Origin of the sequence: Sphaerisporangium perillae (genome assembly GCF_023276435.1) — a bacterium.
Classification (GTDB): domain Bacteria; phylum Actinomycetota; class Actinomycetes; order Streptosporangiales; family Streptosporangiaceae; genus Sphaerisporangium; species Sphaerisporangium perillae.
The window spans coordinates 115,343-173,013 of the sequence record NZ_JALLPO010000003.1 but is presented as its reverse complement, the minus strand read 5'-3'; the positions used below and the strand labels follow the sequence as shown (position 1 = coordinate 173,013).

Below are 57,671 nucleotides of genomic sequence, written 5' to 3'. Positions count from 1 at the left end.
CCGTACTTCCGGCGCTCCGAGCGGCGGGTCGGCTCCAACCGGGGCGAGGTCTACGGGACCGACGGGCCGATCTACATCTCCGAGCTGCGCGACCCGAACGTGACGACCGGGGCGTTCCTGCGCGCCTGCGAGGAGATGGGGCTGACCAGGTTGGAGGAGCTCAACGGCGCCTCCAACGAGGGCTTCTCGCAGACGCCGGTCACCCAGGAACGGGGACGCCGGTGGAGCGCCGCCGACGCCTACCTGCGCCCCGCGATGCGGCGCCCGAACCTCACCGTGCTCACCGCGGCACAGGCGCGCAAGATCCTGTTCGACGAGGACGGCAGGGCCACCGGCGTCGAGTACGGCGAGGGACGGCGCGTGACGGCGACCAGGGAGGTGATCGTCTCGGCGGGGGCGATCGGCTCTCCGCACCTGCTCATGCTCTCCGGCGTCGGCGACCCGGACGCGCTGCGGGCCGCGGGGGTCGAGCCGCGGCACGAGCTGCCGGGCGTCGGCCGCAACCTCATGGACCACCTGGCCTCGGCGATCGTGCTGGAGTGCCCGGAGCGGGTCACCCTGGCCGGCGCGGAGTCGGTCGGCAACTACGCCCGCTACCTGCTGGGCCGCCGCGGCATGCTCACCTCCAACGTGGGGGAGGCGGTGGCCTTCATCAGGACGACCCCGCAGGAGCCCGCGCCCGACATCGAGCTGCTGTTCGCTCCGGCGCCGTTCGTCGACCACGGAATGACCCCGCCGCCCGGGCACGGCCTCACCATCGGCGTGATCCTGCTCCAGCCGGAGAGCCGGGGACGCATCACGCTGAACGGCGCCGACGCGGTGATCGACCCCTGCTATCTGAGTGCCGAGGCCGACGTCCGGCGGATGGTGGCCGGGCTGAAGAAGGCGAGGGAGGCGTTCGCCACCACGGCGCTCAAGCCGTACGCGGGCGGGCCGATGGAGCCCTACGACGGCGCTGCGACCGACGAGGAGCTCGCCCGGTACGTGCGCGAGCGCAGCGAGACGCTCTACCACCCGGCGGGCACCTGCAAGATGGGCACCGACGACGACGCGGTCGTCGACCCTTCGCTGCGCGTCATCGGGGTGCCGGGGCTCCGCGTGGTCGACGCCTCGGTCATGCCGACGCTCAACCGCGGTCACACCCACGCCCCGACCATCATGATCGCCGAAAAGGCGGCCGATCTCGTCCGGGCCTCTTGACGTAAGTGGTCACTTTCTCAAACGATCGGGGCCGGAGGTGCGTCCGGGATGACGGCAGGCGTGAGTGACATCGATCTCTCCGAGATCCCCTTCTGGGGGCTGCCGCCACGGCAGCGCGAGGAGGCCTTCCGGCGGCTCCGGGCGCTCGACCGGCCGGTGTTCACCAAGGAGAACCAGATCCCGTTCATCGGCCACGGCCCCGGGTACTACGCGCTGGTGCGGCACGCGGACGTGACCGAGGCCGGCCGCAACGCGGGCGTCTTCAGCAGCGAGCCGACCGCGAACAGCATCCCGGACATGCCGAGGTGGATGGCCGTCTACTTCGGTTCGATGATCAACATGGACGACCCGCGGCACGCGCGGCTGCGAAGGATCGTCTCGCGTGCCTTCACCCCGAAGATCCTCGCGAAGATGGAGGAGGACCTCGCCAGGGCGGCGCGCGAGATCGTCGACCGGGCGATCGCCGAGGGGCCCGTCGACTTCGTCCCGCAGATCGCCGCGCGCCTCCCTGTCCAGGTGATCTGCGACATGATGGGCATTCCGCCCAAATATCACGACATGGTGTTCCGGAGTACGAACATCATCCTCGGCAACGCCGACTCCGAGTACAGCGGCATCCGGCCCGACATCACCCGGTGGAACGTCGCCAAGGGCCTCGCCAGGCTGCTCGGCGCCGGCCACCGGCTCAGCGCGCTGGCCCGCCGGCTCGGCCGGGAGCGGCGAGGCGCGCCCGTCGAAGACCTCACCGGAATGCTGGTCAACGGCGAGGAGCACCTGACCGCCCAGGAGCTCGGCTCGTTCTTCATCCTGCTGGTCGTCGCGGGCAGCGAGACCACGCGCAACGCCATCTCCCACGGCCTGAAGCTGTTCACCGACAACCCCGGACAGCGCGAGCTGCTGCTGAGCGACTTCGAGGCCCGCATCCCCGGCGCGGTCGAAGAGATCATCAGGTACGCCACGCCGGTGATCCAGTTCCGCCGCACCCTCACCCGCGATCACGAGATGAACGGCCGGCAGTACCGGAAGGGCGACAAGGTCCTGCTGTTCTACAACTCGGCCAACCGCGACGAGGCGGTGTTCGCCGACCCCGACGTCTTCGACATCACCCGTAGCCCGAACCCGCACGTCGGCTTCGGCGGCCCCGGCCCGCACTACTGCCTGGGCGCCCATCTGGCGAGACGGGAGATCACGGTGATGTTCCGCGAGCTGTTCACCCGCCTGCCCGCCATCCGCTCGGTCGGCGAGCCCGACTACCTGCTGTCGAACTTCATCAACGGCATCAAGCACATGAACTACCGAACCGGCTAGCCGCACGCGGCGGGCGGCATCGTGCCGCGGCGATCGCCCGCCCGCGGCCCAAGGCGATGCGGGAACGGGGCAGGGCGATGCCGGCGCCACCGTACGGCGGGTGCCCGGTGACCGTTCCCATGCCGTCCCGTTTGACGTAAGTGACCACTTCTCTCAATCATGGAAGCATGACCGTGGACACGCCCCCCGACCGCAAGCCCATCACCTCCTACGACCAGATCGACCTGTCAGAGTGGGACTTCTGGGCACGGCCCATGGCCGAGCGTGAGCACGCCTTCGAGCTGCTGCGGGAGCGGGACACGCCGGTGTTCTTCGCCGAGCCGGAGTTGTCGTTCGCGCCGAAGGGCGACGGTTACCACGCCATCGTCCGGCACGCCGACATCATCGAGATCAGCCGCAACCCCGACGTCTTCTGCTCCGGGGACGGCGGCGCCACCAACATCGCCGACATGCCGGCCGAGTTCGCCGAGTACTTCGGTTCGATGATCAACATGGACGACCCCCGGCACGCGCGGCTCCGCAGGATCGTGTCGCGGGCCTTCACTCCCAGGATGATCCAGAAGTTCGAGGACGACGTGCAGGACGCCGCCGTGCGCATCGTCGGCGAGCTCCTGGAGAAGGGGCCCGGCTGCGACTTCGTCACCGAGGTGGCCGCCCGCCTGCCCTTGAAGATCATCTGCGACATGATGGGCATCCCGGAGAAGGACTACCTCTTCGTCTTCGACCGCTCGAACATCATCCTCGGCGCCTCCGACCCCGAGTACGTGCCCGGGGGAGACACCGACAGCATCGTGACGGCCCTGCTCAACGCCGGTATGGAGCTCCAGCAGCTCGTCCAGGACCTCGCCGCGTTCCGCGCGGAGAACCCCACGGGCGATCTGACCTCGTCCCTGGTCAACGCCAACGTCGACGGCGAACGGCTCACCCTGCAGGAGCTCGGCTCGTTCTTCATCCTGCTCGTCGTGGCCGGCAACGAGACCACCCGCAACGCCATCTCCCAGGGCCTGCTGATGCTCACCCGCAACCCCGGCGAGAAGGCCCGGTGGCTCACCGACATCGAGGGCCACGCGCCCAAGGCGGTCGAGGAGATCGTGCGGCTCGCCTCGCCGGTCAACTACATGCGGCGCAAGGTCACCAGGGACTTCGAGCTGAACGGCACCCTGTACAAGAAGGGGGAGAAGGCCGTCCTGTACTACTGGTCGGGCAACCGCGACGCCGCCGTCTTCACCGACCCCTACCGCTTCGACATCACCCGCGACCCCAACCCGCACGTCGGCTTCGGCGGCCCCGGCCCGCACTTCTGCCTGGGCGCCCACCTCGCCCGGCGCGAGATCACGGTGATGTTCCGCGAACTCCTCCAGCGCGTCCCCCAAATCGAAGCGGGCCACCCCCAGCGACTCTTCTCCAGCTTCATCAACGGCATAAAACACCTGCCCTGCGACTTCTAACCCCATCCCCCAGCCGACGCGCCACCTATGATCGTCCCCTGCCCGCTCCGCGACTGCCCTTGCGCTTGCGGTTGGCGATCTGGTCCCGTTCCGGGAGAACCGCCTGGATGCCGCCTCGTCGCAGGTGCGCGCGGATCTCATGGGTGGACGACCGGCTCAAACTCTCTTTACTGGTTCAAGCGGGCGACGCTGGGGACGTCGATGGACCAGTGTCACGGGACGTTCGTGGACCGTCGTCGTGGGTTGGCCGTGGGGTGGTCAGGAGGCGGGGGTTGCGGGTCTGATTGAGGAGAAGACGGTGTTGACGTCGGGGAGGAGTTCCTTCTTGCTGTCCGGTACCGACATGTACACGATGACCGGCAGGTCGGCGCCGGTGCTCACCGCGGCGACCACCAGGGTGGTCTTGGTGCCTCCGGCCATGATCTGGTAGGCGACCAGGCGTGCGGGGTGGCCGCCGGCGGCGACGCGCTGCTCGGCGGTCTTCACGACCTTGTTGCCCGTAGGGAAGAACTTGTTGCGCGCCGCGAAGGCCACGGCACTGATCACCGGCGCGAGATTGTCGGGCTTGGACGCGGAGTACTTGGAGGCGAGGCTCGTGGCCAGCGGGCCGGTCATCACCTGGGCGAACTGCGGAGTGCCCGAGGTGTCGACGCCCGCGGCGACGTACTGGCGCGTCGCGAAGCCGTAGGTCGACTGGATGTGCTGCGACCGCAGGTCGAGCCGCCACGGCCCGCCCAGGCGTACCACGCTGATGGCGGAGGCCTTGTCGGTGAGGATGCCGGCGCGCGGCGAGGAGTCGCCGGAGTACTTCGGCAGCTTGCCGATGGATTGCGGCTTCGCGGTGCTCGTGCCCGCCTTGCCGGAGGATGACGCCTTGGGGGTGCTCTTCGCGGAGCTCTTTTCCGGGGTGGCCGTCGTGTCGTCGGCGGAGGAGGAGCGCAGCGGGCCCGCGAGGAACGCCCAGAGCAGGGCTGCGACCAGGGCGACCACGACGGAGGCGGTGAGGGCGAGCAGCCACACGCGCCTGCCGCCGCCGGTGTCCTCAGAGTCCTCGCCCATCGCCTCGTAGTTCTCCCCGAAGACGGTGTTCCAGAGCTCCTGCTGGCGCTCGGGCGGCGGGGTCTTGGGGCCGCTGATCTGACCGGCGGTGACGAAGGGCTTGTAGTCGGGGTTCTGGGGGTCGCTCGGCGGCGCCGCGCGCCGCCGCCCCGGCTGTGCGGGGGCCGCGGGCCCGGGCACGCGGATCGTGGTCTCGGTGCCCGCCGGGATGTACGCCGAGGCGGCCGGGGGGTCGTCAGGGAGCCGGAAGGGCTGCCCGGGCGCCTCGGGGGCCTGGGTCTGCCGCGTGGCGCCGTACGCGCCGGTCGCCGTCGGCGCGGACGCCTGCTGGGAGAACGGCTGCTGCTGCGGTCCGTTCCCCGCCGGACCGTACTGCTGCGACCCGGTCTCCGCAGGGCCATACTGCTGCGACGCGCCCGGCGGCTGCCCGGTCCCTGCGGGCGTGTACTGCTGGGATCCGCCCGGCTGGGAGCCGGTTCCCGCCGGCGTGTACTGGTGGGATCCGCCCGGCTGCGGGCCGGTCGCCGAAGGAGCGTACTGCTGGGATCCCGCGTGCTGTGCCCCGCCCGGCTGCGGGCCGGTCGCCGGAGAAGCGTATTGCCGGGGTCCGGTCGAAGGGCCGGTGGGGGAGGGCGTGTGATGCTGAGGCCCGGTCGAGGGGCCGGACGCCGGGGGAGCGTAGTGCTGAGGTCCTGTCGAGGGGCCGGTCGGCGAGGGAGCGTACTGCGGCCCGCTGTGCTGGGGGGCGTACTGCGGTCCGGTCGGCGACGGCGTGTACTGCTGCGGCCCGGTGGGCTGCGGGGGGAACGAGGCGTCGTGAAGCGGTGGCGGCGGGGGGAAGGCGGTCTGCCCGGTCGGCTCGCGCGAGCCGTACTGCGAGGCTTCCCAGGATGACTGAGGTTCTGCGGAGTCACGGCCGCCGAACGGCAGCGGGTCGAACACGGAGGCGGGGGGCGGTGGGGGAGGTGGGGGCATCTCCGGCCATGCCGGGGGTCGCGTGGGCCGGCTGGTGGACTCAGGGGCCATCGCTGGCGAACCTCCCGACATCATGCCCGGATTGGGGGTGCTCGGCATGATCTCACGCGAAGCGGGGGTCTCCGCAGGAGAATCCGAGAAAGCCCCCCGGAACTGCAGCCCGGTCGGGTCGGTCGGGGGATCCTGCATCGGCAGGCCCTCTTCCCCGGTATTCGGGCCGCGCGCCGGTTCATAGGAGTTCGCCACGCGAAAAGGGTAAACTAAAGGGACATATGAGGTCACAATGGATCTATCATCATAGGGTCGCGGTGCACACGTTTTCCCATGGTTATCGGGGGTGCCACCCCAAGGCTATGAAGCCGCATTGGCCGCTGCGCTACCCTTGAGCTATGCGTGGCAGGACCCTGCTTCTTAGCGGGCCGCGCCGACCGAGCTGAGACAGCGGTCGACGCGGCTGCCCCTCGTGGTCACGGGGGGTTTCTTTATTGGTCAAGCCATCCGCGATGAGTCGACCCGAGGGACATGGCCGTGAGTGACGAGCAGTACGAACCGCAGGCGCTGCAGGCGAAGTGGCAGGCCCGGTGGGAGGAGCTGGACCCCTTCCGCGCGAGCGAGGACGCCGATGACGAGCGTCCCCGCAAGTACCTGCTGGACATGTTCGCCTACCCCTCGGGTGACCTGCACATGGGGCACGGCGAGGTGTTCGCGCTCGCCGACGTCGTGGCCCGCTACTGGTTCCAGCGCGGCTACAACGTGCTGCACCCCGTCGGGTGGGACTCCTTCGGGCTGCCGGCGGAGAACGCCGCGATCAAGCACAACGCGCACCCCGCCGAGTGGACCTACTCCAACATCGAGACCCAGGCCGCCTCGTTCAAGAGGTACGCCATCTCCTTCGACTGGTCGCGGCGGCTGCACACCAGCGACCCGGAGTACTACCGCTGGAACCAGTGGCTGTTCAACCGCTTCTTCGAGCGCGGCCTGGCCTACCGCAAGGGCGGCCTGGTCAACTGGTGCCCCAAGGACCAGACCGTGCTGGCCAACGAGCAGGTCGTCGCCGGGCGCTGCGAGCGCTGCGGGTCCGAGGTCGTCCGGCGCGAGCTGACCCAGTGGTACTTCAAGATCACCGACTACGCCGACCGGCTGCTGGACGACATGGCCCAGCTGGAGGGCGGCTGGCCCGACCGCGTCCTGGCCATGCAGCGCAACTGGATCGGCCGGTCCGAGGGCGCCGACGTGCGGTTCGAGATCGAGGGCCGCGACGAGCCGGTCACGGTCTACACGACCCGCCCGGACACCCTGTACGGCGCGACGTTCTTCGTGGTCGCCGCCGACGCGCCGCTGGCCGAGGAGATCTGCGCGCCCGACCGGCTGGAGGCGCTGGAGGCCTACCGCGCCGAGGTCGCCAAGCTGAGCGACATCGAGCGGCTGTCCACCGACAAGGAGAAGACCGGCGTCTTCCTGGGCCGCCACGCCGTCAACCCGGTCAACGGCGAGCGCATCCCGGTGTGGGCGGCCGACTACGTGCTGTCCGACTACGGCCACGGCGCGATCATGGCGGTGCCCGCGCACGACCAGCGTGACCTGGACTTCGCGATGAAGTTCGGCCTGCCCGTGCAGGTGGTCGTGCACACCGGCCTGGCGGACCCGGGCGAGACCGGCGTCGCCACTTCCGGCGAGGGCAAGCTGGTCAACTCCGGCCCGCTGGACGGCCTGTCGAAGACCGAGGCCATCTCCCGGATCATCGAGGTGCTGGAGGAGCGCGGCACCGGCGCGGCGGCCGTCAACTACCGGCTGCGCGACTGGCTGCTGTCCCGCCAGCGCTTCTGGGGCACCCCGATCCCGATCACCCACTGCCCCGACTGCGGCGAGGTCCCCGTCCCGGACGACCAGCTGCCGGTCACGCTGCCCGACATGCGCGGCGAGGCACTGGCCCCCAAGGGCGTCTCGCCCCTGGCGAGCGCCACCGACTGGGTCAACGTCGACTGTCCCAAGTGCGGGGGCCGCGCGCTGCGCGACACCGACACGATGGACACCTTCGTCGACTCCTCCTGGTACTACCTGCGCTACTGCTCGCCGGGCCTGGAGGACGGCCCGTTCGACGTCGAGCAGGTGCGGCGCTGGGGCCCGATCGACCAGTACGTCGGCGGGGTGGAGCACGCCGTGCTGCACCTGCTGTACTCCCGGTTCTTCACCAAGGTCCTGCACGACATGGGCATGGTCGACTTCACCGAGCCGTTCGTGCGCCTGCTGAACCAGGGCCAGGTCATCAACCAGGGCAAGGCCATGTCCAAGTCGCTGGGCAACGGGGTCGACCTTGGCGATCAGATCGAGAAGTTCGGCGTGGACGCCGTCCGCCTGACCATGGTGTTCGCGGGTCCGCCCGAGGACGACATCGACTGGGCCAACGTCTCGCCGGCCGCCTCGCAGAAGTTCCTGGCCCGGGCGTTCCGCGTCATGGTGGAGGCCGGCGCGGCCTCTGCCCCGGGCACGGACGCCGCCGCCGGGGACCTGGAGCTGCGCAAGGTCACCCACCGCACCATCGACGAGGTCACCCGGCTGGTCGAGTCCCACCATTTCAACGTGGCGATCGCCCGCATGATGGAGCTGACCTCGGCCGCGCGCAGGGCCATCGACTCCGGCCCCGGAGCCGCAGACCCGGCCGTGCGGGAGGCCGCCGAGGCGCTGGCCGTCATGCTGTCGCTGGTCGCGCCGTACGTGGCCGAGGAGGGCTGGGAGCGGCTGGGGCATGGTCCGACCATCGCCCGCGCCGGCTGGCCGGTCGCCGAGCCGGCTCTGCTGGTGCAGGAGTCGGTCACCTGCGTCGTGCAGGTCGCGGGCAAGGTCAGGGACCGCCTGGAGGTCGCTCCGACGATCTCCGGCACCGAGCTGGAGGGGCTGGCGCTGGCCTCCGAGAAGGTGCGGGCCTACCTGGACGGCGCCCCGCGCAAGGTCATTGTTCGGGCGCCCAAGCTCGTCAACATCGTCCCCTGAGCCGCCTCGGCACGGGACCGCACGGCCGCGCCTGGGCGCCGGTCGCCAGGCGGGCGCGAGCGGGGGCGGGGTCGGACGCGTGAAACGCGAAACGCCTGAGCGCGCACCGTAGAGGTGGGCGCTCAGGCGAAGGGCGGGGTCGGCGCGGCCGGCCGGCACCGCGCGCCGGCCGGGCATCGCGGGCGGGTCAGAGCTTGCGGAGGACCGCCACGACCTTGCCGAGGACGGTCGCCTCGTCACCGGGGATCGGGTCGTAATTGGTGTTGTGCGGCACCAGCCAGACGTGGCCGTCCTTGCGCTTGAAGGTCTTCACCGTGGCCTCACCGTCGATCATGGCCGCGACGATGTCGCCGTTGTCGGCCACCGGCTGCTGGCGCACGACGACCCAGTCGCCGTCGGCGATCGCCACGTCGATCATCGAGTCACCGGCGACCTGGAGCAGGAACAGAGTGCCCTCGCCCACGAGCTGCTTGGGCAGGGCGAAGACGTCCTCCACCCGCTCTTCGGCCAGGATGGGACCACCGGCGGCGATGCGCCCCACCAGGGGGACGAACGCGGCCGTCGGGCGGCTCACCAGCGGCTCCTCCTCGCCCGGGCCGACGGGGTCCACCCACAGCGCCGGCTCGCCGGGCAGGCGGACCTCCAGCGCCCGTGGCCGGTGTGGGTCACGGCGGAGGTAGCCCTTACGCTGCAGAGCGGTCAACTGGTGGGACACACTGGAGGTGCTGGTCAGCTGGACCGCCTCGCCGATCTCGCGCATGGAGGGGGGATAGCCCCGCTGCTGCACGGAATCGCGGATCACCTCGAGGATCTTGCGTTGCCGCGGGGTGAGACCAAGGGAGTCACGCCTGCGCACCGCCAGATCGCTGACCACCGTGCCGACCTCTTGCTGCTCGCTCACAATCTCCTCCTCGCCGGGCGCCTGTGGGACGCCCTCTGACGCCAAGCCCGCCCGGCCGGCTCCCCGTCCGTATTGCCGATGTCGCACACAGCGACAATAACTCCGTTCAAGATCGTCATCAAACAGATGTTCGAGAGTCTCTGAATCGGCAGGCCGTCCGGTGTACGACATCGTACGGGAGTTCGATCGATATCGTGTTCGACTTTACGATCTTATGCCTGATGGCCGCCGAAGTCGATCACGCGAGCGATGGTGCCGCTGCGGCCGGCGTTGAGTCCGTGACGGCCGCCCGGAGGGGCTGGTGTGACGGGTGGGGCGCGACACGCCGAGCCGCGCCCGTTCGCCCTGATGGAGGGCCGGTTTCCTGCGGGAGGCCGCGCCGACTTGCGTTCATGGTGCGGCACTCCTACGGTTAGACCACAACATCTAGTAGTTACACCGATGTGGTTCACCATAAGTTGTGTTTCCGCCAGCGCACTGAGGACAGCCGCAGTGCGTGCGTGAGCCTATTCCCGTTCACGCGGGATGGGCCCTCAAGCATCTCGTGAATGCGGAAACATGGGGCGGCTTTTTCCCGAGGTTGGCGCCTCGGGTCCTCGCGAATCGAGGAGTAGTGCCGGCGTAACTCGTGGGGGCCGCGAGAAAAAGGAGGCGACACATGCACTGTCCATTCTGTCGTCATCCGGACACGAGGGTCATCGACAGCCGTTCCACCGAGGACGGCGCGGCGATCCGCCGACGGCGCACCTGCCCTGAGTGCGGGCGCCGGTTCACCACCCAGGAGACCGTGCTGCTGATGGTGAGCAAGCGCAGCGGCGTGACCGAGGCGTTCTCGCGAGACAAGGTGATCGCCGGAGTGCGCCGCGCCTGCCAGGGACGGCCCGTCAGCGAGGACTCGCTGGCGCAGCTCGGCCAGCGTGTCGAGGAGAGCATCCGGGCCACGGGATCCGCCGAGATCCCGGCCCACCAGGTGGGGCTGGCGATCCTCGGGCCGCTCCGCGAGTTGGACGAGGTGGCCTACCTGCGGTTCGCCTCCGTCTACCGGAGTTTCGAGACACTTGCCGACTTCGAAGAGGAGATCGAGCAGTTGCGTGCGGCGCGAGCCGCCAGAGAAGGCTGAGCGCCGCGCGCGGCCGGCCACCGAGCCGGCCCGGAACGCGGCGACGACGGCCCGGCAGGGCCCGCACGGCCCACAGGGCGAGACAGAACAGGTTGGACCCCGGCGCCGGGGGATGCGAGCGGCGTGACGATGTGTTTCCGACACGAGGGCTTCTTGGGGCCCTGGAAGGGGGAGATCATGACGGAGACGGTGAGCGGCTCAGTGGGACGCGGGGGCAAGCGGCCCGGTAAGGGCCTGAAGATCAAGCGTGTCTACACCACGCCCGGAGTGCACCCGTACGACCAGGTGCGCTGGGAGCGCCGCGACGTCGTCATGACGAACTGGCGGGACGGCTCGATCAACTTCGAGCAGCGAGGCGTCGAGTTCCCCGACTTCTGGTCGGTCAACGCCGCCAACATCGTCACCACGAAGTACTTCCGCGGCGCCGTCGGCACCCCGCAGCGCGAGTCGAGCCTGAAGCAGCTGGTCGACCGCGTCGTCGGTGTCTACACCCGCACGGGCCGCGAGAACGGCTACTTCGCCTCCGAAGAGGACGCCGAGATCTTCGACCACGAGCTGAAGCACGCTCTGATCCACCAGGTCTTCAGCTTCAACTCGCCCGTCTGGTTCAACGTCGGCACCGCCTCGCCTCAGCAGGTGTCGGCGTGCTTCATCCTCGCGGTCGACGACCAGATGGAGTCCATCCTCGAGTGGTACAAGGAAGAGGGTGTGATCTTCAAGGGCGGCTCGGGCTCCGGGGTCAACCTCTCCCGCATCCGCTCCAGCAAGGAGCTGCTGTCCAGCGGCGGCACGGCCAGCGGCCCGGTGTCGTTCATGCGCGGCGCCGACGCCTCCGCGGGCACGATCAAGTCGGGGGGCGCGACCCGCCGGGCGGCCAAGATGGTCGTCCTCGACGTGGACCACCCCGACATCGAGGAGTTCATCGAGACCAAGGCGCGCGAGGAGGACAAGATCCGCGCGCTGCGCGACGCCGGCTTCGACATGGACCTCGGCGGCAAGGACATCGTCTCCGTCCAGTACCAGAACGCCAACAACTCCGTCCGGGTCTCCGACGAGTTCATGCGCTCCGTCGAGGCGGGCGGCCGGTTCGGGCTGCGGGCCCGGCTGAGCGGCGAGGTCATCGAGGAGGTCGACGCCAAGGCGCTGTTCCGCAAGATGGCGAAGGCCGCCTGGGAGTGCGCCGACCCCGGGGTCCAGTACGACGACACGATCAACGACTGGCACACCTGCCCCGAGACGGGCCGCATCACCGCCTCCAACCCCTGTAGCGAGTACGTCCACCTGGACAACTCGTCCTGCAACCTCGCCAGCATCAACCTGCTGAAGTTCCTGCGCGAGGACGACACCTTCGACGTCGACCGCTTCGTCAAGCTGACCGAGCTGATCATCACGGCGATGGACATCTCGATCACCTTCGCCGACTTCCCGACCGAGAAGATCGCCGAGACGACGCGCGCGTACCGTCAGCTCGGCATCGGCTACGCCAACCTCGGCGCGCTGCTGATGGCGACCGGGCACGCCTACGACTCCGACGGCGGCCGGTCGATCGCCGCGGCCATCACCAGCCTGATGACCGGCGCGTCCTACCGCCGCAGCGCCGAACTGGCCGCGATCGTCGGCCCCTACGACGGGTACAAGCGCAACGCCGAGCCGCACAAGCGGGTGATGCGCAAGCACGCCGCCGCCAACGACGACCTGCGCGCCGGCGGCGCTCTCGACCGGCCGATCCTCAACGAGGCGACCAAGCAGTGGCAGGAGTGCCTGCGCCTCGGCGAGAAGAACGGCTACCGCAACGCCCAGGCCTCGCTGCTCGCCCCCACCGGCACCATCGGCCTGATGATGGACTGCGACACCACCGGCATCGAGCCCGACCTGGCGCTGGTGAAGTTCAAGAAGCTCGTCGGCGGCGGGTCGATGCAGATCGTCAACCAGACCATCCCGCGCGCGCTCAAGCAGCTCGGCTACCAGCCCGAGCAGGTCGAGGCCATCGTCGAGTACATCGCCGAGCAGGGCCACGTCATGGACGCTCCCGGGCTCAAGCCCGAGCACTACGAGGTGTTCGACTGCGCCATGGGCCAGCGGGCCATCGCGCCGATGGGGCACGTCCGCATGATGGCGGCCACCCAGCCGTTCCTGTCGGGCGCCATCTCCAAGACCGTCAACCTGCCCGAGTCGGCCACCATCGAGGACATCGAGCAGGTGTACCTGGAGGGCTGGAAGCTCGGGCTGAAGGCCCTGGCCGTCTACCGGGACAACTGCAAGGTCGGCCAGCCGCTCTCGATCGCCAAGAAGACCGAGGAGAAGGCGGCCGAGCCGGTCGTGCAGGTCATCGAGGTGCCGAGGCCCAAGCGCCGCCGCCTGCCGAACCAGCGGCCGAGCACGACGACCCGGTTCACGGTCGGGGGCGCCAAGGGTTACATGACGGCCTCCTCCTACCCCGACGACGGCCTCGGCGAGGTCTTCCTGAAGATGTCCAAGCAGGGCTCCACCCTGGCCGGTGTCATGGACGCCTTCTCGGTGGCGATCTCCGTCGGCCTGCAGCACGGCGTGCCGCTGGACACCTTCGTCAGCAAGTTCATCAACATGCGGTTCGAGCCGGCGGGCATGACCGACGACCCGGACGTGCGGATGGCGGCCTCGGTCGTGGACTACATCTTCCGCCGGCTGGCGCTGGACCACCTGCCGTACGAGGAGCGGGCGGCCCTCGGGGTGTTCTCGGCGGCCGAGCGGGCGGCGCAGCAGCGGGGTGAGGACCCCGGCGCGGCCCAGGACGTCATCATCGACACCGCGGCGCTCGCCCAGTCGGCGCCCATCGAGGAGAAGCCTGAGGAGAAGCCCGCCGGGGACAGGCCGGCCGCCGGGGTCACGGCCGCGCCGGCCGCGTCCCCCTCCAGGGCGAACGGCTCGGCCGCCGCGCTCGAGAGCCACCAGGGCCGTACGGCCGACGCGCCGCTCTGCCTGACCTGCGGCACGAAGATGCGCCCGGCCGGCAGCTGCTACGTCTGCGAGGGCTGCGGCAGCACCAGCGGCTGCAGCTGAAAGTGAGCATGGTCGCCTCCGCCGCGATGTCCGGCGTGATCGGATGCGACTGAGGTAGCGGGCCAGAAGGGGGAGCCTGGTCCTGGACCGGTTCCCCCTTCCCCCTTCCGCGTGCCCGGCGCGAAGCCGCGTGCAACGTGGAGGCGAGCCGGGGCCCCCGGAGGAGACATGCCAGTCGCGGTTCTCTCCGCGACCCGCGTCCCCCGGATGGGGGAGCCGGTTCACCCCACGGTGGGATGCAGGGCATGGGCGCCGGCGAGAGTCTCACCTCATGAGCACCTTCGACACCGTGCCGGAGCTGAGGGCCCTACTCTCCGGCGCCGATCACGTCGACGTGAAGACGGCCGAGTCCACGGCGAGCTTGCGCCAGTTCGTCGCACGGGCCATGGGCCGGTCGCCGGCCTGGATGAAGGCGCTGTTCCTCGCCAGAATGGTCCTCGCCCGGATGCTGCGGCTGCGCGATCCGAGCATCCCGGCCGGCGCGCCGCTACGCGCGGAGGAGATCTCGTTCACTCCCGGCGGCAAGGTCGCCTTCTTCACCGTCACCGCCGCCGCGGAGGATCGGTTCATCGTGCTGGAGGCCGCCGACACCCATCTGGCCGGGTATCTCGCGGTCGTCGCCGGGCCCTCGGTGGGTGCTCGCACCACGTTCGAGGTGGTCACCGTGGTGAAGTACCGCCGCTGGACCGGCCCGGTCTACTTCAACGTCATCCGGCCCTTCCACCATCTGGTGGTCCGGCACATGGCCAACGCGGGCGCACGTCCATGATTCCGTTGAACGCCGTTTCCGTGGGTAGTCGGGGGACATGTCGCTCACTGTCGCGGTCATCGCTCACAAGAAGAAGACGCTCGGGGCGGGGCTCGACCGGCTCCGCGTGCTCATCACCGAGCAGGATGCCGGCAAGCTGCTCTGGTACGAGGTGCCCAAGAGCAAGAAGGCGCCCAAGCGGGCGCGCACGGCATTGAAGGAAGGCGCCGACCTGGTGTTCGTCTGGGGCGGCGACGGCATGGTGCAGCGCTGCGCCGACGTGCTGGCGGGGTCGGGGGTGCCGATGGCGATCCTCCCGGCGGGGACGGCCAACCTGTTCGCCGGCGAGATGGGCATCCCGGCCGACCTGGAGGAGGCCGTGCGGATCGGCTTCCACGGCGAGCGCAGGAAGCTGGACCTGGGCGTGCTCAACGGGGAGCACTTCGCCGTCATGGCCGGGGCCGGGTTCGAGGCCCAGATGATCGCCGACGCCGACCGGGAGACCAAGGGCCGGCTCGGCCGCCTGGCCTACATCGGCGCGGCCGTGCGGCACGTCGGCGGCCCCCTCGTGCCGATGAAGATCAAGATCGACGGCGTGACGTGGTTCGAGGGCGACGCGAGCTGCCTGCTGCTCGGCAACATCGGCACGATCAGCGGCGGCATCGAGGCCTTCGACGGCGCCCGTCCCGACGACGGCTGGCTGGAGGTCGGCGTCTCCACGGCCAAGGGGCCGATCCAGTGGGCGCGGGTGCTCGGCAGGATGACCGCCGGCCGTTCGGAGGATTCCCCGTTCGTCCGCATCACCCGGGCCAGGAAGATCTCCGCCCGGTTCGGCTCTCCGTTGATGTACGAGCTCGACGGCGGCGACCGCGAGGAGACCACCAAGATCAAGGCCGGCGTCGCCCCGGGCGCCCTGACCGTCTGCGTCCCCGCCCTCGCCACCGCCCATGAATCCACCGCCCCATAAACGCGGTTCGAGCGGGTCGCCCGCCGTCGACGACGCCGATCGGCTCCGTACCGCACCCCGCCGTACCGGCGCCTCAGCGGAGGCGACCGGAGCGGAGTGTGGCCGGAGCCGGTGAGATCGGGCCGCGTGGCGCGGGGGTCAGGTGGTGGGGAGGTCGCGGCGGCGGAGGGTGGTCAGGCCGGCGGCGGTCACCCCGGCGGCGATGGCGACCAGCCACACCAGCGGCGCCACGCCGAACTCGCCTCCGGGCAGCCGGGGGAGGTGGGTGAACGGCGAGATGTCCAGGACCCGCTGGTCGAGCCCCATGGCGGTGCCGACCAGCCCGAACAGCAGGCAGATGACCAGCGGACCCCAGCCGATGGCGGCGAGCCGGGGAAGCGCGCCGAACAGCAGGACCGTGATGGCGGCCAGGACCCACACCGCGGGGAGTTGCACCATCGCGCCGGCCAGCACCCGGGGCACCTCCCGGCCGACGTCGCCGGTGTTCAGCCCGTGCGTCAGCCCCATGGCGAGCCCGGCGGCGGCGAGGACGACGGCCGGGCCGAGCAGCGAGAACGCCAGATGGCTGCCCGCCCAGCGGATCCGGCCGATCGCGGTGCCGAGCACCGGCTCGGCGCGTCCGCTGGTCTCCTCCTCGCGCAGCCTGAGGGTGGCCTGGATGGCGTACGCGGACGCGACCAGCCCGAACAGGCCGAGGGTGCCGGCGAGGTAGTTGTCGATGAGCCCTTCCACGCCGCCGAGGCGGGCGAAGATGTCCATCATCTCCTTGTTGTCGCGCACCAGGTCGCCGATGCCGGCGGCGAGGTAGCCCATCACGACGGCGAGTGCGACGAACCCCGCGGTCCAGCCGGCCAGCAGGCCGCGGTGCAGGCGCCAGGCGAGCGCCAGCGGTGAGCGCAGGCCGGGTGCCGCCGTGGCGGGGCCGAGCCGGGGCGGCAGGAGGCCCGCGCCGATGTCACGCCGCGCGGACAGCGCGACGGCCGCCGTGGTGAGCACCACGATGACGCCCACGGCGAGCGCGAGCGGCCACCATTCGTCCTGCCCGTAGGGGTACATGCGGTGCGCCCAGCCGATCGGCGACAGCCAGGACAGCCAGGACAGCGTGCCGGAGGCCGACAGGTCGCTGATGTCGCCGGCGACCCGCAGCGCGTAGGCCGTGCCGAGGATGGTGATCGCGATGCCGCGCGCGCTTCCCGCACCGCTGGTGAGCTGTGCGGCCACGGCCGCGGTCGCGGCGAACACCCAGCCGGTGGAGGCGAACCCGGCGCCGAGGGCCCATGATCCGGCGGTGGGCAGACCCTGGCCGATCATGCCGGCGGCGAGGATCGCGCCGAGGACCGCGTTGGCGGCGAGGGTCGTGATCAGCGCGGCGGCCAGGCCGGCGTGCCTGCCGGTCACGGTCGCGCCCAGCAGCTCGCGCCGGCCGGCCTCCTCCTCGGTCCGGGTGTGCCGGATGACGGTGAGGATGCTGAACAGGCCGATCATCACGGGCAGGAAACCCGCTCGCCAGGCGACCAGCTCGCCGAGGCTCGAACCGGACAGGGGGCCGTAGAGCGCGACGAAGCCGGCGTTGTGCGCGCTGGCGCCGGCGTACTCCTGCCGTCCCGCGGCCGTCGGGAAGAGCTCGTTGATGGTGGCCACGTAGGAGATCGGGACCAGGCCGAGGAACAGGACCCACAGCGGCATCAGCCACCGGTCGCGGCGCAGGATGAGACGGATGAGCTTGCCGGTGCCCGTCAGCTCCTTCATCGCGACACCTCCGGTTCCTTCTCGCCCGCCGCGCCGGTGCGGTCGTAGTGGCGCAGGAACAGCTCCTCCAGCGTGGGCGGCCGGCTGACGAGGCTCCGCACGCCGGCCGCGGCGAGCTCGCGCAGCACCGGGTCCAGGGCCGCGGTCTCGACGTCGAACCGCACGGTGCCGTTCTCGGCCAGCAGGTCGTGCACGCCGGGCAGGGCGGCCAGCCCGTTCGCCGGGGCGGCGAGCTCGGCCTGGATGGAGGTGCGGGTCAGGTGGCGCAGGTCGGCGAGGGTGCCGGTCTCGACGGCCCGGCCGTCACGGATGATGGTGAGCCGGTCGCACAGCGCCTCGACCTCGGAGAGGATGTGGCTGGACAGCAGCACGGTGCGGTCGCCGCGGCGCCGTTCCTCCCGGATGCATTCGCGGAACGCCTCCTCCATCAGCGGGTCCAGGCCGGAGGTCGGCTCGTCGAGCAGCAGCAGCTCCACGTCGGAGGCCAGCGCGGCGACCAGGGCGACCTTCTGCCGGTTGCCCTTGGAGTAGGCGCGGCCCTTCTTGCGCGGGTCCAGGTCGAACCGCTCCAGCAGGTCGGCGCGGCGCCGCTTGTCCAGCCCGCCGCGCATCCGGCCGAGCAGGTCGATCACCTCCCCTCCGGAGAGGTTGGGCCACAGCGTGACGTCCCCGGGCACGTACGCCAGCCGCCGGTGCAGTGCGGTGGCGTCGGCCCACGGGTCGCCGCCGAGCAGACGCGCGGTGCCCGCGTCCACGCGCATCATGCCCAGCAGGACGCGGATCGTGGTGCTTTTCCCCGCACCGTTCGGTCCGAGGAAGCCGTGCACCTCACCGGTCTGGACGGCTAGGTCAAGGCCGTCCAGGGCCCTTGTGGGGCCGAACGTCTTGACGAGTCCGGCCGCCGAGATGGCGTCAGTCATCGTGGTGCTCCTCAGGTCGGCCGGGCGTGGCTTCGCGCTCGGCTGGGGTTGCCCGATCAGGGGCCTTGTCGAGGGCGTCGATCAACATGGCGGCCTCCTCCGGGCTGATCAGGGGGTGTGAATAGATGTCGAGCATGGCCCGGGAGAGCAGCCGGTCTCCTTCGGGGCTGAAGATGTCCACGCCCATCCCCCTGGACACGTGCTGGTACAGAAGGGGGACGCCCAGCGCCATCGCGGTGCCGAGCGTGGCTCGGACCTTGCGGCTGACGAAGGGGGGCTCGGAGCGCTTCGCGTCGATGTCGGTGAGCCATTCCTCGGACATCTTCACCATCTCGTCGAACAGGGACGCGGCGGCCCCCTCGACCAGGGCCCGGGCCAGGTAGCGCTGATAGGGCTTCAACGCGGCACGGGAGGCGGCCACGTAGGTCAGGTCGCTGTACTGGGTGTCGGTGCGGACCTGGTCGTTGAACCGGCGGACCATCTTGACCAGGTAGTCGTCGCACGCCTCGCGCAGCCCCTGTTTGGAGCCGAAGTGGTGGCGCACCAGCCCCGGGGACACACCGGCGGTGTCGGCGATGCCCCGGATGGTGGCCCGCTCGAACCCGTGCTCTCCGAAGTGCTGCAACGCCGCGTCCCTGATGCGGGCGCGAGCGGTGAGGTCCTCGGGGTCGGGCTGGGTCGCCACCAATGTCGATCATTCCTATCCACGCGTACAGCGGGCTACTCAGACGAGTATGAAACTATACGCGCGTATAGTCAATTGCACGTGAAGATAGCACTGGAGGAGTACACAGGAGCCCTCTACGGCCCGGGAGGCGCCCGGGTCACCGGTGGCGCGGCCGGACGAGCAGTACGGCGGCCGCGGCGAGCAGGGACAGGGCGGAGCAGGCGATGAGCGCGATGTCGATGCCCTCGGCGGGCCCGTAGGCGCCGACGATCGACGCCATCGCCGCGACGCCAAGCGACGACCCGACGTACCGGGCGGTGTTGTTGGCCCCCGACCCCATGCTGACGCGGTGGTGCGGCACGCTCTCGATCGCCAGGTGTGTGAGGGAGGCGTTGATGAGGCCGCTCCCGACACCCGACACGGCCAGGCCGAGCAGGATCTTCCACCAGGACCATCCGCCGACCAGCCCGAGCATCGCCGGCATGCCGGCTCCCGACAGGGCGAGGCCCAGCGAGAGCCTGGCCCTGGCGTGCGGCAGCATCCGGCGGGCCAGGAGCGCGGTCACGAACGAGAGCCCCGACCAGAGGCTGAAGAGCGCGGCGCTGCCGAGAGGGGTAAGGCCCCGGCTGAGCTGGAGCACCGTGGGCAGGTAGCTCATCAGCCCGATCACCGCCATGCCGGTGATCAGCGCGCCCCCGGTGGCCACGAGGAACAGCGGCCGGCCGAACAGGTGCATATCGAGCAGCGGCTCCCCGCGGCGGTTCTCGAGGTCGACGGCGCCGGCACCATCGTCCACTGCGCCAGCGACCCCCTCCACGCGAAAGCCGACCTGACGCAGTGATCACCCTGACGTTCGTGGTCGTCCTCCCCGTCTACCTGCTCGTTAAGATGGGCCGGTCGTCGAGGGCGGAGGTGGCCGGTGGGCCGGTGGATCGAGGTCGGTGACCGGATCTGGGCGCGGCGCCACACCGAGCTGGACCTGACCCTCGGCCTGGTGGCCGGCGAGCGCGCCTGCCTGGTGATCGACACCGGCTGCGACGAGGAACAGGGCGCCGGGTTCGCGGCGGCCGTACGGGAACTCACCGGCCTGCCGTGGTCGGTGGTGCTCACCCACGCCCACTTCGACCACGGCTTCGGCACGGCGGCGTTCGTGGAAAAGCGCAGTGGGGAGGTCGAGCCCGCGTGGCGCCGCGACCGGGGCGGCGAGCCGGTGCCGGACGCGGCCCGTTGCCACGTCTGGGCACATCCCGGTTGTGCTGCCGACCTGGCCGAGAACGGCGAGGCACAGCGGGCCGTCTGGGTGGAGCACTACCGCGAGGAGGGCAAGGCGAATGCGGCGGAGCGCATCGCGGCCGCGCGCATCGTCCTGCCCGACCGGCTGGTCGAGACCACCGCCGAGCTCGACCTCGGCGGCCGTCTCGTCCGGCTCATCCATCCCGGCCCGGGGCACACCGGCCACGACCTGATGGTCCACGTGCCCGACAGCGATCTCGTCTTCGCGGGCGACCTGGTGGAGCAAGGTGCGCCACCGTCGTTCGGCGACGCGTTCCCCCTGGCCTGGCCCTCGGCGCTCGATCGGCTGCTGGAGCTCGGGCCTCGCACGATCGTCCCCGGGCACGGCGAGCCGGTGGACGCGGCCTTCGTGGCCGCGCAGCGCGCCGAGTTGGCCCAGGTAGCGCGGCTCTGCCAGGCGGTCGCCGCGGGCGGCCTCTCACCCGCCGAAGCCCTGGCCCGATCCCCCTACCCGGAGCACTTCACCTCCGAAGCCCTCACCCGCGCCGCCGATCCCGACTGAGCCCGCGTCGCCCGCCGCACGCCGGCGCCGGTACCCGCCGTCCCCATCGGGTGACTTCGCCGGGGGACGGTTGGGCGCGGGCGTCAGGTGCTCAGGGCGTATAGGACGGGGCGCAGGTGTTCTTCGCGGCCGGATTGCCAGACCACACGCGGGGCGAGCGTGGGTGCCGCGAAGTCCCGCCTGACCAGCGTGCCGGCGGCCAGATCGTCCGCCACCGCGAAGTCGGGCAGCAGCGCCATTCCGAAGCGCGTACCCCCCGAGGGATGCGCGGCCGGCAGGCGGGATGTGACGTGCGGCTTCGTCAGGCTGCCGGGGTGGTGCCGCCTGTGCGGGGGAACCGGATCACGTTGCGCCCGGTGTACGCCTGGAGGTGCACCACCTTGCTCTCCTGCGAGGGCTTCTGGCGGTGTGCCGATCGGATATCACGCACCTTGTGCCGTGGAACGTACGCGGGCACAGCCGCAAGCCTTCTCATCGAGCCCCCCGGCGTGATGATCTCGTTACCTAAGATGTCTACAGAGGTCGGCGTAAGACTATTGTAAAAGATCTCTAGTAGGGGAGGGGGCGCCCGGAAGGTGAACGCAGATCCAGGGGGGTCATCGTCTCGTTGCGGCGGCGGGTGCGGGGCCTGGCGATCCTGACGCGTCTCATCGAATCTCCTTGAGCGTGGGAATCCGGGGAATCAGCCCTGGGGAGGAAACGCGGTCCGGTGCCGCACGGGTTGGTGTAGCTTCGGGGTTGCCCGGCGGCGAGAACCAAGCCGCTGGGTCTACCGCCGGGCCGGCGGGATGTGAAGCCTGTGGAGGCTGCGTAAGACCCTGGCTTGGGTTCGTCCCGGGGGCTGTCGCCGGTGAAGCAGGAAGGTCCGGCCTGCGAAGGTTGGAGTCCCCCGGCTTCAGCCGTTGGGAGGAGGTCAACACGTTCTCCCTCCGGTCATGGACCGAGTGCCTGAGCAGACTATTGCTCCGGGTGCTTGCGGTCCTGTTGCCAAGCGGTTGCACGCGCCATGCGACCCCGCCCCGCCGTCCTCTGGAGAAATGACAATCCGCGCGATTGCTGCTTGAGTACGGAGATCGCAAAGGGGGTCGGCCACTGCCGCGACGTGTCGGTGGTCAATGTCGTGGCCTGTAGTCGATGGGGGTGCGCGGTGACGTCATCTCATGTCCGGCAGTCCGGGGACCAGGAGCACATCGGCCCCTACCGGATACTCCGCAGGCTCGGCGCGGGCGGCCAGGGGGTCGTCTACCTCGGACAGGACGGTGACGGGCAGCCTGTGGCGGTCAAGGTCCTGCGCCGGGACGTCGCCGCCGACGAGGACACCCGCAACCGCTTCGCCCGGGAGGTCGCGATCGCCCAGCGGGTGGCCTCGTTCTGCACCGCCCAGTTCCTCGCCGCCGACCTGTGGTCGGATCCGCCGTACATCGTCACCGAGTTCGTGGACGGCCTCTCCCTCCAGGAGGAGGTGACCAGGAACGGGCCCAAGAGCGGCCCGGGCCTGCACCGGCTCGCCGTCGGCACCGCCACCGCCCTCACCGCGATCCACGAGGCCGGCCTCGTCCACCGCGACTTCAAGCCCGGCAACGTGCTGCTCGGCCAGGACGGCCCGCGCGTGATCGACTTCGGCATCGCCCGGGCGCTGGACAGCACCGCGACCATCAGCAGCCACGTGATCGGCACCCCTGCGTACATGGCGCCCGAGCAGGTGTCCGGCGTCCCGATCGGCCCGCAGGCCGACGTCTTCGCCTGGGGTGCGGTCGTGGCCTTCGCCGCGACGGGGCGCTCGCCGTTCGCGGCCGACTCGGCGACGGCCGTGCTGTACCGGGTGGTCGAGGGGACGCCGGACATCGGCGGCGTGCCCGAGCCGCTGCGATCCCTGGTGGCACGGTGCCTGTCCAAGGATCCCGCTGAGCGTCCCGCCATGCAGGACGTGCTGCTGGAGCTCCTTGGTTCCCGCGACGGTCCCCGCGCGGAGCATCGGACCGCCTCACCCACCGAGCGACGCCCGGGCCGACGAAGAACCAAGCAAAGCGGCTCCGGCCAGAACCGCTCCGGCGGGGGCGGCTCCGATCGGGGCCGGCGGGGCCGGTCCCGGCGCGCGGTGGGAAGGTGGGGCGCCGCCGCAGCCGTGGTGGCGGTGGCCGCCGTGGCAGGCCTTCTGTGGCTGCAGAGGGACCCCGCCGGAGTGACCGCCGGCGGCCCGGCGGGCGTGCGGACGCCCGTGACGAACAAGCCATCACCCACCGCGCTGCCGGCGCGGTTCCCCGGCACGCTGCGAGGCGTCTGGCGGGGCGCGCTGACCCAGAGCGACGGCAGCAACCACCCCATGGTCGTGACCATTCCCGGGGCCGTCCGGAGCGCCTCGGTTCGCTACCCGAGCCTCGGATGCTCAGGACTGCTCACGATCACCTCTCACGATCCCGGCCGCTACCTGCTCCGCGAGACGATCCGCAAGGGCGACCGCTGCAGCAGGCAGGGCCTCTTCACCATGCAGGCCCGTGGCAAGACGCTCGTGCTGACCTACATTCCGTCCTCCGACACCCCGGGCGACAACTACAGCGCCACCGTCACCCTCTTCCGCCCAGCCACCTGACGCCAAGGACCGCCCTTACACTCCGCCACTTGAGGTCGAGTATCCTCGCGCTCCGCCACTCGGCGTCGCGGAATTCTCTGTCCCGCCGGCTGGGGTCGCGGATTCTTCCGGCCTGGTCACCTGATGTGGGGTGGTCTGCTCCTTCCGGCTGGTGGTGGTGTGTTGGGCGCCGGGTCGGCGGGGAGGTGTGCGGCGAGGCCGGCGCCGCCGTACGGGGGAGGAACCCGGTGGGCGTTCGTGGGCCCGCTGTGTGATCTTTTGGGACGCGGTCGAGATCACGGGGTGTCGTGCGGCATGCGGATGACGGCGAACCCGCCGGGTGCGAGGCGCAGGATGCCGTCGATCGGGGACCCGGTGAGCAGGTCGGTCCCGCTCGCCTTGACCTCCTGGCGCTCGGAGGTGTGGTTGAGGGCGAACAGCCAGCTCGCGCCCTCGCCGCCGCGCCGGACCAGCTCCACGCCGGCAGGAGCGGGCGAGGCCGGCAGGCCCGCCGCGGCCAGGATGCCGGCGTAGGCGTCGTCGTCGAGGCGGGTGGACAGGTAGATGGCCTGGCCCGCGCCGTGGGAGTGCCGGGTGATGGCAGGCAGGCCGTCGAGCGGGCCGCCCTCGTAGCGGGCCAAAACCGCCGCTCCCCGCGATTCGATCCGCTCGCTCCAGATCGTCCCGGCGATGCCGGGCCCCGTGTCGTCCGGGACGTCTTCCCCTGCGTTGCCTGGGACGTCCTGTGCTGTGTCGCCCGTGATGTTTTCCCGCATGTTGCGCGGAACGTCGTTGCTCGTGTCGCTGGGCTGGTGCGTGCCGGGCAGGCGGAGGCGTACCGGCTCTTCTAGGGGGAGGAATTCCTCGACTCGGATGCCGAGCAGGTCGCGGAGGGCTCCGGGGTAGCCGCCGAGGCGGACCCTCGCGTGCTCGTCGGCGATGCCGCTGAAGAACGAGACGACCAGCGTGCCGCCCTGCTCGACGTAGGAGGCGAGGTTGCGGGCGGTGGCGCCGGAGGCCAGGTAGAGGGCGGGCACGAGGACCATTTGGTAGGCGGACAGGTCGCCCGGCGGGCGGGCGAAGTCGGCGGTGACGCCGCTCCGCCACAGCACCCGGTGGGCCTGCTGGACGGCGTCCAGGTAGCGCACCTCGGAGGAGGGGAAGGCGGGCGATTCCAGCGCCCACCACGACTCCGGGTCCCACAGGATCGCCACATCCGCCTGGACGGCTCCGCCTTCCCCGTACTCGGCGAGCCGGGGCAGCAGCCGGCCGAGGTCGCGGATCTCGCGGTGGACGCGGCTGTCGGGGCCCGCGTGCGGCACCATCCCGCCGTGCCACATCTCGGCCCCGCCACGCGAGGCCCGCCACTGGAAGAACATGGCGCCTCGTGAGCCCCGGGCGATGTGCTGGAGGCTGTGCAGGGCGATCTCGCCGGGCGGCTTGGCGCGCATGCGCGGGCCCGTGTAGACGATCCCGGCGGCCTGCTCCATGAGCAGCCACGGCCGCCCGCCGGCCCACCCTCGGGCGAGGTCGGCGGCGAAGGCCGTCTGCCCGGCCGCCTGCGCGGGGTCGTCCGGGTAGTGGTCGACGGCGACCAGGTCCACCTCGCCGGCCCATTCCCATGGGTTGACCGGCACCCAGCCGCCGAACGCGAAGTTCGTCGTCACCGGCACGTCCGGGGTCAGCTCGCGCAGCACCGCCTTCTGGGCGCGGTAGTGGCCGAGCATCGCGTCGGACAGGAAGCGGCGGAAGTCGAGCACCTGGGAGGGGTTCGGGAGGTACCGCGTCGCGCGCGGCGGTGCGATCTCTTCCCAGCGCGCGTAGCGCTGGCTCCAGAACGCGGTCGTCCACGCGTCGTTGAGGGCGTCGAGCGAGCCGTGCCGTGCCCGGAGCCAGTCGCGGAACGCCGCCGCGGCGTGGTCGCAGTGGCACCAGGTGCCGTACTCGTTGTGGACGTGCCACATCGCGAGCGCGGGGTGGTCGCGGTAGCGCTCGGCGAGGGCGCGGGCGACGCGTACCGACGCCTCCTGGTACGGCGGGGCGCACACGCAGTAGGTGTCGCGGCTGCCGTGGGTGAGCCGGGTGCCGTCGGCGGACACGGGGAGCGCGTCGGGGTGGGCCAGGCCGAACCAGGGTGGGGGAGAGGCCGTGGGGGTGGCCAGGCACACCCCGACGCCGCCGGTGTGCAGGAGGTCCAGCACGCGGTCGAGCCATCCGAAGTCGTAGCGGCCCGGTTCGGGCTCCAGCCTGGACCAGGCGAACACCCCGACGGTGACCAGGTTGACCCCGGCCTCGCGCATGAGGGCGACGTCCTCGCGCCAGACCTCCTCGGGCCACTGCTCGGGGTTGTAGTCGCCTCCGTAGCAGAGCCCGCCGATGCCCCTGGGCCGGTCGATGGTGTCTCGCCTCCTGATTCGTATGGAGGTCAAACTAATTACCGCCGCGCCACCGTGTCAACGGGAGCGGGTGGCCGGAGTCGTCGCGCTGTGCCCTGTGGTGCCGTGTCGTCCGCGCACCCGGGTCGAGGAGGGCTCGTGGCGTTGACGTTTGTTCGTATAGTCGGCAAACTAATTCGCGTCGTCCTTTAGCCGGATCGCCCAGGAGTGCAGCAATGCCGTACCGTCCCCCATTGATCGCGCACGAGTACTTCAGCGCGGATCCGCCGGAGCTGCCGGTGCGCGCGCGGGGTGAGCAGGGCCTTTCCGCGCTGACCCGGGCCGAGGTGATGGCGGCCGATGGGCAGGGCGTGACCTTCAAGGTCTCGACCTCGGCGGAGGAGATCCTGGTCGCCCAGGTGACCGTCGCCGGCGAGGGGGTGATCCGCGTGCGGCTGAGCGAGGACGTGGCGGCGCGCACCCGTTCCGCGCGGGTGATCGAGATGGTCCATCCCGGCCAGTTCGCGGGCGCCCGGGTGGAGACCGGCGAGGGCCGCGTCGTCGTGGACGCGGGGGCGGTGCGCGCCGAGATCACCCTGGACCCCTGGCACCTGCGGTTCACCGGTGCCGACGGGCGGCTGCTGACCGAGCAGGACCCGGGCCACGTGGACATCAGCGGCCGGCTGCGCACGCTGCCGTTCGGGCGGTCCCTTGTCGACGGCGTGACGGTGGCCTACCAGGAGAGCCTGGTCGCCCAGCCCGACGAGCATTTCGGCGGGTTCGGGGAGAAGTTCACCCCGCTCGACAAGCGCGGCCAGCGCCCGCTGATGTGGAACTTTGACGCCTTTGGCGCCGAGTCCGACCGTTCGTATAAAAACGTTCCTTTCTATGTGTCCAGCCGGGGGTACGGTCTGCTGGTGGACAGCGGTATGCCGGTGGAGTTCGACCTGTGCCGCTCGACGCACAGCTGTGTCGAGATCGTCGTGCCGGACGACCTGATCGACTACTACGTGATCGCCGGGCCGGGCATCCCCGCGATCCTGGCGCGGTACGACCGGCTCACCTGCGTCCCGGCGCTGCCGCCCAAGTGGGCGTTCGGGAGCTGGATCTCATCCGGCTTCTACAAGGACAGCCAGGACCGGGTGCTGGAGCGGGCCAGGAAGATCCGCGAGCGCGGCATCCCCTGCGACGTCCTGCACCTGGACTGCTACTGGCAGGTCAAGGGACACTGGTCCGACCTCAGGTGGGACGCGGAGAGCTTCCCCGACCCGGCCGCGATGCTGGCCACGCTGAAGGAGCAGGGCTTCGAGACCTGCCTGTGGATGAACCCGTACATCTCCCACCTCAGCCCGGCCTTCACCGAGGCGGCAGCCGAGGGGTACTTCCTGAAAAATCAGGATGGTGAGGTGTATGTCGCGGACTCCTGGCACGGCTCGTACCCGTCCTGCGGCATCGTCGACCTCACCAACCCCGCTGCCGTGGAGTGGTTCAAGAGCCTGCTCCGCACGCTGCTCCAGCAGGGCGTGGCGCTGTTCAAGACCGACTTCGCCGAGGGCGTCCCGAGCGACGCGGCGGCCTTCAACGGCATGACCGGCACCGAGCTGCACAACGTCTACGCGCTGCTGTTCAACGACGTCGTCGCGAACGTCACCCAGGAGGTGAACGGGCACAGCATGGTCTGGGCGCGCTCGTCCTTCCTCGGCGGCCAGCGGCACGCGGCGCAGTGGGGCGGCGACACCTACACCTCCTATCCCGCCATGGGCAGCACGATCCGAGGCGGCCTGTCCCACGGCCTGTCCGGCATCCCGTACTGGAGCCACGACGCGGGCGGCTTCACCGGCACCCCGACCGACGACCTGTACGTCCGGTGGGCGCAGTTCGGCGCCCTGTCGCCGCTGGTCCGCTTCCACGGCACCACCAGCCGCGAGCCGTGGGAGTTCCCGGCGGTGGAGCACCTGGTCGTCGAGGCGATCAGGATGCGCTACCGGCTCATGCCCTACATCTACTCGGCGGCGGTCGAGGCGGCGCGTACCGGCGCCCCGATGATGCGCGCCCTATGCGTCGACCACCCCGGCGACCCGGTGGCCTGGCAGGCGGATCTGGAGTACCTCCTCGGTCCCGACCTGCTCGTCGCCCCGATGACCTCGCCCGAGGGAACCCGGCAGGTGTACCTGCCCGCCGGGGAGTGGGTGGACTACTGGACTCACGAGGTTCACACCGGCGGCCGCTACATCGGCGTCACCAAGCCCCTCGAGCAGATCCCTTTGTTCGTCCGGCGCGGAGCGCTGATCCCGGTGACCGAGCCCGGCGAGACCGTCGGCCACGGGCCGTTCACCGGCGTGACCGTCGTCGCCTACGGCGGCGGTGACGGCCGCGCCACCATCAGGGACGTCGACGGTGACACGACGGTCACCGCCACGCGGGACGGCGACGTGCTGCACGTCCACGTCTCGGGTCCCCTCCCGATCACGAACGTCGAAATCGCTCCCGTCGCCGGCGCCCCTGCCACGGTCGTCGTCGACTAGCAACCCCCTGGAGAAACACCATGTCCAAGATAGGGATCGTCGCCGCGCTCGCCGCGGCGGCGCTGACACTCGCCGCTTGCGGCTCCTCCGATTCCACGGACACGAGCGGCGGGGGCGGCTCGAACGAGGCCAAGACGCTGACGCTCTGGCACTACGAGGGGGCCTCGAGCGCCATGGGCGTCGCGTGGGCGGACGCCATCAAGCAGTTCGAGGCGAGCCACCCGAACGTGAAGGTGAAGTTCGAGGAGAAGAGCTTCGAGCAGATCCAGAAGACCGCCAGCATGGTCCTCGGGTCCGACCAGGCGCCCGACATCATGGAGTACAACAAGGGCAACGCCACCGCCGGCCTGCTGTCCAAGCAGGGGCTGCTCACCGACCTGAGCGAGCCGGCGACCAAGCGGGGCTGGGACAAGCTGCTCAGCCCGAGCCTGCAGACCACGGCCCGCTACGACGACCGGGGCATCATGGGGTCGGGCAAGTGGTTCGGCATCCCGAACTACGCCGAGTACGTCATGGTCTACTACAACAAGGACGCCTTCGAGAAGCAGGGCATCGCGGTCCCCACGACGTTCGACGAGTTCACCGCGGCCCTGGACAAGTTCGCGAAGGCGGGCATCACCCCGATCTCCGTCGGCGGGGCCGAGTACCCCGCCCAGCAGATCATGTACCAGCTGGCGCTGAGCAAGGCGCGGCGTCCCTGGGTGGACGCCTTGCAGCTGTACAAGGGCAAGGTCGACTTCCACGGCCCCGAGCTGACCTATGGCGCCACCACCTTCGCCGACTGGGTGAAGAAGGGGTATATCGGCAAGGACTCGGCGGGGATCAAGGCCGAGGACATGGGCACCGCCTTCATGTCGGGCAAGTACCCGATCATGATCTCCGGTAGCTGGTGGTACGGCCGGGTGAGCACCGAGGTGAAGAAGTTCAAGTGGGGCACGTTCCTGTGGCCCGGCAACCAGATGAGCGCCGGCTCCAGCGGCAACCTCTGGGTCGTGCCGGAGAAGTCCAAGAACAAGGACCTCGCCTATGACTTCATCGACATCACCATGAAGAAGGACATCCAGAACAAGCTCGGCAACGCGGGCGGCGTCCCGGTGGCGGCCGACCCCACGGCGATCACCGACGAGAAGAACAAGGAACTGATCGAGAACTTCAACAAGCTCTCCGCGCAGGACGGGCTCGCGTTCTACCCCGACTGGCCGGCCCCCGGCTACTACGACGTCGTGGTCTCCGGCGTCCAGGAGCTCATCAACGGCAGCAAGGCCCCGGACAAGGTCCTGGACGAGCTGGCGCAGCCGTACAACGACAACCTGGCCGATATCGGCGGCTGACCGTCCGAGCCGCGGCACCGTATGGACAGAACGCCGGTAAGTCCGCGAACGTCCAAGGACGTCCGAGAACGTTCGTGAACGTCGAACATCGTGCGCGTAGAGGAGGGACGGCGGGCCCCGCCACCGGGAGGCGGCGGGGCCGTGCCGGACTATTGATGGCAGTACAAGCTCCGGCGACGAGGCCGGCGACGGCCGGGACGCCCGAGCCGGTTCAGCGGTTCCGGATGGGCGCGGGCTACTGGGTCTACCTGATCCCCAGCGCGGTGCTCTTCCTCGCGGTCGTCATCGTGCCGTTCCTGATGAACATCGGGATCAGCTTCACCAGGTGGAGCGGCGTCGGCACGCCCAAGTGGACCGGGCTCGACAACTACAAGCGGCTGCTGGGAGACCAGACCTTCTGGGCCTCGTTCCAGCACAACGTCGCACTGATCGTCGCGATGGCGATCCTGCCCACCATGCTGGGGCTGGTCCTGGCCGCGGCGCTGTTCGACTACATCGGCAAGAAGTTCGGCGCCCGCACGGCGAGCGCGCTGCGGGCGGCGTACTACCTGCCGCAGGTGCTGCCCGTGGCGGTCGCCGGCGTCGTGTGGGGCTGGATGCTTCACCCGTCGTACGGCGCGCTCAATGAGGTGCTGAAGGCGGTCGGCCTCGGCTCGCTCGCGCAGAACTGGCTGGGCGATCCGGACATCGCCCTGGCCTCCGTCATGGGCATCATGGTCTGGTTCCAGCTCGGCTACCCGGTCGTGATCTTCATGGCGGGCCTGCAGCGGGTCGACCCGGCCCTGTACGAGGCCGCGGAGCTCGACGGGGCGTCCTGGTGGCAGCGGTTCTGGCACGTCACCGTCCCGCAGATCAGGCCCGAGATTTTCGTGGTCCTGCTGACCTGCACCATCGCCGCGCTCAAGGTCTTCGGCCCGATCTTCGTGCTCACCCGGGGCGGCCCCGGCAAGGCGACGATCGTACCGTCCTACTTCAGCTACCAGAACTTCTTCGAGAAGTCGAACGTCGGCTACGGCTCCGCCATCGCCACCGTACTCGCGATCATCATCGTGATCGTGACCTTCCTCTTCCTGCGGGTCCAGGAGCGCAAGTCATGACCTCCCTCTCGGTACGGCAGGCGGGATCGGCGCGGCAGGCCGCGCATGCGGGCGGCCGGATCCCCGGCGCGGGCCCGGGCCGGTGGGCCGTGCTCGCCGCGCTCGTCGTGCTGGCCGTGGTGATGCTGTTCCCGTTCGTCATCGTCACCCTCAACGCCGTCAAGACGCCGGCGGAGTACTCCTCCAACGGGCCGCTGAGCCTGCCGCACGGCATCTATCTCGACGGCATCATCGAGTTCTGGAACCGCGTCGACTTCGGTCGCAAGCTGCTCAACAGCCTCCTGATCAGCGGGGCCGTCGCCGTGCTGGCCGTTGCGCTGTCGGTGCTCAACGCCTACGCCATCGGCATCGGCCGGGTGCGCGGCAGGCTGTGGATCCTCGTGCTCTTCCTCGTCGCCAACACGCTCCCGCAGGAGGCCCTGGCCTACCCGCTCTACTACCTGTCCAAGGAGGTCGGCCTGTACGACAGCCGGCTCGCGGTGATCCTCATCTTCACCGTCGTCCAGGGCGCCTTCGGGACGTACCTGCTGTCGGCCGTCCTCGGCGACTTCCCCAAGGAGATCATCGAGGCGGCGGCCATGGACGGCGCGAGCCGGTGGCGGGTGCTGTGGCGCATCGTCGTGCCGATCAGCAGCCCCACGCTGAGCGTGCTGATGATCTTCTTCTTCATCTGGACCTGGAACGAGTTCTTCCTACCGCTGATCTTCCTCATCTCCAACGACAACCAGACCGTGCCGGTCGCCCTCGGCGTGCTGCAGGGGGACAAGATGATGGACGCCACCATGTCCAGCGCCTCCGCCCTGCTCGGCATCGTCCCGGCCGTGGCGTTCTTCCTCATCTTCCAGCGGACGCTGACCCGTGGCGTCACCGTGGGCGCCATCAAGTGACCGCACCTTCCATCTCGTAGCACGACCGCGTCAACCACCTGACCTGGAGGCGCCATGTCCCCCCGACGACCGTTATCGCTGGCGGCCGTCTTCGGCCTGTTGATGACGCTGCTGGTGGCCCCCGCCAGAGCGGCCGAAGACTTCCCCTTCCGTGACCCCTCCCTCCCGCTGAGCCGGCGGATCGACGACCTGCTCGAACGGCTCACGCTCGACGAGAAGATCTCCCTGCTGCACCAGTCGCAGGCCGCGATCCCGCGCCTCGGCATGCCGTACCACAAGAACGGGACCGAGGCCCTGCACGGCGTGGCTTGGTCCAACGACGACAACAACAACTGGAGCCAGACCTTCGCCAGTGGGACGGTCTTCCCGCAGGCCGTCGGCCTCGCCAGCACCTGGGACCCCGGCCTCGTCAAGAAGGTCGGCTCGGCCGTCGGCGACGAGGTGCGCGGCTACAACTCCGCCGACCCGGTCGTCTGGGGCACCCAGGTCTGGGCGCCGGTGGTCAACCTGCTGCGCGACCCGCGATGGGGCCGCAACGAGGAAGGCTACTCGGAGGACCCGCTGCTGACCGGCGCGGTCTCCACCGCCTACGGCAAGGGCCTTTCGGGCGACGACCCCCTGTACCTGAAGACGGCGCCCGTGCTCAAGCACTACCTCGCCAACAACAACGAGTACCAGCGCAGCCTCACCTCCTCCAACCTCCCGCCGAGGGTGAAGCACGAGTACGACGAGGCCGCGTTCAAGCCCGCCATCTCCGCCGACGCCGCCACCGGCGTGATGGGGTCCTACAACCTGGTCAACGGGCGGCCCAACACGGTCAACCCCGACCTCGGCGGCCTGGTACGGAGCTGGACGTCCAAGGACCTCTACAACGTGAGCGACGCCTGGGCCCCGCACGCGCTCACCGACCCCGAGCACTACTTCGCCAACGAGACCGAGGCCTTCGCGGCCACCCTCAAGGCGGGCATCGACAGCTTCACCGTCGACGACAACAAGCCGGCCACGATGACGACGCTCATCAAGGACGCGCTCGCCAAGGGCCTGCTGGCGGAGTCCGACATCGACAAGTCCGTGCGGAACGCCCTGTCGATCCGCTTCCGGCTCGGCCAGTTCGACCCGGACGGCGGCCCGTACGCCAAGATCGGCAAGGAGGTCATCAACAGCACGGCCAACCAGAAGCTGAACCGGGAGACCGCCGGCAAGGCCATGGTGCTGCTGAAGAACTCCGCCAAGACGCTCCCGCTCGACCCCGCCAAGAGCAAGAAGGTCGCCGTCGTCGGCCCGCTGCAGAACACGCTGCTCAGCGACTGGTACGGCGGCAAGATGCCCTACAAGGTCACCCCGCTCGACGGGATCAAGGAGCGGCTCGGCTCGGGCGCGACCGTGACCGGCACCGACGCCCTCGACCGGGTCGCCTTCAAGGACGTGGCCACCGGCAAGTACATCACCGTGAACGACACCGCAACCCCCGTCGTGGCGTCCGACACGGCCCCGACCGCGGCGTCGGAGTTCGACGTCACCGACTGGACCGACGGCGTCTCCACGATGCGCAACGTCGCCACCGGCAAGCTGCTGACCGGCAACTGGGGCACCTTCCTCGCCAACTCCGATCTGCCCGGCGGCTGGTTCGTGCAGCAGCAGTTCAAGCTGGAGAAGCAGGCCGACGGGACGTACCTGATCGCATACGTCGGGTACGAGATCAACGAGGGCTGGTGGTCACCCGCCAACCCCTACGTGACCATCGGCGCCGACGGCAAGCTCGGGATGGGACCCAAGGCCCAGGCCGCGCACTTCTCCAAGGAGGTCCTCTCCAGCGGAGCCGACGCCGCCGCCGCCCAGGCCAAGAACGCCGACGCGGCGGTCGTCGTGGTCGGCAGCGACCCGTTCGTCGCCGGCCGGGAGAACCACGACCGGAACGGCCTGGCGCTCGGCCAGAGCCAGCAGGACCTCATCGCGGCGGTCACCAAGGCCAACCCCAACACCGTGGTGGTCCTCGAGGACAGCTACCCGACGACGATGGAGAAGGTCCAGGACCAGGTCGGCTCGCTGCTGTGGACCACCCACGCGGGCGCCGAGACCGGGCACGCCCTCGCCGACGTGCTCTTCGGCGACGTCAACCCCGCCGGCCGGCTCACCCAGACCTGGTACAAGTCCGAGCAGGGCCTGCCGGACATCCTGGACTACGACATCACCAAGACCGGCCACACCTACCTGTACTACAAGGGCGCGCCGCTGTACTCCTTCGGGCACGGGCTCAGCTACACCACCTTCGGCTACCAGGGGCTCAAGCTGAACTCCGGCTCGGTGAAGCCGGACGGCACCGTCACCGCTTCGGTCAAGGTCACCAACACCGGCGCGATGGCGGGCGACGAGGTGGTCCAGCTCTACACCCACCAGCGGTCCTCGCGGGTGAAGCAGCCGGTCAAGCAGCTCCGCGCGTTCCAGCGGGTCCACCTCGCCCCCGGCCAGAGCAGGACGGTGAGCCTGTCGTTCAAGGCCGCCGACCTGGCCCTGTGGGACGTCACCCGTGACCGGTGGGCGGTGGAGAAGGCCGAGCACGACGTCATGGTGGGCGGCTCCTCCAGCGCCGTCCGGCAGCGCACGACGCTGGACGTCCTGGGGGAGAAGATCCCGAACCGGGACCTGTACAAGGCCACCCGCGCCGCCGACTTCGACGACTACGCGGGCGTGGAGCTCGTGGACGAGGCCAAGGCCGCGGGCGACGCGGTCGGCGGGACCGCCACCGGCGACTGGATCTCGTTCAAGGACGCCGACCTGCGGACGGGCGCGACCGGCGTCACCGCGGGGGTGGCCGCCACCGCCGCCGGCAAGATCGAGGTCCGCCTCGACTCGCCGACCGGCAAGCTGCTCGGCACCCTCCAGGTGCCGGCCACGGGCGGGGTCTACTCCTACACCTCGGTCACCGCCCCGTTGACGACGTCGAAGGGCGTCCACGACGTCTACCTCGTCTTCACCGGCGACCTCCGGATCAAGGACTTCTCCCTGACCAGGTAGTCCTCGCTCGATCCGCCAGAGAGGACGGCGCCTCGCCCACCATGGGCCGGGGCGCCGTTCCCGCTGCCCGATGCCACCGAACCGGAGGACCGGCTCTTGAACGGCCGTCCGCGGGCACTCACCGCGGCGGACTCCGCTAATCGCGATATTTCATCTTTTTTGTATCCCTGATCACTACGTTTCATCGGATATGCAGCACAACTTTCCCCTGCATATCCGATGAAACGTATAAAAGGGATTAAATGTCGTATTCATCAATTAATGGGATTCGGGGCGTCACACGGAGAGGATTGCTCGCAGCCGGGGCCGGCGCCGGCGCCATGGCGGCGCTCGGCCTCACCGGCATCCGGGAGGCCCGGGCCGCGGCGGCGCCCGGCCGGTTCAACCTGGCGGCCACTCCCGAGGCCCTGATACTGAGGACGGCGCTGTACGACGAGACCGTCCTGCAGTCCTTCGCCTTCGACAACACCAACGGGCACCTTTACACCATCCAGGTCAAGAACGGCGCCGGGTCGCCGGTGGCCGGTGACCTGTGCGTCACCAAGCTCAGCCTCACCGGGACGATCCTCGGGCACATGTACCTCATGGGCTTCGGGCACGGCGTCCAGATCGGGGTGGAGCCGTCGGGTTCGTCGGCCTACCTCTGGACCGAGACCGACGGCGCGAGCGACGGCACGAACGCGTGGGGCCGCAAGCTCGCGCGGTTCAAGTTCGTCAACGGCCAGACCCTGACCACGTCCTCCTCGGCCCTCACCAAGTACGCCCCGGTTGCGGGCGCGACCAGCACTACGTGCGCGATCGACCCCTCCACCAACCGGCTCGTCATGCGTTACCGGCTCGGCGGGGCGGTGCGCTACAACGTGTACGCGCTGTCCGCGGTCAAGGCGGGCAACGCCACCGCGCTGTTCGAGGTGGTCCAGCCCAGCGGCCTCGGCACCTTCCAGGGGTACACGGCCTACGGGCAGTACCTCTACATGCTGGACGGCACGGCCTACAGCGCGTCCAACCCCAACCCCGGCAACACCTACCTCACCAGCGTCGATCTCGGCACCGGAGAGGTCGTCCAGCGGTCGTTCACCGCGGCGTGGAAGTCGCTCGACTACCGCGAGCCCGAAGGCATGGCGCTCCAGTTCGCCGCAGGACAGCCACGTCTGTGCTTCGGGTTCGCCTCGGGCGCGGCCGGCGTGCGCAAGGCGAACATCATCTACAAGAGCGCCCTGCTCTGAGACCTGGGCCCGTGGCCCCGGCGGGAGGCCGGCCGCCAGGACAGCCGCGGGCCCGGGGCGTCGACGCCCATCGGCTCGGCGCGGTGCTCGCAGCGCAACCCGTACGGTGCGAGCCGGTCCGGCCGATCGGGGGTGACCGGCAGGGGGAGGGGGGCACGGGGCTCGGGGCCCTGAGCGCGTCACCGTGCATGGAGGGCACCTCGGCTCGACTTTGTTAAATCTAACGACTTATGGTGTGATTTTGTGATCGGTGGGTGGAGACTATGAGTCGCCCCAGCGAGTGTCAAGAGTCGGAGAGGACCGCCATCACCCATGGGTTCTGAGAACTTCGCAGGCGATCCGGCGTGGGCGGGGATCGACATCGGCACGCAGGGCGTGCGGGTGACCGTCGTGGACGGCGCGGGCGTGCCGCTCGCCACCGGCTCGGCCCCGCTGGAAAGCCGCCGCGGACCCGGCCGCCGCCACGAGCAGGATCCGGAGAGCTGGTGGCGGGCCACCGTGGCCGCGTGCGCCGAGGCGACGGCCACGGTCGACGCGCACCGCGTCCGCGCGCTCGCGGTCTGCAGCACCTCCGGCACGTTCACGCTGGCCGGCGCCGATCTGCGGCCGGTCACCCCCGCTCTGATGTACGACGACGACAGGGGCGGCCCCTACACCGAGCGGGTGACCGAGGCGGGCCGGGCGCTCTGGGAGGCGCTGAGCGTGCGCACCCAGGCGGGCGGGGCCTCCAACGTCGGCGCGGGGGCGCTCGCCGCCGCCTTCCCCGGGCGTGACCTCGCGGATCTCGACGCCCGCGCGGCCCGCTACGAGCCGGCGGCCGAGATCGTCTACCCGCTCACCGCCAGGGGCGAGCGGTTCCCGTTCTACCGGCCGGACGCCGAACCGCTCACCGTGGGGGAGGCGCGGGACGAGGAGGAGCACTACGCCGCCCTCCTCCAGGGCGTCGCCTACGGCGAGCGGCTCGGGCTGGCCGCGCTCGGGCTGCTCGGCGCGCCCGTCACCGGCACGCTGGCCCTCATCGGCGGTGCCACGCGCAGCCGCTACTGGTGCCAGCTGCGCGCCGACGTCCTCGGGATGGCCGTGGAGATACCTCGGCACCCGCAGGCGTCGGTCGGCATGGCGGTGCTCGCGGCCTCGGCGGGCGGCTCGCTGAGTGACACGGCCTCCCGCATGGGTCCCGCCGGGGCAGAGGATGACCCCGCGGACGGACCGCGCCGAGCGGTACGACAAGAGCTTCCGCCGCCTGGTCGAGGCACTGGCGGAACGTGAATACCTCACCGCGGACCTCGCGGAGAAGGCGGTCTCATGACGACGATCTTCCTGTCCAGGCACGGCCGCACGGCGTGGAGCGCGGAGGGGCGGTACACCGGTGTGAGCGACGTCGGCCTCGACGACGAGGGGCTGCTCCAGGCCCGGCTGCTCGCCTCCTGGGCGGCGGGGGGCGGCCTCGCGCAGGTGGTGTCCTCGCCGATGGCGCGGGCGGTGCGCACCGCCGCGGGGGCCGCCGAGGCGGCGGGCGTGCGGCTGAGGACCGACCCTCGGCTGCGGGAGATCGACTTCGGCGTCGCCGAGGGACGTCACCGCTCGGAGCTGGACCCCGAGGCGGTCCGGCTCTTCGAGGCCGACCCGGTGGCCAATCCGTTCCCCGGCGGCGAGAACCCCGCCGAGGCGGCGCGACGGGTGACCGAGTGCCTCGCGGAGCTCGCCGGGGCGGAGCGGGGACCGATCCTCGTGGTCGCGCACAACACCCTGCTGCGGCTGGCGCTGTGCGGGTTGCTGGGCATCCCGCTCGGGGACTACCGCAGGCGGCTGCCGCGCTTGGAGCACGGGTCGGTCACCGAGCTGGACATCGGGCCGGGCGGTGCGGCGCTTCGTAGCCTCAACGTACCTTTGCGTGGTCAGGATGCGTGATCCACAACGTCTTGGAGCGCGTCCGGTGAACCCGCGACAGCACGCGGCCGCGGGCGCCACCCGGCGGCAGGCGATGGCCGAGCACGTCATGAAGCAGGGCTCGGCCTCGGTCGCCGAGCTGGCCGAGACCTTCGGCGTCAGCGTGATGACGGTGCACCGCGACCTCGACGAGCTCGAACGCCAGGGCATGGTCCGCAAGTTCCGCGGCGGCGCCACGGCGCAGGCCTCGACGGTGTTCGAGAGCAACATCGTCTACCGGCTGACCGCCCACCAGGCGGAGAAGGAGGCGATCGCCAGGCATGTGGCCGGGCTGATCGAGCCGGGCAACTCCGTCATGCTCGACGACTCCACCACCGCCCTCGCGGTCGCGCGCCATCTCGGCGACGTCACCCCGCTGACGGTCGTCACGAACTTCCTGGAGGCCATCAAGCTGCTCACCGGCGTTCCCGGCGTCCGGCTGATGGCCCTCGGCGGGGAGTACCACCCGACGCACGACTCCTTCCTCGGAGTGGCGTGCGTGGACGCGGTGGAGGCCATGAACACCGATCTGGTGATCGTCTCGACCTCGGCGGTCTCCGATCGGTACGCCTTCCACCAGGAGCAGGAGATCGTGCTCGTGAAGCGGGCGATGCTCGAGTCGGCCACGCGGCGGATCCTGGCGATCGACCACAGCAAGCTCGGCAGGGTCGCGCTGCACCGGGTGGCCCCGCTGGACGTCTTCGACACGATCGTCGTCGACTCCCTGGCGCCCGCCGAGGCGGTCGACAGGCTGCGCGAGCGGCATCCGAACGTCCAGGTGGCGGAAATGTAACACCCTGTCTGTTATTTTTCACAGGCACCGCGCTGACCGCGTCGCTCGCGTCCGGCCGTCTCGGCGGCGCGGGCCTTGGACGTCCATGACCCCGAGCCGCTCCCCGCCGGCCACCCGCTGCGGAGGCTGAAGGTCGAGTGGGAGGTGGCCGAGGACCAGGCGTTCACCCGCCGCGTGCGCCACCCCCATCCTCCTGCCCTGAAACCGTGCTCCTCGTCGTTCAGGTCCGATGCCGGTCAGGTGATCACCATGGGCGGGGTGAGGCCTTGCCGTGGCCGCCGCCTTCCGAAAGTGCCCACGGAGTCGTGATTTCTTGCCCCAAGCATGGAGTCGGCCCATTACTGTTGGTGGCTGATTGACTACGGAATGACTTCATCGTTGTCCTGACGTCAATGAGTCAGGTCTGGCCAGGTGTCGCGAGGGGACCTCATGACCAAGATGATCGACATCGACCCCGAGGAGTCGCCGCGTGCCCGGTTCGCGTACGAGCTGCGCCGGCACCGGCTGGCGGCGAAGTTCACCCAGAAGCAGCTGGCCCGGCGCATCGGGTTCTCGACCAGCGCCGTGGCCATGGTCGAGACGTCCAAGTTCCGGCCGTCCGAGCGCTTCGCCGGGCTGTGCGACGAGGTCTTCGCCCTGGACGGCGTGATCGCCCGCCTGTACGCCGAGGTCTGGCCGCCGCCACCCCCGGTCCCCGCCCACTTCCGCGACTGGGCGGTGGAAGAGCAGAGGGCGACCGCGCTTCGCCTGTGGTCACCGCTGCTGGTCCCGGGCATCCTCCAGACCGAGGCCTTCGCCAGGCGGATCTTCGAGCGCGAGCCGGGGCTCACCGACGAGCAGATAGAGGAGCGGCTCGCCGGCCGGATGCAGCGCAGGTCGATCCTCGCCCGGACCGAGCCCCCGGCGATCATGTGCCTGATCGACGAGGGTGTCCTGCACCGCCCGGTCGGCGGTCCCGGCGTGATGCGCGAACAGCTCGAGTATCTCCTGGAGATGGCGCGGCACCCCAAGGTCACCATTCAGATCGTGCCCTATAACGCGGAAGCCCTTTCGGGCCTGATCGGCGCCTACGCCATTGCCGAAATGCGGGGGAACGCGTATACGGTGCGGGTGGAGTCCCAGCCCCGCGGACGGACGATAACCGACAGAAGCACGATCACCGAGATCATCGAGCGATACGACGCCGTCCGGGCGGACGCCTACCCGCAACACCTGTCCTGCAAGGTCATCGAGGAAGTGGTGAAGCAGAAATGGACCTGAGCGTCGCGCGCTGGCGTAAGTCGAGCCGGTCGGGCGGAGACGGTGGCGAATGCGTGGAGGTGGCCACCGGCCTGCCCGGCGCCGTCGCCGTACGGGACTCCAAGAACCCGCACGGGCCCGTGCTCGTCTGCGCTCCCGGTGAGTGGCGGGCGTTCGTCGGCGGGGTGAAGGGCGGCGGATTCTCGCGCTGAGGCCGGTGGACGGTCTTGCCTCGCAGGTCGAAGAAGCGGAGTCCCGCCTGGGTGCGGCTTCCGTAGCGCTGGGCGACGCTGGTCTCGCCCGGCGCCCACATGAACGGCGCCGCGTCCGCCTCCTGGGTGTCGGCCTTGACGAGCGTCGCCCTGGCGGTCGAGACGTCCACGATGGCGAAACCGACGGGCTTGCGCACCCCCGACGACTCGTCGAAGGTCGTCAGCAGCAGCCTGCGGCCGTCGGAGGGGCAGCCCTCGCCGACCCGCCCGGTCAGCTCGTATTCGCCGACGCGGGGTGGGTCGCCGGGGGCGCAGGGGTCGATGTCCGCCACGACGGTGTCACTTCCGTCCGAACTTGAACTGCGTCACGTCGGCGTCGCTCTTCGGGATCTCGATGAGGGTCCGCTGTACCTTGCCGTGCAGGTCGATGACGACGAACTTCCTGGTCTTCTTGCCGGGGTCGTAGCGGACCAGGTGATGCTCGTTCCACCAGTCGTGCACGGCGGACTCGTCATTGGGCGAGGGAACGGTGGCCGTCCGGTTGCCCGAGGCGAGGTTCCACACGCAGATGCCGTCCTTGATGTCCGGGCAGTACGTGTAGAAGAACCGGCCCGACGGGGAGAAGAGGCCGGGGCCCGGCATCAGTCCCACCCAGGCCAGGGTGCGGACGACGTTCCCGTTCAGGTCGCGGAGGCGCAGCCCGAATCTGGGCTTGTCCTTCTTCTCGTACGCGCCGACGACGTAGGCCCCGTCGGGGCTCCAGTCGTAGTTGCCGTACCCGTCCCGCTGGTCGTCGGTCATCACGACGGTCGCCTTGCGCGCCGCGACGTCGATCGCCACGAACCCGGCGGGGTACCGCACCTTCTCCTTGGGTTCGACGTTGTAGAAGGTGAGCAGGAAGCGCTTGCTGTCGGGGCTCCACACGCCCGACAGTCCGCGCAGCGGCTGCTTGAGGGTGTCGATCGAGAACTTCTGCCCGGTCGCGCGCTCGATGAAGACCATGTTGTCGTAGTTGGAGGCCCCGAACTTCTGGAACGGGTTGACCGCGATCCACTTGCCGTCCGGCGAGATGGTGGGATCGCCGAACTCGGCGTTCTCGGCGACCAGCCGGAAGGTGTCCGCACCGGGGTCGCGGACGTACGTCTGGTACTTCTTGTCCTTGATGTCGGTGATGAAGTAGGCGTTGAGGCCGAGCGGGTCCGCGGGGTTCTCGTGCAGCGTGATCTTCAGCCCCGCCGCGCCGAGCTTCTTGGTCGCGGGGGGCGGCGGGCTGGGCGACGCCTGGACGATGGCGGCCGAGGGGGTCGGGACGGGCGTCGGGGCCGGCTGGGCCACGGGAGTGGGCGTCGCCCGGGAGGTGACCGCGTACACGGTGCCGCCGGACAGGAGCGCGATGGCGACGGCCGCGGCGCCGAGCAGCAGGGCCCGGCGCGGCCTTGCCGCCTGCCCGGGGGGCGGGAGCGTCAGCCGGGCCGCCGGGTCGGGCGGCGGCGCGGCGCGCAGGTCTCCTGGTCGACCCCCAGGCGAACATGTCGGACGCCGGCCCGGCGGAGGCGCCGTCCAGTTGCTCGGGCGTGAGGTACGCCGGGCTGCCGACCGACCGCGTGGTGCTCTCGACCCCGGCGTCCAGCGCCTCGGCGATACCGAAGTCGATCACCCGTGGCCCGTCCGGGCCGAGCAGGACGTTGCGGGGGTTGAACTCGCGGTGTGCGATCCCGGCCTGGTGGATGGCGACGAGCGCGGTCATGGTGCCGATCGCGAGCCGGTGCAGCGCCGGGCCCCGCAGCGGGCCCTCGTCCTCGACGGCCTTCTGGAGGGTCGGCCCGTCGATGTACTCGCTGACCACGTACGGCCGGTCGCCCGCGAGGCCGGTCTCGATGACCTGCGCCGTGCAGAAGGCGGACACCTGCCGGAGTTCGTCGACCTTGGTGAGGAACCGTTCGGAGCCGGTCAGGCCGGCGTGCAGCAATTTGATCGCGACGTGCTCTTCACCCGCCTTCTTTGCCAGATAAACGGTGCTTTTGTCGCCTTCGCCGAGTCGGCCGACGATGTGATAGCCACCTAAGTCAGATGGATCATCCGTTCGCAGGGGCGAAGCCTCCGGCATGTCGGGATTCTCCTTAGAAAAGTCCGTCCCTAGATCGCCAATTATGCGTACGGGAGGCGATGCCGGGGAGCTTGTCGGGACAATTGCCGGGTGGTTCACCGGCCCGCCTCCGGCGCCCGCCGGAGCGGCCCGCACCCGCCGAGAGCGAGCATGAAGGTCCTGGCGGGAAGGTCCCCATGCCATGATCTCTCCGGGCGCCCAGGGGCAGCGGGCTCGCCGCTGGTGCCGCGCAAGGTGTGGTGAGTTCCTCCTGGCGGCCACCAATGGCGGCGCCCGGGCAAACGTCTTCACAAGGGCTGCTCAAGCCCATCGAGAAGGACTGCTAATCCCCATCAAGTATGTGTACTGAATCGACCGGCATGGCGTCCCAAGTGGCCATTCCTGGGTAGCTCGGTAGAAAAGCTACCCGAAGGGAAGATCATGGCCAGGTGCGAAGTATGCGGCAATGATTATGAGATGAGCTTCGAGGTGCACACCAAGGGCGGTGTGCACACCTACGACAGCTTCGAGTGCGCGATCCAGGGCATGGCGCCGTCCTGCGAGCACTGCGGATGCCGCATCATCGGCCACGGCGTCGAGGCGAGCGGCCACTGGTACTGCTGCGCCCACTGCGCCAGGGAGAAGGGCGTCTCCGAGCTGGTCGACCACGTCGGGGCCGTATCCCGCTGACGACCGTCTCGCGGACCGGCCCCTGACCTGCGAAGGGCCAGGGGCCGGGACAGGTGTCAGAGCGAGCCGGCGGCGCGCAGGGCGCCGGTCAGGTCGTTGACCTTCGCGTCACGGGTGGCCACCGGGGCCAGCCTCAGCCCACGCTCGATCGTCGCGAGGATCGAGCTGGTGTCGTACACCGTGTGGTCCACCCCGGAGTGCCGCAGCGACCGGCCGACGATCAGGGCCGGGATGCGGGTGCCGGGCCCGAACCGGTCCGACACCCCTTGCGTGCGGCTGCCCTTGCCCGGCGGCGGAACGTGGTCCCACTGGCCGCCGAACTCGTCGTAGGTGACCACCACCAGGGTGTCCTTGGCCTGCGGGCCGCTCTGGATGGTCTTCAGCAGCTTCACCAGGTGGTCGCTGCCGTCCGCCTCGCTCGCGTAGCCCGGGTGCTCGTTCTCCGCGCCGTACGGCTTGACGAAGCTGACCGTCGGGAGCGCGCCCTTCTTCGCCGCCTCCACGAACGCCGTCTCGTCCTTCAGGTGCGCGCGGCCGGGCCGGCCGGGCGCGTAGGCCGCGAAGTAGTTGAACGGCTGGTGGTGATACTGGAACAGCGGGCCGGGATGCCCGGCCTCGGCGTCGTTCCAGCCGCCGGAGTACCACGCCCAGTCGATCCCCTTGCCGCTCAGCCGGTCGCCGATGTTCGGGTACTTCGCGTCGTCGATCAGCGGGAGCCGCGCCCCGGCGCCGTACGGCGTGCTGGCCGGCTGGATGGTGTTGACCGCGTAGTCCCCGCAGGCGAACGCGGGGTTGGCGGCCGGACCGCAGGCCTGCGTGAGCTGGGCGTCCTTCACCGTCGTCGCGGGCTTGTACAGGGGGTAGCCGGCGTTGGGGAACCCCTCGGCGTCGACCACCGAGTGCAGCCCCTCGTTCGGGCCGCCCGGCCCCGCGCTGGTGTCGACCGGCGCGCGGGCGGCGATCAGCCACTGGTGGTTGAGGAAGGAGCCGCCGAAGGCGCCCTGGAAGAAGCGGTCGGCGATCACGTAGTTGGGCGCGCCGGCCGAGTGGAGGTACTTCCAGATGGGCAGCCGGCGCGTGTCGTAGACGCCCATGGTGAGGCCGACGGCGTCGCTGCCGGTCACGTAGCGATCCTGCTTGCCGTGGTCGATCTGGTACTGCTCCTGGTAGAAGCGGTGGACCAGGTCACGGGTGCAGCCGCCGGGCTCGGTCCCCTCGCCGCCCTTCGGCACGCCGTTGGGGGCGAACACGCCCGGCGCCGGGCACGTCTTGTCCATCGGGCCGATGTGGTCGTCGATGGTGAACGGCCTGTTGGCGAAGTGGCTCGCGGGCACGCCGTGCGCGCCGTCCTGGCAGGTGGACGGCAGCGGCGGCGAAGCCAGGTTGACGTCGTCCTGGGCGAGGCAGGTGTAGGGCGTGCCGTCCTGGGCGACCTGCTTGACGCGGGACGCGGCCCGGTCCAGGCCGTCGACCCGCCCCCCGCCGACCGGTCCCCAGTCGCCGTAGAGGTTGTCGAAGCTGTGGTTCTCCTCGTAGATGACCACCAGATGGCGGTAGGCGCCGATCACGCGGGGGCCGCCGCGCGCGGGATCGCTGTCGGCCAGCGCCCCGGCCCCGGGAACCGACAAGGCTGCTACCAGCGCACACGCCGCGACGGCGGGCAGCAGAGTTCTTCTTCCTCGCACCCGGACATCCTTACCGTGGACAACCTGTGACAGAAATGACCCTCCTCTCCTGGGAGAGTGCGGGCAAGACGGTTCAGGTGATCGGTTCTCGTCCCGGTGATGCTCTGAGGGCCCGAGGATCCGGCCACGCGTCACCCCTTGACGGCGCCGATGATTACCCCCTTGGTGAAGTGGCGCTGCACGAACGGGTAGATGAACAGCACCGGGATCAGCGCGAGCACCACGATCGACATCTGGATGGCCAGGCTGGGCGGCAGCGGCTGCCCGGCGATGGTGTCGCTGGTCTGGCCGACGACGAGCGACTGCCCCTGCAGGACGTACTGGCGCAGGACCACCTGGAGCGGCCACTTGCTGTTGTCGTTGAGGTACAGCACGGCGTTGAAGAACGAGTTCCAGTAGCCGACCGCGTAGAACAGGCCGATCACCGCGACGACGCCCTTGGAGACGGGCAGCACGATCCGCCACAGGATGCGGAACTCACCGGCGCCGTCGACGCGGGCGCTGTCGGTCATCTCGGTGGGGACGTTCATGAAGAACGCCCGCATGACCACGAGGTTGAACGCCGTCACCGCCGAGGGCAGGATCAGCGCCCAGTAGCTGTCGATGAGCCCGAGCGAGCTGACCAGCAGGTAGTTCGGGATGAGGCCGGGCCCGAACAGGAAGGTCAGCAGGATCATGAACAGCAGCGGCCGGTGGAACAGCGAGCCGGGACGCGACAGCCCGTACGCGGCGAGCACGGTCACGACCAGGCTGATCAACGTGCCGGTCGTCGTGACGCCGAGGCTGACCAGGACGGCACGGGTCACCACCCCGCCGGCGAACAGTTCCTTGTACGCGGCCGGCGACAGCCCGCCGGGGATGGAGACCAGCCCGCCGGCCCTGGTCACGGTCTCCTGGGTGGACAGGCTGGTCAGCACGACCATGTAGATCGGGAAGACCACGCTCGCCACGATGAGGGTGAGCGCCGTCCCCTTGGCCGCACGCCCCGCCGGGCTCGGCCGCTCCTCCCAGGCCGGCCGCGCGGCCCGCGCCGCAGAGGTCGAGGCGGTCATGATCGCCCCCTTTGCGTCGAGGTCATCGTGATCGTTTGTAGATCCCCTGCTCGCCGAACCGGTGGGCCACCTTGTTGGCGATGAGGATGAGCATCAGGCCCACCAGCCCCTTGACCAGGCCGGCCGCCGCGCCGTAGCTCCACTCGCCGGTGGTCAGCGTGCGCCAGTAGACGAAGGTGTCGAGCACCTCGGCCGCCTCCCGGCCCACCGCGTCCCGCTGGAGGAAGAACTGCTCGAACCCCACGTTGAGCGCGTCGCCCAGCCGCAGGATCAGCAGCAGGATGATCACCGGGCGCAGGCCCGGCAGGGTGATGTGCCACATGCGCTTCCAGCGGCCCGCGCCGTCGACCGCCGACGCCTCGTACAGGTGCTGGTCGATGGCGGCCAGCGCGGCCAGGAAGATGATGGTCCCCCACCCGGCGTCCTTCCAGATCGTCTCCCCGGTGACCAGCAGGAGGAAGATGTCGGGGTTGGTCATCAGGTCGATGCCCTGGTAGCCGTGGTCGCGCAGGATCTGCGAGATCAGGCCCGCTCCGCCGAGCATCTGCTGGAACAGCGTCACGACCAGCACCCACGAGAAGAAGTGCGGCATGTAGACGATGCCCTGGATGATCAGCCGCAGCCGGGGCCGCATGACGCTGTCCAGCAGGACCGCGAGCACGATCGGCACGGGGAAGTAGAAGATCAGCTGGAAGGTCGTGATGCCGAGCGTGTTCAGCGTCGCGTCCCAGAAGCTCTGATCCTGCAGGAGCCACTGGAAGTTGCTCAGCCCGATGAACGGGCTGTCCTTGATGCCGACGTAGGGGGAGTAGTCCTGGAACGCGATGACGTTGCCGAGCAGCGGCACGTAGTGGAACAGCAGCAGCAGGCCGGCCGCCGGCAGCGTCATCAGCAGCAGCGGCCAGTCGCGCCGGAGGCGGCTGAGGAACGGCCTCCTGGGCGGATTTCCGCTGGACCGGCCCGCATTCCTGATGCTCCGGCTTGCCTTGGAGGTGCTGTTGCGGACATTGTTAGGGGTGCCGGTCCCGGCGGGTGAGGTCAGGTCACCCGCCGGGCCGGTCCCTTGGTCGTCCTTGAGCACCCCGGTCACCCGGTCGTCACGCACGGCCGTTGTCCCGCAGGACCTTCATGTAGAAGTCGCGCGCCTCGTCCCCGCCGTCCCGCCGCCACTCCGCGACGATCTGCTTGATGTCGCTCACCGGCCGGCGCCCGCGCATGATGTCGGTGAACTTGTCCTCCGTCGGGATCTGCAGACCCGCCATCCGGGAGGGCCGCTGGTGCCGGATGCCGTCGAGCGGGGTCTTCTCGATGTACTGGAAGGAGTTCTTCTGCCACCCCAGGTTGCCCTGGACGGCGTCGGGGAAGGTCACGTAGTCGGCGACGATGGGCCGGCCGCCGAGGAAGACGTAGGACGGCTGGGCCTCCTTGCGCCCGAGGTCGGTGTACTGCGGCACGCCCTTGGCGTCCCTGGTGAAGTGCTTGCCCTCGACGCCGTAGGTCGCGAGCTCGTACTCCTTGCTGCCGAACGGCGCGGCGCACCAGTTGAGGATGGAGAGGATCTCCGCCGTCCGGTCCTTGCCGAGGCCCTTCTTGACGAACGTGAAGATCCCCGCCGGGCTGTTGTGGTACATGATCGGCGTGCTGCCGTCGTGGGAGAACAGCGGCAGCGCCCCGATGGCGAAGTCCGGGTTCTTCCCCCGGTGCTGCTGCAGCAGCTCCTTCCAGGCGCCGAGGCCGTCGCGGTACATGACGATCTGGCCGGAGGCGAACAGGTCCTTCTCGTTGGCGCTCCTGCTGCTGCTGACCACGTTCGGATGGATCAGCTTCGCGTCGAACAGCTTCCGCATGAAAGCGATCATCTGCTCCCACTCGGGCGTCTCGTACTTGAAGACGAGCTTGCCGCCCTCGTACCGCCACTCCTGGGGGACCTTGAAGATCGGCCACACCATCTCGTGGATGTCGCCGAACGCCCAGCGCTTGGCCTTCGCGTCGGTGATGGTCTTGCCCAGCTCGAACAGCTCGTCGGCGGTCTTGGGCAGGGCCCAGTCACCGTGCTCGTCGAAGAGGTCCTTGCGGTAGAGCAGGGCGTACGGGAACGGCTCGGTCGGGAACGGCACCGACATCAGCTTGCCGTTGAAGACCGAGAACGTCCACGCCGCGGTGGGCAGGGCGGCGAGCATCGGGTAGGCCTTGGCCTTGTCGCCCTGCAGGTAGGGGGTGAGGTCCTCGAAGGCCTTGTCGACGGCCAGGTTGAAGTCGGCCATCTTCTCGATCTCCCACTGGGGGATGACCATGAGGTCGGGGATGTCGCCGGCCGCGAGCCGGGCGGTCGCCTTGTCCCCGTAGGTGTTGCCGTCGGCGATCTGGAACTCGATGGTGGCGCCGATGTCGGCGTTGCAGGCCTGGAAGTAGGCGTTGTCGGCGAGGCCGGGCGGGGGAGGGCCCCAGAGCGGCGTCATCGCCTTGTAGCTGCCGCCCTTACCGGCCGTCCCGGGGACCGCGTCGGCCAGGTTCGACGGATATGTCAGGAATCCGCCGCCAACATCTGGCACGCCGAGCAGCGTCGAGGTGACGCCTGGAATGTCCGGCTTGACGCCCTGGAAGGGCACGAAGGACGGGGTGAGGGACTTCAGCTTGTCGGCCGCGGCGGCGGTGGCGCCTCCGCTGCCCGGCCTGCGCCCGGCGGGGGTCGAGCAGGCCGACAGCAGGCCGCCGCCGGCGAGCGAGGCGGCGCTGAGGCCGACCAGGCCGAGGAACCCGCGGCGGGTCGGGCGGGGATCGGCGCTCACGCCGTCCGGGGGAGGCGTCATGGAGTGCTCCCTTCGTGAGGATGTACGGCGGCGGCGCTTCGTGCGGGGGGTGTCAACGGCGCTCCTTCGTTCGAGCCGGCGGTGTCGCTTGTCAAGGGTGTTGGCAGGGGGCGGCTCCGGGGTAGAGTTAGTTCGTCTGATGACCAAACAAATTAGTCCAGGGTGACGGGCGCCACAAGGGACGGCCGCCGCGTTCACCCGGGTCGCCGGTCACAGATTGATGACATGGACGCGGCTGTGCGCGGCGAGGGAGCACCAGGGCGAGGTATGACCGGCTGCTCGACGATGCGGCATGATGGGCCCACCGGGGCTCAGCGGGAACGGGGCTGATTTTGATCAATACGCATACCGGCCCTCAACCGGCGGACTTCGCCGATGTCAGGGCCACCAACCTCGCGGTCGTGCTGCGGTTCGTACGGGAGAACGCGCCCTGCTCCCGTGCCGACATCGCCGCCTCCACCGGGCTCAACAAGGCCACGGTGTCGAGCCTGGTCGCCGACCTCATCGACCGCCGCATGCTCCGCGAGACCGGCCTCACCGAGAACCGCGTCGGCAGGCCCGCGACCATGCTGGTCCTGGACGGCTCCCCGTACGCCGCGATCGGCATCGAGGTGAACGTCGACTACCTGACCGCCGTGGCCGTCGACCTCGCCGGCACCGAACTGCTGTCGTGGCGCCGGTCCTTTCCCGGCGCGACGGCGACGCCGAACCAGGCCGTCGCGGCGGTCGCCGCGCTCGCCCGGCGCGTGCTCAACCGCATGGGCAAGGAGGCCCGCCAGGTGCTCGGCCTCACCGTCGCGGTGCCCGGCCTCGTCGACGTGAACGGCTCGGTGCGCATCGCCCCCAACCTGGGCTGGCACGACATCGACCTGTCCGGCGACCTGGCCAAGGCGCTGCGCGACCCCGGCTTCCCCGTCCTGGTCGACAACGACGCCAACCTCGCCGCGCTCGCCGAGCACCGCTTCGGCCCGCACGGCGGGGCGGAGAACCTCGTCTACCTCACCGGAGAGGTGGGCGTCGGAGCGGGCGTCATCATGGACGGCCGGCTGCGCCGGGGCGGCCAGGGCTTCGCCGGGGAGATCGGTCACATCCAGATCGACCCCAGAGGCGCCGACTGCCGCTGCGGCCGCAGGGGCTGCCTGGAGGCCGTCGCCGGCATCGGGGCCGTGCTCCAGCGCACCGCGCCGGACGCCACGCCCGCCGAGCTGGAGCCCGAGATCGACGAGGTCGTGCGGCTGGCGCGGGGCGGGGACGCCGACATTCTCGCCACGCTCGCCACTATCGGGAGCGACCTGGGCAAGGGCGTCACGATCATCGCGAACGTGCTCAACCCCGAGGTGATCATCCTCGGCGGGTACTACGTCGCCCTCGCGCCCTGGGTGCTGCCCGCCGCGCGCGAGGAGCTCACCCGCCGCAGCTTCGCCCCCGAAGCCGGCGGCACCCGCCTGGTAGCCTCCACCCTCGGCTACGGCGCGGCGGCCCTCGGCGCCGCCGCCCGCCTGCTCGACTCGATCGACTCCGGTCGCCTGCCCGCGCACGGCTGACCGCGTACCGGAAGTCCGCGCGGGGCTCTTGACCGCAGGGCCGCAAAGCTGCACTCTTCAGAAGAACCCCGGATGTAACGCTGTTGAAATCTTCGTATACACCGTCGAAGCGCTTCGACAGACCTCCGCACGTCAGAGGTATCGAAGCGCTTCGACCACCAGAGACGCTCGGCGTCGAAGCGCTTCGAAACGCCCCTCGGTGAGCGAAGGATGGTCCCCCAGATGAACGAACCGGTGTCAGGCACCTTCCGTGACCCCGGCCTGCCCATCCAGGCCCGGATCGGCGACCTCCTCGCCAGGCTCACCCTGGAGGAGAAGGTCGGCCTGCTGCACCAGTACCAGGCGGCTGTGCCGCGGCTCGGCCTCGGCCTCTTCCGCACGGGCACCGAGGCGCTGCACGGGCTCGCCTGGCTCGGCCCGGCGACCGTCTTCCCGCAGGCGGTCGGCCTGGCCAGCACCTGGGACCCCGGCCTGGTGCGCCGCGTCGGCGCGGCGACGGCCGACGAGGTCGTGGCGCTGCACCACAAGGACCCGACCGGCGCCGGGCTCAACGTCTGGGCGCCCGTCGTGAACCCCCTGCGCGACCCCCGGTGGGGGCGCAACGAGGAAGGCTACTCCGAGGACCCGTGGCTGACCGGCGTGATGGGCACGGCCTACTCCCGGGGCCTGCGCGGCGACCACCCCACCACGCTGAAGACCGCTCCCACGCTCAAGCACTTCCTGGCGTACAACAACGAGACCGACCGGTGCGTCACCTCCAGCAACCTGCCGCCCCGCGTGCTGCACGAGTACGAGCTGAGGGCCTTCCGCCCCGCCATCGAGGCCGGCGCCGCCGTCTCGCTCATGCCGTCCTACAACCTGGTCAACGGCCGCCCGGCGATGCTCAGCCCGCTGATCAACGACGTCGTGCGCGCCTGGTCGCGAGACGATCTGCTCGTGGTGAGCGACGCCTACGCCCCGGCCAACCTCACCGGCCTGCAGGGGTACCACGAGGACCTGCCGGAGGCGTACGCGGCGGCGATCAAGGCGGGAATGGACAGCTTCACGCAGGATGACGACCGGCCCGCCGACACCCTGCACCACATCGGCAAGGCCCTGGAGCGCGGGCTGCTCGCCGAGGACGACATCGACACCGCCGTCCGGCACGTCCTGGCGATCCGGTTCCGCCTCGGCGAGTTCGACCCCGGCACCCCCTACGACGACATCACCGAGGAGGTCGTCAACCGCCCCGAGCACCAGGCCCTCGCCCGGCAGGCCGCCACGCAGTCGATCGTGCTGCTGAAGAACGACGGCCTGCTGCCCCTGCGCGAGCCGAAGCGCGTCGCTGTGATCGGGCCGCTCGCCGACACCCTCATGGAGGACTGGTACAGCGGCACGCTCCCGTACTCGGTCACCGCCCGCGCCGGCCTGGCCGAGCGGTGCGCGACCACCTTCACCGAGGGCGTCGACCGGATCGCGCTGCACGCGGCCGGCGGCCACGTGACCGCCGTGGAGGACTTCGCCGGCGGACCGCTCGCGGTGGCCGCCACCTGCGAGGCGCGCGCCGCCTGGTTCGACCTGTGCGACTGGGGCGGAGGGGCGTACGCGCTGCGGGCCTGCGCCAACGGCAGGTACGTCTCGGTGGGCGACGACGGCGTGCTCGTCAACGACCAGCCCGGCCCCAACGGCTGGGAGGTGCGCCAGACCTTCCGCCTGGACGAGCGGCCGCGCGGCACCCTGGCCCTGCGCCACATCTCCACCGGCCGCCATGTCGGGCTGGCGCAGGACGGCACCCTACGGCTGACCGATGATCCCGAGGCGGCGGCCGTCCTCACCCTGGAACTGGTCGAGAGCGGCGCCCAGGCCGCCGCCGAGCTGGCCGCCGCCGCCGAGGTCGCCGTCGTGGTCGTCGGCGACCACCCCCTGGTCAACGGCAGGGAGACCGAGGACCGCACCGAGCTCGGACTGCCGCCGGCCCAGGAGGCGCTCATCCGCGCCGTCCACGCCGCCAACCCCGACACCGTGCTCGTCATCAGCAGCGGCTACCCGTTCGCCGTGACCTGGGCCGAGGAGAACGTGCCCGCGATCCTGTGGTCCGCGCACGGCGGGCAGGAGTACGGCAACGCCCTCGCCGACGTGCTCTTCGGCGACGCGGACCCCGGCGGCCGGCTCACCCAGACGTGGTACCGCTCCGCCTGCGAGCTGCCCGACCTGTTCGACTACGACATCATCGCCACCGACTCGACCTACCTGTACTACCGCGGCACCCCGCTCTACCCGTTCGGGCACGGCTACGGCTACACGACCTTCGCCTACTCCGACCTGCGGCTGTCGGCGCCTGCCGCCGAGCCCGGCGACGTGCTGAAGGTGCGGGTGACCGTCACCAACACCGGGCCGCGGACCGGCACGGAGGTCGTCCAGCTCTACACCCACCAGCAGCGCTCCCGCGTCAAGCAGCCGCTGCGCCAGCTGCGCGGCTTCGAGCGGGTACGGCTCGCACCCGGCGAGAGCCGTACCGTCACCATGGTGGTCGAGGTCGCCGACCTGGCGTTCTGGGATGTCACCCAGGGAAGGTTCGTGGTGGAGGAGGCGCCGCACAAGGTGCAGGTGGGCGGTTCGGCGGGCGACATCCGGCTCTGCGCCAGGTTCACGGTGGCCGGCGAGCGGATCCCGGCCCGCGATCCTTACACCCGGCCTCTGGACGCGGCGGACAACGACGAGTACGACGGAATCGTGCTCTGCGACGCCGCCCGGGTCGCGGGGGACGCGGTCCGGGGGACCGACCCCGGCGGGTGGATCGCCTTCCGGGAGGTCGACTTCGCCGGCGGCGCCGCCGACTGCCTGCTGGCGGTCGCGAGCACCGAAGGGGGCGTGCTGACGCTGCGGCTCGGCGACCCGCTGTTCGGCGAGGTCATCGGGGCGGTGTCGGTGGCACCGTCGCGGGACAGGTACCACCTGGCCACCGTGACCTGTCCCCTTGCCGGGGCGGCCGGAGTGCACGATCTTTATGTCGTGTTCGAGAACGAGGGGGTCACGGTGAGCGAGCTCCGCTTCACCCAGCAAGCCACAGGGGGCGCTCGTTGAGGACGGTCACCATCGCCGACGTCGCCAAGCACGCCGGCGTCGCCGTCAGCACCGTCTCGTACGTGCTCAGCGGCAAGCGGGCGATCTCGGCGACGACGAGCCAGCGCGTCATGCAGAGCGTCCGGGCGCTGGGCTACCACCCGAACGCGGGCGCGCGGGCGCTCGCCAGCAAGCGGTCCAACGTGATCGCGCTGGTCCTGCCGCTGCGCGCCGGCATGCACCTGCCCGTCCTGATGCAGTTCGCCACCTCGGTCGTGACGACGGCCCGGCAGTTCGATCACGACGTACTGCTGATGACCGCCGACGAAGGGCCCGACGGGCTGCGGCGGGTCGCCGCCAGCGCCCTGGTCGACGGCCTGGTGCTGATGGACGTGGAGATCCACGACCCGCGCGTGCCGCTGCTGCGCGAGCTCGAGGAGCCCAGCGTGCTGATCGGGTTCCCCGCCGACGCCTCCGGGCTGACCTGCGTGGACCTGGACTTCGCCCGGGCGGGCGCCATCTGCGCCGACCACCTCGCCTCGCTCGGCCACCGGGAGATCGCGCTGCTCGGCGCCCCGAACGTCGTCTACAAGCGCGGCACCGGGTACGCCGAGCGCACCATGGAGGGCTTCGTCGAGGCCGGCCAGGCGCACGGCATGACGGCGGTCGCCTGGCCCTGCGAAGAGAGCTTCGACGAGGTGTGCGCGACCGTGAAGGCGCTCCTCGAGGAACATCCCGCCCTGTCCGGCCTCGTCGTGCACAACGAGGCGGCGGTCGGCCACGTGCTCGGGGCGCTGCGGGTGCTCGGCAAGCGGGTGCCCGAGGACATGTCGGTGGTGGCCATCTGCCCCGACGACGTCGCCGAACGGGCCAGCCCGCCGCTCACCTCGGTCCTCATCCCGGCCGCCGACGTCGGCCACCAGGCGGTCCGCCTCCTCATGGCCAAGCTGGAAGGTTCCACCGTCCCCCCCGCCACCCTCCTCGAACCCCGCCTCACCATCCGCCAGAGCACCAGAAAGCACTGATCCGGCGTCGCTCTAAAAGGGAAGTCGGGGCCAACCTGTACGCCTACGCGGCCGGGGCGGCGCCCTGTTCGGCGGCGGACTGGAGTACCTGACGCAGTGGCTCTCCGGCCGCAAGGTCGACTGGGGCGCCGTCGGGACCGAGGTGGCCCTCGGCTGCGGGCTCGGCATGTTCGGCAAGGCCTTCCGGCTCGGCAAGCTCGGCGCGTGCCTGGGCAACAGCTTCACCGGCGACACGCTGTGCTCATGGCCGACGGGACCCGCAAACTCATCAAGGACGTCAGGGTCGGCGACGAGGTCATCGCCACCGATCCGGAGACGGGCGTCCAGCGTGCCGAGCCGGTCACCTTCCTCATCGAGGGGACGGCGAGAAGCGCCTCCTTCGCGGAGGGAATGTCGCCCACCCAGATCGAATGGGCCATCCGCCGCGCCTGCAAGGGCGCCGAGATCGTGGGCCGCAACAAGGACGGCGTCCGGGTCCTGCTGGGGGGCGTCTACAAGGGCCGCGAGATCTTCATCGAATCTCCTTAAGTGTGGAGACCCCTGCCTTCAGGCGGGGAGGAAACGCGGCACGGTGTGGAACGGTGTCGTCGCACGGTGTGGAACGGTGTCGGATGGTGTGGAGTCGAATCGGTGTTCGCATCCGGTTGATCGTGCCTAAAGTACGAGCCGTGGCACGAACCGTGAAGCGGGCGTTGAAGTTCCGCTTCTACCCGACGTCCGGGCAGGCTGAGGAGCTTGCCCGCACGTTCGGCTGCGTCCGCCTGGTCTACAACAGGGCACTGGAGGAACGTACCCGCGCCTACAGGCTGCACGGCAAAGGGCTTTCCTACGAGGAGTCCTCGGCGGCGCTCACCGGCTGGAAGCGCACCGAAGAGCTGGGTTTCCTCAGCGAGGTGTCGTCGGTGCCGTTGCAGCAGGCGCTGCGGCATCTGCAGGCGCGGTTTGCGAACTTCTTCGCCAAGCGGGCCCGCTACCCGGTGTTCAAGTCGCGGAAGAGGTCGCGGGCGGCGGCGGAGTACACCCGTTCGGGGTTCCGTTACCGCGACGGTGAGTTGTTCTTGGCCAGGATGGACGGTCCGCTGGACATTGTGTGGTCGCGTCCGTTGCCTGAGGGGGTGGAGCCGTCGACGGTGACGGTGTCGCGTGATGCGGCGGGACGGTGGTTTGTGTCCATTCTGTGCGAGGAGACGATCCGCCGGTTGGACCCGGTCGGGGAGTCGGTCGGTATCGACGCGGGGATCAGTGCGCTGGTCACGTTGTCGCGTCCGATCGATGGTTTGACCGACGGCGACGGGAAGATCGCCAACCCCCGGCATGAACGGGCCGGGCGGCGCCGGCTGGCCAAGGCGCAGCGCGTGCTGGCCCGCAAATCCGCAGTACCTGTAGCGGGTGGTCGCGCAGGAGCGGGCGTGGCCGTGCGGAGATCCAGCGGCCGCGCCGGGATGGACGGGAGACATCAGGCGCATGGCGGGAGGCACCGGCGATGGGTGAGGGCGTCTCCGTGCGCGTCGACACCTCACGATTCGAGCGCACGGGGGCGGGATCGATCGTCGGCCCCGTCTGGCTGGAGGCGGGCGGCGGCGCGTTCCCCGAGGTGGGGTGGTTCGACTTTCCGGTGACGATCCTCGCCTGGTGGCTGGCCGAGGTCGCCGACGTGGCCGCCGGCGTCTCGGGGGAGTGCGCGCTGACCTTCATGGACGGCCCGTACGAGGCGGTGATGCGCCGCGACGGCCAGGCGTGCACGATGACGATGAGCGGGCACGGCGAGGTGCTCCGCACGGTCGAAGAGGTGCGCCCGGCGGCGGTGCTCGACGCGCTCAAGGACACGGCCGCCGCCGTGCTGGACACGTGCGCCGCCCGCGGCTGGGACGCCCATCCCGACGTCCACCGGCTCAGGGCCGCCCTGGGGCGACCCCGACCGCATGTGAGGGTCCCCAAGCCCGGGCGGCCCGGGGACGTGACGGCTCTCAGCCCGGGCGGCGGGCGGTGCCGTGCTCGGCGGCCAAGGCCGCGATCAGGAGGGCGGTGAAGGCGGCGAGTTGGGCGAGGGCCGACCACAGGCCGAGGAGGATCGCCGGCAGGGCCAGTGCCGCCACCAGGACGCGGAGCGGGCGCGGGGGCATGCCGAGGACCCGCCGGTACATCGTGTCCCCCGCCAGGTAGAGCGTCACCCCGGCGGACAGGGCGATCGCCGGGCCCAGGTGCATGTGGTCCAGCGGGTGGCCGATCGCCTTCTTGACGCCGGCGGCGATCGCGACGATCCCGAGCAGCAACGGGATGTGGGCGTAGAAGTACGCGCCGAGGATGAGCCGGGTGCGGCCCACCACGCCGGCGTGCAGCAGCGTGTGCTCGGCGGCCTGGTCGTCCTCGCCGCCGAAGTAGCTCCACCACAGGCAGGCGGCCAGGGCGAGCCCCAGGGTGGCCGCGACCAGCAGGGCCGGGCCGACCTCGCCGTGCGCGCCGATGCCGATGGCGACGACCGACTAGCCGAGGGCCACGATCACCAGCAGGCCGTGCCGCTCCACTATGTGCGCCGGGTGCAGGGGGAAGCCCTTCTGCCCGATGAAGTACGGGCTGCCCCACAGCAGCACCATCGCCGCCGCCCACAGCAGGTACACCAGGACGCCGTCGGCGAACCCGGCGGCGAACAGCAGCGCCGTGGCGGCGAGGTTGAACGGGACCACGCGGACGAACGACGCGGTGGCCTGCAGGTAGAGGCCGGCGTGGACCAGCACGATGATCAGGTAGCCCAGCGCGAAGGCCCACCCGCCGCCGTCGAACGCCGTGGGGATGGCCAGGGCCATGATGAGGAACCCGGCCATGCCGAGCAGGATGAGGATCCGCCGGGCGGGGCGGACGGGCGGGATCGTGTTGGTCAGCCAGGCGTACCCGGAGTACATCCACCAGATGACGCCGAACACCAGCAGCACCCGCAGCGGGCCCTCGACGGGACCGCCCTGGGCCGCCGCGGCCGGTGTCTCCTCGGCGAACCCGTTGACGAGCAGCGTGGTGAGCTGGGTGACGGTGAAGACGAAGACCAGGTCGAAGAAGAGCTCGAGCGTGGAGACGCGCAGCTCCAGCTCGGGGGAGGTGGGCTCGCCGCGTTCGGCGAACCAGCCGGGGAGACGCATGCACCCATCTTGGCCTGCGTGCCTTTCTCCGGGAGCCCGGTTCGCCCCAGGCGGATGACCTTTGTCGTTTTCGCCGCGCCGACGGTGGAAGGGCGGCGGGGAGGTGGAACCCCCGCCTGTCTCTGGGGCGGTTCCGCCTGGGACTTCCCGAGGACAATCCCTGCCGCCTGCGTCACCGTACGGTGAGGGTCACCGTCGCCCGGTGGACGAGCGGTCCCGAGACCCCTGCGACGATCACGGTGAACGTGCCACGGGCGGTCGAGGAGGTGGTGCGGACGGTCAGCCGCGAGGTGCCCGGCGCCGCGACCGGGGTGGCGGCGAAGCCCGCCGTCGACCCGGACGGCAGGCCGCTCGCCGACAGCGACACGCTCCCGCTGAAACCGCCTGCCACAGAGACCGACACGGTGGAGCTCGCCGACCCGCCTCGGACGACCGACAAGGTGGCGGGACTCGCGGAGAGGGCGAAGTCCCCGACGCTGACCACGAGCGTGACCTGCGTCGAGTGGCTGAGGCCGCCGCTG

At 70.2% G+C, this 57,671-nt stretch carries 43 protein-coding genes and 3 pseudogenes (2 of these 46 running past the window's edge); 28 read left to right on the top strand and 18 right to left on the bottom strand.

Annotation, left to right across the window (positions count from 1 at the left end):
- From MYF83_RS04340 to MYF83_RS04330, 3 genes are all read left to right on the top strand, one after another.
- Positions 1 to 1,200 carry the 3' portion of a GMC family oxidoreductase gene (locus tag MYF83_RS04340; protein WP_248958841.1) on the top strand. The gene continues 345 nt to the left of window position 1, outside the view, so only the last 1,200 of its 1,545 coding nucleotides appear in the window; its start codon lies off the left edge, out of view; it ends in the stop codon at positions 1,198 to 1,200.
- Positions 1,201 to 1,248: 48 nt separating this feature from the next.
- Positions 1,249 to 2,508, top strand: a complete 1,260-nt coding sequence (locus MYF83_RS04335; RefSeq protein WP_248958840.1) for a cytochrome P450 — start codon at positions 1,249 to 1,251, stop codon at positions 2,506 to 2,508.
- 167 nt (positions 2,509 to 2,675) lie between these two features.
- Positions 2,676 to 3,956 (top strand): cytochrome P450, encoded by a 1,281-nt coding sequence (locus MYF83_RS04330; RefSeq protein WP_248958839.1) that lies wholly within the window; start codon positions 2,676 to 2,678, stop codon positions 3,954 to 3,956.
- Positions 3,957 to 4,214: 258 nt separating this feature from the next.
- Here MYF83_RS04330 and MYF83_RS04325 read toward each other — a convergent pair whose 3' ends face one another.
- Entirely contained in the window at positions 4,215 to 6,041 is a 1,827-nt protein-coding gene (locus MYF83_RS04325) for a hypothetical protein (protein ID WP_248958838.1), read from the bottom strand.
- A gap of 471 nt (positions 6,042 to 6,512) precedes the next feature.
- On the opposite strand from MYF83_RS04325, the gene leuS reads away from it, so the two are divergent.
- Entirely contained in the window at positions 6,513 to 8,981 is a 2,469-nt protein-coding gene (gene leuS, locus MYF83_RS04320) for a leucine--tRNA ligase (protein ID WP_248958837.1), read from the top strand.
- Between the two features lie 187 nt (positions 8,982 to 9,168).
- On the opposite strand, the gene lexA is transcribed toward leuS, so the two are convergent.
- The gene (lexA, locus tag MYF83_RS04315) at positions 9,169 to 9,885 is read right to left on the bottom strand and encodes a transcriptional repressor LexA (RefSeq protein ID WP_248958933.1); all 717 of its coding nucleotides are present in this window, start codon (positions 9,883 to 9,885) and stop codon (positions 9,169 to 9,171) included.
- Between the two features lie 655 nt (positions 9,886 to 10,540).
- Between lexA and nrdR the strand changes: the two genes are divergently transcribed.
- The 4 genes from nrdR (at position 10,541) to MYF83_RS04295 (ending at position 15,756) form a co-directional block, all read left to right on the top strand.
- Positions 10,541 to 11,002, top strand: coding sequence for a transcriptional regulator NrdR (gene nrdR / locus MYF83_RS04310; RefSeq protein ID WP_248958836.1), 462 nt, complete (start codon positions 10,541 to 10,543; stop codon positions 11,000 to 11,002).
- Positions 11,003 to 11,179: 177 nt separating this feature from the next.
- On the top strand, positions 11,180 to 14,041 hold the full coding sequence (locus MYF83_RS04305) for a vitamin B12-dependent ribonucleotide reductase (protein WP_248958835.1): 2,862 nt from the start codon (positions 11,180 to 11,182) through the stop codon (positions 14,039 to 14,041).
- A 271-nt stretch (positions 14,042 to 14,312) separates the two neighbouring features.
- Positions 14,313 to 14,810, top strand: coding sequence for a DUF2867 domain-containing protein (locus MYF83_RS04300; RefSeq protein WP_248958834.1), 498 nt, complete (start codon positions 14,313 to 14,315; stop codon positions 14,808 to 14,810).
- Between the two features lie 37 nt (positions 14,811 to 14,847).
- Positions 14,848 to 15,756, top strand: coding sequence for a diacylglycerol/lipid kinase family protein (locus tag MYF83_RS04295; RefSeq protein ID WP_248958833.1), 909 nt, complete (start codon positions 14,848 to 14,850; stop codon positions 15,754 to 15,756).
- 138 nt (positions 15,757 to 15,894) lie between these two features.
- Here the strand turns inward: MYF83_RS04295 and MYF83_RS04290 are convergent, their stop codons facing one another.
- From MYF83_RS04290 to MYF83_RS04275, 4 genes are all read right to left on the bottom strand, one after another.
- Complete coding sequence (locus MYF83_RS04290; RefSeq protein ID WP_248958832.1) at positions 15,895 to 17,505, bottom strand: ABC transporter permease; 1,611 nt, start codon at positions 17,503 to 17,505, stop codon at positions 15,895 to 15,897.
- A complete protein-coding gene (locus MYF83_RS04285; RefSeq protein ID WP_248958831.1) occupies positions 17,502 to 18,425 on the bottom strand; it encodes an ABC transporter ATP-binding protein in 924 nt (307 codons plus the stop codon). The genes MYF83_RS04290 and MYF83_RS04285 overlap by 4 nt, the downstream gene beginning before the upstream one ends.
- Positions 18,418 to 19,110: a TetR/AcrR family transcriptional regulator gene (locus MYF83_RS04280; protein WP_248958830.1), complete on the bottom strand. Its 693-nt coding sequence runs from the start codon at positions 19,108 to 19,110 to the stop codon at positions 18,418 to 18,420. The genes MYF83_RS04285 and MYF83_RS04280 overlap by 8 nt, the downstream gene beginning before the upstream one ends.
- Positions 19,111 to 19,249: 139 nt before the next feature.
- Positions 19,250 to 19,888 carry an MFS transporter gene (locus MYF83_RS04275; RefSeq protein WP_248958829.1) on the bottom strand — a complete coding sequence of 213 codons (639 nt, stop codon included), beginning with the start codon at positions 19,886 to 19,888 and terminating at the stop codon, positions 19,250 to 19,252.
- Positions 19,889 to 20,011: 123 nt separating this feature from the next.
- Between MYF83_RS04275 and MYF83_RS04270 the strand changes: the two genes are divergently transcribed.
- Positions 20,012 to 20,887, top strand: a complete 876-nt coding sequence (locus MYF83_RS04270) for an MBL fold metallo-hydrolase (protein ID WP_248958828.1) — start codon at positions 20,012 to 20,014, stop codon at positions 20,885 to 20,887.
- 83 nt (positions 20,888 to 20,970) lie between these two features.
- Here MYF83_RS04270 and MYF83_RS04265 read toward each other — a convergent pair whose 3' ends face one another.
- Both MYF83_RS04265 and MYF83_RS42395 read right to left on the bottom strand, forming a co-directional pair.
- Positions 20,971 to 21,126, bottom strand: a complete 156-nt coding sequence (locus MYF83_RS04265) for a hypothetical protein (RefSeq protein ID WP_248958827.1) — start codon at positions 21,124 to 21,126, stop codon at positions 20,971 to 20,973.
- A 62-nt stretch (positions 21,127 to 21,188) separates the two neighbouring features.
- On the bottom strand, positions 21,189 to 21,317 hold the full coding sequence (locus MYF83_RS42395) for a hypothetical protein (RefSeq protein WP_279339072.1): 129 nt from the start codon (positions 21,315 to 21,317) through the stop codon (positions 21,189 to 21,191).
- 717 nt (positions 21,318 to 22,034) lie between these two features.
- Here MYF83_RS42395 and MYF83_RS04260 point away from each other — a divergent pair.
- Positions 22,035 to 23,477 (top strand): serine/threonine-protein kinase, encoded by a 1,443-nt coding sequence (locus tag MYF83_RS04260; protein WP_248958826.1) that lies wholly within the window; start codon positions 22,035 to 22,037, stop codon positions 23,475 to 23,477.
- A 275-nt stretch (positions 23,478 to 23,752) separates the two neighbouring features.
- On the opposite strand, the gene MYF83_RS04255 is transcribed toward MYF83_RS04260, so the two are convergent.
- Positions 23,753 to 25,885: a beta-galactosidase gene (locus tag MYF83_RS04255; RefSeq protein WP_248958825.1), complete on the bottom strand. Its 2,133-nt coding sequence runs from the start codon at positions 25,883 to 25,885 to the stop codon at positions 23,753 to 23,755.
- A gap of 182 nt (positions 25,886 to 26,067) precedes the next feature.
- Here MYF83_RS04255 and MYF83_RS04250 point away from each other — a divergent pair, with 182 nt between their 5' ends.
- The 6 genes from MYF83_RS04250 (at position 26,068) to MYF83_RS04225 (ending at position 35,912) form a co-directional block, all read left to right on the top strand.
- Positions 26,068 to 28,356 carry a TIM-barrel domain-containing protein gene (locus tag MYF83_RS04250; RefSeq protein WP_248958824.1) on the top strand — a complete coding sequence of 763 codons (2,289 nt, stop codon included), beginning with the start codon at positions 26,068 to 26,070 and terminating at the stop codon, positions 28,354 to 28,356.
- A 20-nt stretch (positions 28,357 to 28,376) separates the two neighbouring features.
- Positions 28,377 to 29,687, top strand: coding sequence for an ABC transporter substrate-binding protein (locus tag MYF83_RS04245; RefSeq protein WP_248958823.1), 1,311 nt, complete (start codon positions 28,377 to 28,379; stop codon positions 29,685 to 29,687).
- Between the two features lie 155 nt (positions 29,688 to 29,842).
- A complete protein-coding gene (locus MYF83_RS04240) occupies positions 29,843 to 30,784 on the top strand; it encodes a carbohydrate ABC transporter permease (protein ID WP_248958822.1) in 942 nt (313 codons plus the stop codon).
- The gene (locus MYF83_RS04235; RefSeq protein ID WP_248958821.1) at positions 30,781 to 31,671 is read left to right on the top strand and encodes a carbohydrate ABC transporter permease; all 891 of its coding nucleotides are present in this window, start codon (positions 30,781 to 30,783) and stop codon (positions 31,669 to 31,671) included. The genes MYF83_RS04240 and MYF83_RS04235 overlap by 4 nt, the downstream gene beginning before the upstream one ends.
- Positions 31,672 to 31,725: 54 nt before the next feature.
- A complete protein-coding gene (locus tag MYF83_RS04230; protein WP_248958820.1) occupies positions 31,726 to 34,686 on the top strand; it encodes a glycoside hydrolase family 3 protein in 2,961 nt (986 codons plus the stop codon).
- 290 nt (positions 34,687 to 34,976) lie between these two features.
- Positions 34,977 to 35,912 (top strand): phage baseplate protein, encoded by a 936-nt coding sequence (locus tag MYF83_RS04225; protein WP_248958819.1) that lies wholly within the window; start codon positions 34,977 to 34,979, stop codon positions 35,910 to 35,912.
- Here the strand turns inward: MYF83_RS04225 and MYF83_RS44755 are convergent.
- Positions 35,891 to 36,010, bottom strand: coding sequence for a glycoside hydrolase family 78 protein (locus tag MYF83_RS44755; protein WP_443729288.1), 120 nt, complete (start codon positions 36,008 to 36,010; stop codon positions 35,891 to 35,893). The genes MYF83_RS04225 and MYF83_RS44755 overlap by 22 nt on opposite strands.
- A 214-nt stretch (positions 36,011 to 36,224) precedes the next feature.
- Between MYF83_RS44755 and MYF83_RS04220 the strand changes: the two genes are divergently transcribed.
- The 5 genes from MYF83_RS04220 to MYF83_RS04200 all read left to right on the top strand — a co-directional run bounded on the left by MYF83_RS04220 (position 36,225) and on the right by MYF83_RS04200 (position 40,085).
- Positions 36,225 to 37,181, top strand: a complete 957-nt coding sequence (locus tag MYF83_RS04220) for an FGGY-family carbohydrate kinase (protein WP_248958818.1) — start codon at positions 36,225 to 36,227, stop codon at positions 37,179 to 37,181.
- Positions 37,182 to 37,217: 36 nt separating this feature from the next.
- Entirely contained in the window at positions 37,218 to 37,823 is a 606-nt protein-coding gene (locus MYF83_RS04215; protein WP_248958817.1) for a histidine phosphatase family protein, read from the top strand.
- A 25-nt stretch (positions 37,824 to 37,848) separates the two neighbouring features.
- Positions 37,849 to 38,634: a DeoR/GlpR family DNA-binding transcription regulator gene (locus MYF83_RS04210; RefSeq protein ID WP_248958816.1), complete on the top strand. Its 786-nt coding sequence runs from the start codon at positions 37,849 to 37,851 to the stop codon at positions 38,632 to 38,634.
- A gap of 429 nt (positions 38,635 to 39,063) precedes the next feature.
- A complete protein-coding gene (locus MYF83_RS04205) occupies positions 39,064 to 39,894 on the top strand; it encodes a helix-turn-helix domain-containing protein (protein WP_248958815.1) in 831 nt (276 codons plus the stop codon).
- Positions 39,885 to 40,085: a DUF397 domain-containing protein gene (locus MYF83_RS04200; protein ID WP_248958814.1), complete on the top strand. Its 201-nt coding sequence runs from the start codon at positions 39,885 to 39,887 to the stop codon at positions 40,083 to 40,085. The genes MYF83_RS04205 and MYF83_RS04200 overlap by 10 nt, the downstream gene beginning before the upstream one ends.
- A gap of 339 nt (positions 40,086 to 40,424) precedes the next feature.
- On the opposite strand, the gene MYF83_RS04195 is transcribed toward MYF83_RS04200, so the two are convergent.
- Both MYF83_RS04195 and MYF83_RS44135 read right to left on the bottom strand, forming a co-directional pair.
- Positions 40,425 to 41,456 (bottom strand): TolB family protein, encoded by a 1,032-nt coding sequence (locus MYF83_RS04195; RefSeq protein ID WP_248958813.1) that lies wholly within the window; start codon positions 41,454 to 41,456, stop codon positions 40,425 to 40,427.
- Between the two features lie 202 nt (positions 41,457 to 41,658).
- A pseudogene (locus MYF83_RS44135) lies at positions 41,659 to 42,192 on the bottom strand (serine/threonine protein kinase); the annotation flags it as partial.
- Between the two features lie 420 nt (positions 42,193 to 42,612).
- On the opposite strand from MYF83_RS44135, the gene MYF83_RS04185 reads away from it, so the two are divergent.
- On the top strand, positions 42,613 to 42,861 hold the full coding sequence (locus MYF83_RS04185) for a metallothionein (protein ID WP_248958811.1): 249 nt from the start codon (positions 42,613 to 42,615) through the stop codon (positions 42,859 to 42,861).
- Positions 42,862 to 42,917: 56 nt separating this feature from the next.
- Here MYF83_RS04185 and MYF83_RS04180 read toward each other — a convergent pair whose 3' ends face one another.
- From MYF83_RS04180 to MYF83_RS04165, 4 genes are all read right to left on the bottom strand, one after another.
- Positions 42,918 to 44,546 (bottom strand): alkaline phosphatase family protein, encoded by a 1,629-nt coding sequence (locus MYF83_RS04180; RefSeq protein WP_248958810.1) that lies wholly within the window; start codon positions 44,544 to 44,546, stop codon positions 42,918 to 42,920.
- A gap of 131 nt (positions 44,547 to 44,677) precedes the next feature.
- Positions 44,678 to 45,598, bottom strand: a complete 921-nt coding sequence (locus MYF83_RS04175; protein ID WP_248958809.1) for a carbohydrate ABC transporter permease — start codon at positions 45,596 to 45,598, stop codon at positions 44,678 to 44,680.
- A 22-nt stretch (positions 45,599 to 45,620) separates the two neighbouring features.
- Positions 45,621 to 46,571, bottom strand: a complete 951-nt coding sequence (locus MYF83_RS04170) for an ABC transporter permease (protein ID WP_248958932.1) — start codon at positions 46,569 to 46,571, stop codon at positions 45,621 to 45,623.
- Positions 46,572 to 46,695: 124 nt separating this feature from the next.
- Positions 46,696 to 48,408 (bottom strand): extracellular solute-binding protein, encoded by a 1,713-nt coding sequence (locus tag MYF83_RS04165; RefSeq protein ID WP_248958808.1) that lies wholly within the window; start codon positions 48,406 to 48,408, stop codon positions 46,696 to 46,698.
- 332 nt (positions 48,409 to 48,740) lie between these two features.
- Here MYF83_RS04165 and MYF83_RS04160 point away from each other — a divergent pair, with 332 nt between their 5' ends.
- From MYF83_RS04160 to MYF83_RS04135, 6 genes and pseudogenes are all read left to right on the top strand, one after another.
- Positions 48,741 to 49,952, top strand: coding sequence for an ROK family transcriptional regulator (locus MYF83_RS04160; RefSeq protein ID WP_248958807.1), 1,212 nt, complete (start codon positions 48,741 to 48,743; stop codon positions 49,950 to 49,952).
- A gap of 222 nt (positions 49,953 to 50,174) precedes the next feature.
- Positions 50,175 to 53,015: a glycoside hydrolase family 3 protein gene (locus MYF83_RS04155; RefSeq protein ID WP_248958806.1), complete on the top strand. Its 2,841-nt coding sequence runs from the start codon at positions 50,175 to 50,177 to the stop codon at positions 53,013 to 53,015.
- The gene (locus tag MYF83_RS04150) at positions 53,012 to 54,019 is read left to right on the top strand and encodes a LacI family DNA-binding transcriptional regulator (RefSeq protein ID WP_248958805.1); all 1,008 of its coding nucleotides are present in this window, start codon (positions 53,012 to 53,014) and stop codon (positions 54,017 to 54,019) included. The genes MYF83_RS04155 and MYF83_RS04150 overlap by 4 nt, the downstream gene beginning before the upstream one ends.
- A 243-nt stretch (positions 54,020 to 54,262) precedes the next feature.
- Positions 54,263 to 54,547 (top strand): hypothetical protein, encoded by a 285-nt coding sequence (locus MYF83_RS04145; RefSeq protein WP_248958804.1) that lies wholly within the window; start codon positions 54,263 to 54,265, stop codon positions 54,545 to 54,547.
- Positions 54,548 to 54,687: 140 nt separating this feature from the next.
- Positions 54,688 to 55,434 (top strand): annotated as a pseudogene (locus tag MYF83_RS04140) (RNA-guided endonuclease InsQ/TnpB family protein); the annotation flags it as partial.
- A gap of 200 nt (positions 55,435 to 55,634) precedes the next feature.
- The gene (locus MYF83_RS04135; RefSeq protein WP_248958803.1) at positions 55,635 to 56,048 is read left to right on the top strand and encodes a hypothetical protein; all 414 of its coding nucleotides are present in this window, start codon (positions 55,635 to 55,637) and stop codon (positions 56,046 to 56,048) included.
- On the opposite strand, the pseudogene MYF83_RS04130 reads toward MYF83_RS04135, so the two are convergent.
- Positions 55,987 to 57,150 (bottom strand): annotated as a pseudogene (locus tag MYF83_RS04130) (low temperature requirement protein A). The gene MYF83_RS04135 and the pseudogene MYF83_RS04130 overlap by 62 nt on opposite strands.
- Before the next feature lie 172 nt (positions 57,151 to 57,322).
- Positions 57,323 to 57,671: the 3' end of a S8 family serine peptidase gene (locus tag MYF83_RS04125; protein ID WP_248958802.1), read on the bottom strand. The gene runs 1,556 nt beyond the window's last position; the window shows 349 of its 1,905 coding nt (coding positions 1,557–1,905); its start codon lies off the right edge, out of view — the gene reads right to left on this strand; its stop codon occupies positions 57,323 to 57,325.

Excerpts from the sequence above, each read along its gene's own strand:
- MYF83_RS04335 (WP_248958840.1), top strand. The coding sequence starts at position 1,249 with ATGACGGCAGGCGTGAGTGACATCGATCTCTCCGAGATCCCCTTCTGG.
- MYF83_RS04330 (WP_248958839.1), top strand. The coding sequence starts at position 2,676 with ATGACCGTGGACACGCCCCCCGACCGCAAGCCCATCACCTCCTACGAC.
- MYF83_RS04325 (WP_248958838.1), bottom strand. The coding sequence starts at position 6,041 with ATGGCCCCTGAGTCCACCAGCCGGCCCACGCGACCCCCGGCATGGCCG.
- leuS (WP_248958837.1), top strand. The coding sequence starts at position 6,513 with ATGGCCGTGAGTGACGAGCAGTACGAACCGCAGGCGCTGCAGGCGAAG.
- nrdR (WP_248958836.1), top strand. The coding sequence starts at position 10,541 with ATGCACTGTCCATTCTGTCGTCATCCGGACACGAGGGTCATCGACAGC.
- MYF83_RS04305 (WP_248958835.1), top strand. The coding sequence starts at position 11,180 with ATGACGGAGACGGTGAGCGGCTCAGTGGGACGCGGGGGCAAGCGGCCC.
- MYF83_RS04300 (WP_248958834.1), top strand. The coding sequence starts at position 14,313 with ATGAGCACCTTCGACACCGTGCCGGAGCTGAGGGCCCTACTCTCCGGC.
- MYF83_RS04295 (WP_248958833.1), top strand. The coding sequence starts at position 14,848 with ATGTCGCTCACTGTCGCGGTCATCGCTCACAAGAAGAAGACGCTCGGG.
- MYF83_RS04290 (WP_248958832.1), bottom strand. The coding sequence starts at position 17,505 with ATGAAGGAGCTGACGGGCACCGGCAAGCTCATCCGTCTCATCCTGCGC.
- MYF83_RS04285 (WP_248958831.1), bottom strand. The coding sequence starts at position 18,425 with ATGACTGACGCCATCTCGGCGGCCGGACTCGTCAAGACGTTCGGCCCC.
- MYF83_RS04265 (WP_248958827.1), bottom strand. The coding sequence starts at position 21,126 with ATGGCGCTGCTGCCCGACTTCGCGGTGGCGGACGATCTGGCCGCCGGC.
- MYF83_RS04250 (WP_248958824.1), top strand. The coding sequence starts at position 26,068 with ATGCCGTACCGTCCCCCATTGATCGCGCACGAGTACTTCAGCGCGGAT.
- MYF83_RS04245 (WP_248958823.1), top strand. The coding sequence starts at position 28,377 with ATGTCCAAGATAGGGATCGTCGCCGCGCTCGCCGCGGCGGCGCTGACA.
- MYF83_RS04240 (WP_248958822.1), top strand. The coding sequence starts at position 29,843 with ATGGCAGTACAAGCTCCGGCGACGAGGCCGGCGACGGCCGGGACGCCC.
- MYF83_RS04235 (WP_248958821.1), top strand. The coding sequence starts at position 30,781 with ATGACCTCCCTCTCGGTACGGCAGGCGGGATCGGCGCGGCAGGCCGCG.
- MYF83_RS04230 (WP_248958820.1), top strand. The coding sequence starts at position 31,726 with ATGTCCCCCCGACGACCGTTATCGCTGGCGGCCGTCTTCGGCCTGTTG.
- MYF83_RS04220 (WP_248958818.1), top strand. The coding sequence starts at position 36,225 with ATGGGTTCTGAGAACTTCGCAGGCGATCCGGCGTGGGCGGGGATCGAC.
- MYF83_RS04215 (WP_248958817.1), top strand. The coding sequence starts at position 37,218 with ATGACGACGATCTTCCTGTCCAGGCACGGCCGCACGGCGTGGAGCGCG.
- MYF83_RS04205 (WP_248958815.1), top strand. The coding sequence starts at position 39,064 with ATGACCAAGATGATCGACATCGACCCCGAGGAGTCGCCGCGTGCCCGG.
- MYF83_RS04200 (WP_248958814.1), top strand. The coding sequence starts at position 39,885 with ATGGACCTGAGCGTCGCGCGCTGGCGTAAGTCGAGCCGGTCGGGCGGA.
- MYF83_RS04185 (WP_248958811.1), top strand. The coding sequence starts at position 42,613 with ATGGCCAGGTGCGAAGTATGCGGCAATGATTATGAGATGAGCTTCGAG.
- MYF83_RS04175 (WP_248958809.1), bottom strand. The coding sequence starts at position 45,598 with ATGACCGCCTCGACCTCTGCGGCGCGGGCCGCGCGGCCGGCCTGGGAG.
- MYF83_RS04165 (WP_248958808.1), bottom strand. The coding sequence starts at position 48,408 with ATGACGCCTCCCCCGGACGGCGTGAGCGCCGATCCCCGCCCGACCCGC.
- MYF83_RS04155 (WP_248958806.1), top strand. The coding sequence starts at position 50,175 with ATGAACGAACCGGTGTCAGGCACCTTCCGTGACCCCGGCCTGCCCATC.
- MYF83_RS04145 (WP_248958804.1), top strand. The coding sequence starts at position 54,263 with ATGGCCGACGGGACCCGCAAACTCATCAAGGACGTCAGGGTCGGCGAC.